Below are 57,671 nucleotides of genomic sequence, written 5' to 3'. Positions count from 1 at the left end.
GGCGTCTGAAACCCAGTCTCCGTAAGGCTCCCTGAACGAACTCTTCCCACTCGCTGGGAAAACTAACTGAATGGAAACTTTCTTGCGCCGTTCTAAACCGTTTGAAGAACGGATGGACTTCCCACTCGCTGGGAAAACTAACTGAATGGAAACCAGGCAATTGCCATCGGTGCGGATCACCTGCACTTCCCACTCGCTGGGAAAACTAACTGAATGGAAACCCTTCCTGAAGGGCGGCAACACCGACCTCTTGAATGGCTACTCTTCCCACTCGCTGGGAAAACTAACTGAATGGAAACGAACGGAGTTCCGCCCTCCAATAATTTCGGTCACTCTTCCCACTCGCTGGGAAAACTAACTGAATGGAAACTTTCTTCGGGCTGTGGAGCTTCTGAGCTCCACTGGCTTCCCACTCGCTGGGAAAACTAACTGAATGGAAACTTGGTGTAGAACCGATGTCGGGAGCTTGAGTCGCTTCCTTCCCACTCGCTGGGAAAACTAACTGAATGGAAACATTCCACTCCATTTGTTAAGACAGCTTTCCTCTTGCTTCCCACTCGCTGGGAAAACTAACTGAATGGAAACACAAGTCAAACAAGGACATAATCATTTTTCTGTGAGAGGCTTCCCACTCGCTGGGAAAACTAACTGAATGGAAACGCTTCGACAGGCAGGACATTAGCCTTGCTTGCAAAACCCCTTCCCACTCGCTGGGAAAACTAACTGAATGGAAACTCCACAAGTCCCACAGTCTGAACAGACACCCCCCACCCGCATTCTTCCCACTCGCTGGGAAAAAACTGAATGGAAACGCCAGGGGGAGCATAGGAGCAACCACCCTGACAAATTCTTCCCACTCGCTGGGAAAACTAACTGAATGGAAACTGGTTGTCTCCTCGTTGGGAGTTTATCACCAACAAACTTCCCACTCGCTGGGAAAACTAACTGAATGGAAACCCCACAGCTTCTTACTCAAGCCGTGGGGTTGTTCTTTGTCAGTCTGAAGGACTTCATCACCCTCTTCGCAGTCGGGAAGCCTCATTTCAGTAGAGGAGGAACGACCGCCCGACCGCTGAAAATGGCTGAAAGACTGATTCTTCCGTCTCAGGTACTCCCCACTCGCTGGGGAAACTAATTGAATGGAAACGTTGGCTTCGGTGGGAATTTCTACACACCGTATGGAATGCGATCGCATAATTGCGCTGTTGTGTTGGTGCGATCGCAGGTTTAAATAGTTACTGAGCAACGCCTATAAACATAAAGCCACGAAGCACATTAATCACAAGCTCTATATCAAACCCATCAGAATCTGAGCAACGCCTATAGACATAAAGCCACGAAGCACAATGGGATTCCAGGTTACATCAGTCCATTCAATTTTGGTCTGAGCAACGCCTATAGACATAAAGCCACGAAGCACTCGGATTGCTGCTCAAAACATTGATCGCGATTGTATTCCTGAGCAACGCCTATAGACATAAAGCCACGAAGCACAAGAAGTTCGCCCCCCAAGTAAAGTGAAGATGCAAATTTCTGAGCAACGCCTATAGACATAAAGCCACGAAGCACAGCCCTTCTCAAACGCCTAGTCAGCTAAGGGCTTACAGATAATTTTACAAGCACCTCTTCGAGAAACTGCCCAAAGTTACAAATATTGTTCAATTTAGTCAATCTCTCAACCACTGAAATTCATACCAGATAAAGCTTTCAGCAAATTGCCAGCATCTTTAGCGGATACTAAAGCTCTAAATCGCTTACTACATAAGCATTCCAGCCGTTTTCTCCTCTTCAATCTACTCACCATTCACAGATGCTTGCAGGGAGATTGAATTGTTGTCCAGGAAGAGTCTGGTGGAAACTCGGTAGATATTTCCTTCAACTGATAACGCAGCCTGCGTGTTTCCCTTGAGCCAACGTGGTCAACCCAATAAGGTAGAGTAATTAATCCTTGATTATCTCTAACCAACCATTGCCTAGCATCACTCCGATAATCATCAGATACTAGCTTCACCACATTAACCAAATCATTACTTTCTCCGAGGTACAAACAACCAAAACGCTGCACAGCAGTAGGATGCATCAGTGCTTGTTCTACCCTTTGAGAAAGAGTCGGTGATACTTGCTCTGTCCCAGGTGCTACCCAGACGATAAACTGGACATCCGTGAGAATTTCTTGGTGTTCAGGTATGGTATTTCTGGAATCACTGTAATCTTTTACCTTAAAACGCCGCAGCCGCCGAAGTACCTTAGATTTTCTTGGTTGAGATAGCATGGCTATTGCCAACTGTACTCCGCAGTGTTTGCCAGTATCTATTTCACCTACCAAAGAAAGCAGCATTCCATATACGGTTGATGGAGGGGGTACAGGGTAAGTCTGTCCGTATTCTCTCCCGTGAGACTGGCGAAAGGTAGCAAAAGGAACCTCAACGTAGATGGCTAACGCACTCATGATCAGGGTAACAAATCAGTTAAATTAAGATCTCTAGCAATGACTCGTTTTAAATCAGCAACTGCTTGTTTTCTACCGGGAAAAATATGAGCATCTTTAATATCTAAATTCTTAGCAATTTTGCCACCAATCCACAACTCACTTCCCTCAATATCTTGTACTTCGACTTGTTCAATTAAATCAGAAGATATGGTAGGTTCTGATTGATGTTGCTCAAAACAGTAAAACAAGTGGGGTGAATTTTCCTGGGTCCAGCGAAGTACCAGACTTTCCGGGGAAAAATCGTAGCAAAACACATTATTATGTCCCCCTACCTTACGGATAGACATCAATCCATCGATAACAGCAAAAATTCGAGACTTGTCTTTAAGGTGATGGGGGTCTAGCGCCAACCCATATTGATAACGAGTATTGTGGTATTCATGAAAATGAAGCGATGTCCGGTCTTTTGCTCCGCTCTTAGCATTAAAGGTTATGTTTCCATTGTAGGGAATTAAGGAAATTGCCCGATTAACGCCTAACGCTCCTAGTCTTGGTTTTGACGTTCCTTTAGTTTTTTTAATTTTTTTCTTTTTACTCGGCGTTGCCGATTCTTCTTCAATTAATTCTTCTTTCGCGGCTTCAATACCCATGTAACCCAAGACATCATCATCAATAAATCGAACGGCGTCAAAATTCTCATCGATTAATTGATGTGTGAAAGTATCTGCATCCCAAACGCGATTAACTTCATAATCTTGTTGTTGCCAATAGTAACGTAATGCCCAACGAATCGCATCCCCAGAAACTGTAGAATGAATTTTGTTGTGCCAGCAGACTTTCTGGAGATGAGTAACATTTCCTGTTGATTGCCCGTGATTTAGAGATGCAGAACCATAATGAGTTAATAGATTGCCGAATAAGTGGTACATGATATTTATCAATCTATGATTGACTTTCTGTAGTTACCTCAGGAAGTTGATTAGATTCTTCTGATGGTTTGGGACTCGGTTTATAACTTGCTAAGGCAATCAATACTAAATTTCTAGATTTTTCCCAGGAAACTTGTCCCGTCAAAAGTGGCAAAATAGATTCCCACTGATCATATAATGCAGGATTAAGACCTGCTTTCGAGAGAAAATCAGACAGAAAATTGTTAAAAGATTGCTGGTCATAGCATCGCCCTAGTTCTCCTCTAATACGTTCGTATTCTCGTTCAAATCTAGGAATTTCTCCTTCCTGAGTACGGCCATAAATTTTGCCATAGATTTTTTTTAAGGCTTGATGGCAAGCTCTAATAAAAGATTTGTATATTTCCAGTTCTTCATCGGTTTCAATCATGCTTCTTAAACCTTCTCGGTTATACGCCAGTTGTTTAGATAAATCTCCCAATGTATCCTGGTTAAAAATTGCCCAAAAGTCTGACCACCAAGGTAAGCCTTTGACTAAATTATCAGCCATTATTCCTTTAATTAAGTTGGCTTTAACAATCAACTTAATTCCATTCCAAATGGCTCTATTTTGTGAGAAATGCTCATCAATTAATTTATAAGTTAAGATGACCTTTCCCTGAATCTCTAGGTCTTGAATATCCGCCAAACTTCTTTGCCTTGAATCTTTATTCAATTTTTCGTATAACAAGGCTTGACAAACTTGGTGATACTCATTTAAGTACTCTATTTCGTCATAGCTGTAGTGTTTTAAGGCAGCTTCTCCCAAGCTCGTTACATGGAAATCTTTATAGTCTAAGCTTCGTAACTCCCAACATCTTTGAGCGGTAGTTTTTAAATTAGTAACTTCTGGAATGACGAGAATATATTTGATTGGTTGTTTTGTGTCAACTTTTGTAGTGTTAGAAAGTAAGATGAAATATTTGCAGACAACAGGTAAAAACAGTAACGCTAAAGCGTATTCAACTGTTTCTTCTAGCTTATTATATTTATCTAATCTGGCATGACGAACGGTTGCTCCTGGATAAATCCAACTGACAATCTGAATGTAATTTCTTCGTAATTGTCCGGCTTCGTCACAGAGGCGGTTAGCAAAAGTTTGATGGGCATACCCTTCTATCTTTTGGTATTTGTAGGGAAAGTTTCCTCCAATACCATTAACCTCCACATCTTCTGAAGTTTGTTTTCCTGATGTATAAAATCGATTGTGCCGTAAAAAGGTAGCTCCTATCGCTTGATGGAGATGGATTTGATTCATCAGATTCATCGATGAAGAATCCAAGCCAATTAAACTGATCAGTCCTTTTTCATTAATCTGAAATGATTGTCTGAGCAACCAATCTAAAACTGTGAAATCTTCTCCTTGCCAGTCAAGGCTAATACTATAGTTAGTCCGCAGCCAAGACAGATTGCCTGGACGACTAGCAGGGGTGGGAAACTGAAGTTCAAGTTGTTCTAGAGTCATCCACAGTCCCACTATCCCGGCACGATGCATTATTGTCGTATCCGAAGCACTGAGGCTGAAGTGGATTTTGGGTTGCGTGGTTGTTTTCATTCCTCTTCCCTCTTGTTGTGTCTTGAAGGGACAAACACGCCACACATCATCTTGTGCTTTCCACCAATACCATGTTGTTGTAAGGTGATTGAGTCTTGCGCGCTTAAATCGGTTACAAGTAGGCCGAACCCTCTTAAAGCAAATCTTCCAGTTTTGTTGGTGATAGTAAGTTGTCGGCATTGGGGTTGACCGTTGGCTCTAGTGGTAAGAGCAATAGTTCCTTTAATGCCTAAGCGTTCTAGTTGACGTTTGGCTGCTTCTAGGAAAGATTGAGGTTCTTGAAAACGTCGAATTATTACGAGACGAGAGTATAAATTGGGGAAGAAATATAAAGGATTGTGTTGAGGAATGTCTAAGTAAAATTGGTTGTGACCGATACTGAAAGTTTGTCCAGCTAGAGATTCGTAGAGCAAGGGAATTAGGTCTACAGGCAGGCGTATTTGCAGCTGAGAACGCGACGTGAGACGAAGTTGCTTTGAGGGTTCAGCAATGCCTGCTATAGGATGAATGCTGATGTTGTCTAATTGATGAACCGCAGGACAGATACGGGAAAGAGCTGAATAGACTATGTAGCCATTATCGAGAGGAAGGGTTTCACCTCTTAGGGAAAAAGCTAGGTCTATATAGGGACAATCCTCGGTTAACATGATGATTCATTTTATTTAGTTTTTGAAGAGTGCCGTAGAATGTTATGGAAGTAAAACCTCAAATACTCTAGGAAAAGATAATTAAGTTTAAAGTAACCGACAAACAAAATCGATTGACTCAAAAAAAATTAGAGTTTCTTGGCAAACCTAAAACTTTTCGTAAACAATGGTTGACTGAATTTAAGAATTAAGATGATAGTTGACCCTGATCCTGAAAAATTATGGAGTCTAGAAAAGCCTCAGTTACCTAAACGCAGCCGTCTTTATCATTTACCGCCTGTGGGAGTAGGAACTCCTTTCGTAGAAAGCTTAACTAGCTACATTACTCGGCTGGCAGAGTCTCATAGCGTATTTCCAGGAATTTTGCTGTCGAAAGAGATTGTGCCACTTGTGCCGAAAGTTTATAGAAGCACTAACCTGTTCGGCACTCGAAACTTAACAGGAGCCGTAAACGGGACAGGCACTATGGCGCTGGATTTACTTCAGGCGCTGGAGACACTAACGCTGCGTAATGATTTACCTTTCCTCACCTTAATAAGCTGGACTAACGTACTTCCCCAGAGAAAGTTACTGCGTCCTGTACGAGCCTGGTGTCCAGCCTGCTATGAGGAGTGGCGCTCAACAAAACAGATAATCTATGAACCTCTCATCTGGTCAATAGAGGCACTTACACTATGTTCGCTGCATAGGAAGCGCCTACATTTCCAGTGTCCTCACTGTCGCTGCCGACTTCCTCCTCTAGCTCCTTACTCACAACCAGGATATTGTTCAAAGTGCTTGAAATGGCTTGGCATCTCCTTTCATTCTGAACAATCTGATAGCAAGGCATTACGAGAGGAAGAGCTAGTATGGCAAATTTTTGTGTCAAATAGCATTGGAGAATTACTCGCCGCTGCACCTCATTTACCTCAGCCACCACTTCGGGAAAGGGTAGCTCAAGCTTTTTGTGCCTATGTGGCTCAAGTAAGTGAAGGAAACATAGCTGCTTTTGCCCGTTTGCTCCAAATTCCCAAAAATAAAGTGTGGATGTGGCACAGTGGGAAAGTCTTGCCACAACTCAATGTACTTCTCAAAGTCTGTTATTGTCTGAGAACATCTGTACTAAATATCTTGACCAAAGATACGGTCGAAGAAAATTTCAATCTAATGACTACCTTGTCCCAGACCCAACTGGTAAAACAGTTAACTCAACCCCCTAACGTCGAGTCTGACCTTAATCGAGTGCAGCGATTGTTGGAAGGTGTGCTTCAGGGAGATGAGGAACCAGCACCACCGATGACTGAAGTAGCCAAACGTCTTGGGTATGATAAGCGGGTACTCCGTAGACGTTTCCCTGATCTATGTAGAGCTATCTCAGCTCAGTATCTTGAGTACAAGAAAGAAGCTCGTGCTGAACGAATTAAACAGTGCTGTGAGGAGGTTCAACAGGCTGTCCAACATCTATACACTCAAGGCGTATATCCGAGTGAAGCTAATGTTTCAAAAACTCTAGCTCGACCAGGATGTTTTAGAGATAAGGAAGTCCGTGCTGCTTTACAACAAGCAAGGTGTCAGCTGGGCGTTTAAGCTCGATCCTAAGTACTCCGAGGCTTTAAAATTGCACGCTCAGAAACTTTAAAGCATAACGCAAGCCGCAGCCGCAAAAACAAATTTTAAATCGCGTACTGCTTCGCACTCGACCAATTACAAGCATAAGTTGACCAGAGCAAATTACAAGCATAAAGTGACTATTTTGGACAACTTATGCTTGTAGTGACACAATACTTGATAATGCCAGACCTAAGCTTAGATGGGGGCGGTGGGACTTGAACCCACACGACCTTTACGGTCAACGGATTTTCATTCTCCTGTAGCTTTCGCCACTGCCCTTTGGCTCTTGAGAATCGGACTCTCTCTTTACCCTCGGCTTAACGTTAGGGTAGCTCCCGTCGAGTCTCTGCACCTTCCGAATATCTCTACTCGGCTTGGCTCAGGATTGCCTTATCTGTTGCCAGACTTAGGTTTCCCTGAATTTGAGAGCATTCACTTGACAGATTTCTCTATCAGTGCTCAATTTCCTTAAGTCCGTAGCGTCTACCATTCCGCCACGCCCCCGTATGCAGTTGTTTGCAGTCTTCTAGTTTAACAGATAACTGCACTTATCTATTCCACCATTAACTGGTACTTATATGCAACTATTTAGCTCAAAAAACTAGCAAGATGTAGAATAGTTAAGTTGAGTTAGCGCTGAGAACAGCACTAAAAGCTGTTGAATTTAAGTATTTGGAGCGACTCCTTGGAGGCGTTACAGTAATATATACTAGCTTAGCTAATGCGTTGGCGTTATTTGACCGGACTGAGAAACTATGGTTCTTGCACTGCTGTACCTGAGTTTGAGCGGAGTCTACCTATTAGTAGTTCCTGCTGCCCTCTATTTTTACCTACAAAAGCGATGGTACGTTGCTAGCTCCTTTGAGCGTGCCTTTATGTACTTTTTAGTCTTCTTTTTCTTTCCAGGGTTGTTGCTCTTAAGTCCCTTTCTGAACTTTCGCCCTAAGAAGCGTCAACTGCAGGGGTAAGCAGCATCGACTAGATTATTATTAAATGCGAAGAATTGACGCGATCGGGATTGCTTTCGGTGTCTTTGCTGCTGGTGGGATTATCTATGTAGTCTTACAGGTGGCTGGGCTGGATAGCCTAAAGGCAGGAATCTGGAGTCAGGCGCTATTAGTGGGCGGCTTAGTAGGCTGGCTGCTGACTTATTTGTTCCGAGTCGGAACGAAAAATATGACCTACAACCAGCAACTCAAAGATTACGAAGATGCTGTGTTGCAAAAGCGCTTTGAAGAAATGACACCGGAAGAACTTGCTCAACTGCAAGCAGAAATTGAACAGGAAGAGCGTTCTAAGGCAGGGGATAATTGATACTGCGTGTTCATTTGTCTTTGAGGTAAGGCAGGGCTTCGACGTGAGCGCTCAGCCGAACTGGGAAAGAAGATTTTACTCTTTTAACTTTTGTTGACATGCCTTTGTTTATTTGTGCCTACCTACTTAATGACTAATGACCAAAGTTTCTGACTGTTTCAAGTCCCTGAAAAATTCTTCCCAGTGCGCCCTGATTCCTTTCATTACTGCTGGTGATCCAGATTTGGCAACGACAGCCCAAGCCCTGCGGGTGCTTGACGAATCCGGTGCTGACATAATTGAACTGGGCGTTCCCTACTCTGATCCCTTGGCAGATGGGCCAACGATTCAAGCAGCGGCGACAAGAGCCTTACAAAAGGGTGTGCGCTTGGATGATGTTCTGGAGATGCTGAAGGAAGTTGCTCCAGATCTAACAGCGCCACTGATTCTGTTTACCTACTATAATCCGATTCTCAACCGAGGCATTGAATCATTTTTAAAGCAGATTGCCGCTGTGGGTATTCAAGGATTAGTAGTGCCGGATTTGCCCTTAGAGGAAGCCGAATCCCTACTCAAACCTGCGGCAGAAATTGGGATTGAAGTAGTTTTGCTCGTTGCACCAACTTCACCACAAGCAAGAATTGAAGCGATCGCGAAACAGTCTCAAGGCTTCATTTATCTCGTCAGCGTTACTGGTGTTACAGGCATCAGAAGCCAGTTGCAATCGCGAGTACAAGATATACTGGCCCAGATGCGTACCTTGACAGATAAGCCTATCGGCGTTGGTTTTGGCATCTCCCAGCCAGAACAAGCCCAACAGGTAAAAAACTGGGGCGCAGATGCAGTGATTGTTGGTAGTGCCTTTGTCAAACGCTTGGCAGATGGTACGCCAGCCGAGGGATTGTCAGCAATTGGTGACTTTTGCCAAACTCTGAAGTCCGCTATTAGAGAGTAATTATAAGGTGAGAGCCACCAAACCTAATGCAGGCAACGGTTGAAGAACTCTCGAATATTCTCGTATTTGAGGCTCTCCAGCCAGCAGAACTCGAACAGCTACAGCCGTTAAGCTGCGTGCAAGACTATAGTCGGGGTGAAATTGTCATCCAAGAAAGCGATCGCCTTCCTGCAAAGTTGTTCTGTTTACTCAACGGTTCCCTGTGTGTAACCAAAGTCGCGGCAACCGGAAAAGAAACTGTTATCCGCATCTTACTAGCGGGAGAAATTTTTGCCGCACCTGCTGTGTTTGGCAATAGTATTGCCCCAGCAACCGTCACTGCTGAGAGTAATTGTCGGATTTTGACAGTTGAACGAGAGGCTTTACTAGAAGTGATTCGTCAAACTCCTGAAATTGCCCTGGGAATATTGAGCGTCTTCAATGAGCGACTTCAGTTGCTGCACGACACGGTACATGGTTTAGTTTCCGAGCGAGCAGTCGTGCGCTTAGCTAAGTTTATTGAGTATTTTGCCACTAGATATGGCACACAGCCAAGTCCAAATGGTCAGCTTTTGAAGATCCAACTTCCTCATTACCAAGTTGCTCGCTCGATTGGAATTACTTATGAAGAGTGTGTGCGGTTGTTTAAGAGTATTAACTCAGTGGTTAAATACAGCCGCAGTGGCAAAATTACGGTACTTAATTGGGAAGGCTTAGCTGCAATTGCCTCTGATATTGATATTTAATTAAGTTTTAATCCCCAACCTACTAGATACAGAACTAGCACAAAGTATTTATGCAGATTTAGATTGAGCCGTCTTGGATTCTAAATAACGCTGTACTCCATCCCTCATTTGCAGTAGATTTGGCTCGATTTTTTTATTCAAGAAATCCTCAACAACACCAGCAACTCTATTCTTTAGTAGCTGCGGTACTCCGCCAATTTTATGCGGATTAATCTTTAATTCACCACGACTTTCAATTGAAGTTCCTTCACCATTACTTAAGAAACGGTTCTTACCAACACAATGAACTGCTTCAGTAAAAGCGTGAGTTTTGATACTCCACACGAGTGTAAATTCTGACTCATTCCAAGTATTGTATTCTGTCCACTTGAGCATATCTTTGCTTAGCAAAGTTCTTAACCCAGTAGGAATATCACCGCCGCCGTACCACTGATTAACACAATTAACTAATGCCTTCTCTTGATGACGGGATTTAACTTCAATACTACGTACATTGGGCATATAAGGAATTAGCTCAATTAACTTATCTCGATAAGTGGCAAAAACAAGCGGACGAGGAAAGGGAATATATAAGTCGGTAGAGATAATCATTAGATAAAATTGCCGGTTTACTCTATCTGTTGGATTTTAGATCTAGAATTGAGATTTTCCTTCCCCTATAGGGCTTATCACTATCTGTAATTCTGAAAAATACTTCTTTGGTAATAGGGTAACGGAATGCAGCAAGTATATGACACCTAAAGTTATTGAGCTGTAGATACTAATACTTTACTGCCTGAGTGGATCCAGACCTCTGTTTCGGTAAAACCCCAGCAGACATCAAGCTACTGACACTCTAGCTTTCTTCCTGCTGCGGGTCGAAGGACAACCAAATAAGTACATATACTCAGCACGCTAATCCGGATAGCTGAGATTTATCCGGTAAATACTTATATATTCCGAAAAACGCGAGATGCACCTATGAGAAAGGGAAGAACTAAAACAGTGTCAATTGACTCTGAGGTAGTTATACACATTTTGAGGCGATCTCCCCATGGCTTAACCTCGATTGCCCTTCTCGACGATTTGCTGGCGCAGCCTCAATATCAAGGCCGCACCAAACCGAGCCTTTTTTCTAAATTACTGTTGAAACTCCACAAAATGCGCGATTCTCAAGTAGTTGCTCATATCTCTGATCGTTGGACACTAGTTGAGTATAGGAAAAGTAGCTCATCAGGAATTAACGAAGAGCTCAAAGCAATGGTTAGGGTTGAAGACAACCTCGATAGTCGGGAAGATAAATCTCAACCTTACCAGCATCAAGGAATTGCAGATCATGATTCAAGAGATTTACCTCTTGAAATACTTAATTTGCCTTTTCGCGCTTACACCTGCTTGAAAAGAGCTGATATTAATACTGTCAAAGAGTTACAAGCTTGTTCAGAACAACAATTACTAGGACTCAAGAACTTTGGCCAAGCTTCACTAACCAAGGTTAGAACCGCACTTGCTGACTTTAAAACCTTTCTGCAACCACAAGTAGCCAAATCAAAAACCGCATTTCAGCCTAGTGACTCTATTGTCAACACTACTCAAGAGCAAAACACTGGTCTTGATTCACAAATTGACGAGCTAAATCTGTCTACCCGCGCTTTCCATTGTTTGAAAAGAGCCGGGATTAACACTGTTAGAGAGTTACTCAGCTGCTCCGATGAAGACTTGCTAAAAATCAGCAATTTTGGTCAAACTTCATTGTCTGAAGTAAGAACAGTACTACAGCGCTTTCAATCGAAAATCGGGTTTTTACCAACTCAAAAAATTTCTGCACAACCTAAGTGGTCTAAGACTACTGCTTTGCAAATACCTACACGTTGCTTGTCTCTATCCTACAACTTACAAAAGCTCATCAATAAATATTCTGCTGTTGAACAATTAATTGATGCTTTTGAAGATGGTAAACTCGCTCTAGATTCTCGTCAATATGCAGAACTGAAAGAAGCACTGGATCCTTTTAAAGAACTACAAAATGCTCCTCAAGGTTATTTGGATTGGTTGTCTACATTATCCTGGCTTACACAAATCAAAGTCTTGACCAAATATCAGTGGTCATCATTAAAGTTGCTTGAACTATACCCGCGTCAGATTTTGTCAAGAATTTCTGCAGATGAACGGACAAAAACTCTTCAAGCGATTGTGGCAAAAAAAATACATTCAAAAGGTTTTGACACTGTTTCTGAAGAGATTAATGATTGTTTTAGTCTATTAAATGCAAGACAAAGGTTTGTTCTCAAACAGCGATTAGGCTTGCAAAATGGGAAACCAAAGCTTCTTAAAGAAATTGGCAAGGAACTCAAGCTAACACGGGAAACAATACGACAGATTGAGCATAAATCTAAGAAAAAGCTAGCAGCCCTCCAAAACATGGGTGCTTTGCTTCAACTACGGAAATTAGTAAACGATGTTTTCTCTTCTAACGGGTACTTTATTAAGTTACAAGATTTGTGTGCGGTCGTAGAGCAACGCTATCCCTCTGGTGAAGTTCATTTGCCATCTGTTATTCTCTTACTTATCGAAGTTAGTACAACAATTAATATTATTAGAATCGGGGAAAATAAGTTTTTATACACAGCACCGATTAGCAAAGCAGCTTTGTCCGAAAGCCAAGCAATGATCAATAAGCTGTTGTCAAACCAAAAAATTAGCTACCGTTCTCAGCTTAAAGAATTGATTCTACCTAATTTACCTCAAGATATTCCCGATCTTGAAAAACTAGCCAATACTTTGATTGATAACTTTTGTTATCAGAATATAGCCGGAATCTTCAGCACCCAAGTTTGGAATATTAAAGACTACGCCTACTATGTCCTCTATCAAGCGAAAAAACCGCTTCACTTTACTCAGATAGCGGAGCAAATTAAGCAGTTAAAACCAGACTGGCAAACAGAAAATATTCATCGAGCAGCACAGGCTGCTATTGAGCGTCATCCTGATATTATCCGTTGTGGAATGGGTATCTATGCACTACGAGAGTGGGGAACTATGGAATACAGTCACTTTCGCGAAGTTTTATTTGATTACTTAAATAAACAGCCTTTACCTGTAGATGCCAATGATATCTATGCTGAACTAAGTAAGTCTTATTCGGTGAGTCGTATCACCATAACAAGTAACTTAAATCTATACTCAAACTTGTTTCAGAAATTTGGCTATAGTAATATCTACGGAGTTGCCGGTAAAATTTACGAATTACCTGACACAAATCTACTTAATTTATTGGTGTCTAAATTAGAAGTAAAACCATTAACTATAGATGAGTTGCAAGGCGACTTAAGGTTGCGAAGCTATGATTACAAAACCTTGAATTTATACCTTAATGCTAGTCCTTTGTTTCAAGGATTTAACTCGTCTAAATCGAGAAAGTTCACTCTAATGAGTAATCACCACAATAAATATTCTAGTAATTTAGACAAATACAATTCAACTTGTTTGCTGGGTCTTGGGCAATAAAATCTCAAGTAATGGAGTATCATCTTAAGTCGGGCGCAATGGTAACTTAAAAGAGCTACTACCTTTTAGGGGGTTTTGGCTGGCAGTTAAGTTTTGAGGGTAAGTAAAATTTTACAAACCTATACAGACCTTATTCCGGCATAGATATCGATTCAGCTAAGGAATGTTGCTCAAGACCGAGTAATGAGTAAAAATTCCTTAAGGTAGACAATTTAACAAATGTAGTTTTGAATTGAAAAGCAGACGCCGAGTGGGAAAAGCAATCGCCCCCACCAATTCAAAGAAATCGTCTACTAGCCCAAGTCTAGTAAAGTCAAAGTGTGATGAGTGTCAGAGTGCATCCATTAGAACTACTTATGATTAAGTCCCAGTTTCAGAGGCAACAGCGATGAGTGATAGTATGGCATTCCTAACGGGGGCTGCCTTCGCTGGGGTGGCAGTCCTCTTTATGATTAAGGGAGGAGGCAATCTCAGCGCTACCAATCTGCCCCCTTCTCCGCAACTACCAATCTCACCTAACAGTACATATGACCCTTATAATTCATATCTGACGAACCCCCAGACGCCAACCCCAGCCTCACCGGGTTCCAATCCCTATAATTTAGAACAGCAACGGCTTGATACTGAGCAACTCAGAGCGATGCTTGAGCAACAACGTAATGAGACGGAAAAGCTCAAGTTCTTAGTACAAAATCAGCAGCAGGTCATTGACAAGCTAACAGTACGGCCTTCTGATCCGAATACTTTAAGCCCTTGGGATCAAACAGCGCCAGCAACTGCCAGCGTTCCACAGCCAGAAGTCGAGCAACCTGATAATCCCTTGCTTTCAGGCATTGTCTGGGCGCTAGGAGGCATGGCTATCACCATGAGTGGTGGTGTTGTTGTGGTGGGAGCATTAGCTTTGTTTGCACGACAACAACGACCACCACGTACAACCTATGTGGTACAACAGCCGCCCTATAATGCTCTCCCGCCTGTAGTACCAACCAGACGCCGCTCTGAGTTTGTACACCCTCAGTATGAAGACAGACGTTACGAGCAACTCGACTACGACAGATAACAAATACTTTTTGTTTGTGCCGCAAAATTCTCCAACTTAGACCCTGTTTCTTGGTTTTTAGCCAGCTAGATGGTTAATAGAAAATAGTTAAATCCTTGAGTAGTTGAGGAAAAATTGGGCCTGTAAGCCGAATTGTGGTGTTTACAGCTCAATTTCCCGTTTCTATTAACTATTGGCTAAATCCTCTGGTCAAGAGCGGTCGTTTCTACTCCACTTAAAAAAATGGAGTAGAAACGACATCCAAGCTGAAAGAAATGTTGACTGCTCATTCAGAATCGAAAGACAGCTTAACTAGCGCATCTTTCACTGTAGGCGGTAATTGCCGCATAATTTTGCCCTTCTCTAGATCAATTGCTACTAACGTGACGCGACCCGTGACAAAGATTGCTTCTCCATTGGTCGAGTGAATCTGATAATCCCAATTAATACGGACACCTTCGATTTCAACCATACGTGTCTTCACCACGGCTGCCATACCCATCCGCAGCGAGCGGTGGTAGCGTAGCGAAAGCTCTACTACGGGTAAGTCGCACCCTAAAGCTACCCAGTCAGCAAAATCAATACCGATGGAGCGCAAGCATTCAATCCTTGCCTCTTCCATCCAGGCAATATAGGTGCCATGCCAGACAATACCAGCATAATCAGTGTGGTGGGGATGAACGACCACAGGGTATTCAAACCAATGCTCAGTGGTAGCCCTCAGAAAATCTGCTTGGATGGCACTGCTAGGTGGCAGTTGGGCTGAATTCTCTTGTTTGTCAGACATGTTAGTAATTGTTTTGTGGAAGTTAGCGCTCGTTTTTGCCTCATCGAACACTCCCAATTATTATTTAGATAGCACCATATGTGACTAGAGGTAAGTAGCCAGCTATTGGTATTAACTGGGGTATTAGCTATTAAATGCTATACTGTCTAGTCAGGTGCTACTCGCCCTTGGCATAGGATTAGTTTCAGAGGCGGTAGCTTGAAGTACTAAAATATGGTCTATCTAAAAGTTGAACCTTGATCGGCAGCAGCGCTATAAGAGCTTAGATAGTTGGCATTTAATTTAGAAGAAAATTTACTTCCCAAGGCAGGAATATTCTTCATCCCTCACGTCATGTGCGGTTAAGTAGGGGTGTGGCGAACTATAACTATCTATCTAATTTTGAGAAAATCTTGATGATTGCAGCACCAAGAATTTATCTGAGCCAGTCTAGAAGCTCGAGCTTAAGAAGACCATTTTTAGCAATGAACATCTAAAACATACTAAAGGTCTACGTCACCCTACGGTAAGAGATTTTAACAGTTAGGTATTTTTTGGGAGACAAAATTATGGCAAGCTATGACTAAAGTAAGAAATATGTGCTGTTATAATAGCTTGCGGACTTAAGAGCATGTTACTTTATTAAAAGTGTAAACATTCTGTAATAGCTCGGAGCCAAGGGAAGACCGTTAGCTATTTAGCTATAAAGCTGCTGATTATGAACTATAAGTTAACAGTTGGTTGCCACCACTCCGGATGAATTGTATAGAAGAGTAGTTTGATTTTACTGCATCAGCTTGTGCTGTTTAAGTTGGGAAAGATCTTCAAAAGGTTGACGGGACAGGGGGACTGTCCGCCAACAATATCCATCTTGAAGCAGCTTAGCCACTGGTGCGAGCAAGTTTTTTTTAATCCAAATCTGGAGGTATCTCTCATGTCTGTTCGTCTGTATGTAGGCAATTTGCCAAAAGAAGAAATCAACCGCGATGAACTGCACGCTATCTTTGCAGAAGCTGGTGACTCGGTTTCTACCAAAGTTATAAAAGACCGTAAAACCGGAAAATGTAGGGGTTTTGGTTTTGTTACTGTGCCAACAGATGAGATGGCTGATGAGATCATCGAAAAATTCAATGGTCACATGTTCCAAGATGTTGCCTTGAAAGTCGAAAAAGCTCAGCCACGCTCGAAGAGTCAAGGTGATGAGGAACAACAGCAAGCCCCAGCTAGCAACAATCCCGCTCCACGCCGTGCAGGTAACAAAAAGCCTCGGCGTGGTGCTCAAAGCCAAGCGCCAGAAGCAGGAGCTGTGCAACCGGATCCTCGTTGGGCTGACCAGTTAGCGATGCTTAAAGAGCGCTTAGCAGCTCAATCTAACTGATTCCTAGCCTCTGCTTGAATTGTGAAGGAATTAAAATTGCTCCTGTCACAGAATTTGGTATTGGTTAAGGTAAAAGCCGCTTGTTGATCTCGAAATTAACGAACATAGAGTCCCCTCTGACGCCCAAGAGGATTAGGAATTTAAAAAATTCGGCAACACTCCTCTCTTCTCTAGCCAGTCTAGCCGAGAGAGGAGTATCGCTAGTTGACTTTGCCTAATTAGGGGGGATCCATGCTGCCAGCACATCCTGAATAAATATTAGAAAAATAAATAGCGGTAAATGATTTATGCCTAGACAAAAGCGGTACTAAGACTTGTCCAGTTTAGGGAAAACTTTCCTCAGTAAAACAGTAAAAGAATTAACGAATAAGTTAAAGTTACAGAAATTCGCCAAGCTTGACGAGGTTAAGCGCCTACAGCGATATTTCTTTTTCAATTAATCATTCCTTCGCTACGCTCAAGGACAAGTTTCTATTTACTACTTCTCCTGGACTTTCAAGCGAGGGAGAAGTCAAAATATTTCTTGGCTAGGTTGCTCAGAGTAGGTTAACTAACGACTGCTGTCTAACCAGATCCTCGCTCCAATACCGATGCTGAGTGTTAACCTGCTTTATTAGGGGTTTGTACGGTACAAAAACTCAATGAGTATCTTCACGCTGCAATCCGTTCAAAAAGACTTTGGCATTAAGGAAATCCTCAATGACGCCAGTTTTAGTCTAGATGCCACTGATAAAGTTGGTTTAATTGGCACCAATGGTTCTGGAAAATCTACACTCTTGAAGATGATTGCTGGTTTAGAGCCAATTGACGGCGGTCAACTTTTAGTCAATTCTGGAGTGAGAATTGTTTACTTGCCGCAGCAGCCAGACTTGGACGAAAATCATACAGTTTTGCAGCAAGTGTTTGCCGACAGTGGCGATCAGATGAGCCTCATCCGAGAGTATGAGGAATTGTCACACAAATTGTCTCATCATCCCGACGATAGCCAACTCATGGCTCGTTTTTCCCATGTGACGCAGCAGATGGAAGCAACGGGTGCTTGGGAACTGGAAACCAATGCCAAAATTATTTTAAGCAAACTAGGTATTCAAGATTTTGATGCTCGTATTGCTAATTTATCCGGTGGCTACCGCAAGCGGATTGCCCTAGCGGCGGCTCTACTTTCAGAACCAGATGTGTTGTTGATGGATGAGCCGACAAACCATCTGGATGCAATGTCAGTGGAGTGGTTGCAGAGTTACCTCAATAGTTATCGAGGTGCAATTTTACTGATTACCCACGATCGCTATTTTCTCGATCGCGTCACTAATCGGATTCTCGAAATTGACCGGGGTGACCTATATACCTATTCTGGCAATTATTCTTACTATTTGGAGAAAAAAGCTTTAGCCGAAGAAGCAGCAGCCAGCAGCGTTCGTAAGCATCAAGGGGTGTTACGCCGCGAGTTGGAATGGCTCAGGCAAGGCCCAAAAGCTCGCAGTACTAAGCAAAAAGCCAGAATTGACCGCATTCACGAGATGCAGACGACTGATTTTAAAGAAACTCAAGCTAGGGTGGAGATTTCTACTCCTGGTCGTCGGATTGGCAAGAAAGTAATTGAATTAGAGAATGTGTCTAAGGCTTACGATGGACGCACCCTGATCAAAGATTTTACCTACAAATTCAGCCCCGATGACCGAGTCGGCATCATCGGCGGTAACGGTGCCGGTAAATCTACCTTAATGGATATTATTACCGGGCGTGTTCAGCCTGATGCAGGCAAGGTAGACATTGGCGGGACAATTCATATCGGTTATTTCGACCAGCACTCAGAGGAGTTGCTAGAAGCACTCAATGATAATCAGCGAGTAATTGATTACCTCAAAGAAGTTGGGGAATTAGTCAAAACCGCCGATGGTACGGTGATTACTGCCTCGCAAATGCTAGAGCGTTTCTTGTTCCCCGGCTCTCAGCAGTATTCACCCATTAATAAGCTCTCAGGTGGTGAAAAGCGCCGCTTATTTCTGCTGCGGGTACTCATGAGTGCACCGAATGTCCTAATTCTGGACGAACCTACCAATGATCTGGATGTGCAGACGCTTGCCGTCCTGGAAGAATATTTAGAAGATTTCAACGGTTGCGTAATTACAGTTTCTCACGACCGCTATTTTCTTGATCGCAGTGTAGAAAAAATCTTTGCCTTTGAGTCGGGAGGCAATCTACGTCAGTATCCTGGCAACTATTCAGTCTATCTAGACTACAAAAAGACTCAAGAAGCCGCAGCCGCTCAACAGATTGCTGATTCTCAGACCAAACAGGTAGAATCAGCTAAAAATGAGCAGCCAAAGAAACAACAATCCAGTAATGGTAAACCCCGCAGGCTTTCCAATTGGGAAAAACGCGAGTTTGAGGAACTTGAAGGTAAGATTGCTCAACTAGAAACCGAGAAAGCTGAAGCAGAGCAAGCACTCTATAATGCTCCTCCTGGTAAGGTTAATCAAGTCCAAGAACTTTATAAAAAGTTGGAAGTTTTGGGTCAGGCAATTGAGGCTGCAACTGAGCGTTGGATGGAATTAGCTGAGATGGAATCTTGATCTGGCTTCACGACATCTGAAGCAACAAAACTGAGCTGTGGTAGTTAAACAAAAAAAGAGCCTCCCCATGGGAGAGGCTTAATTGTTAATTAAAAATCTTCCAAGAATGGACTTAGACGACTCAGCAAAGGATCTGCTTCTTGATAGGTAGCAGGAGTCACAGCTTCTGAGTCTGATTCTACTGGTGGATAGGATGAACTAGGCTCAAATTGCAACTGTTGATTAACTACCATAGCTAGCTGCGTCATTTGTTGAGTAAGTTGATTGAGCTGGCGTTCTATTGCCTCTAGCCTAAGGGATTCTTTGGTCAACAGACGTTGTTCAAACTCAGCTAGTTGACGCTGCAGCTCAGCAACCTGTTGCTCTGTCCCCTCTGCTCCAGAATTAGGTCTTACAGCTTCAGGTATGCATAAAAATTGCCAGAGAGCTTCTTTGCACAGGTTGCTGAAGTTTTTGTGCGGTTGTCTCATCAACTCAGTTTTCACAACCTCTAACAAGCATCGGTCAGCAACTCCTTGATTGAAGGTGACCGACTTCTTTGTCTTGTTTGACCAAAAGAACATTAGTTTCCAGTCTTAGCGGTGCGAGTCGTCGTGGCTGCTCTCAACATTGCCTCTCCGTAAATATACTGCCCCAAGGCGTTAGCTTGCCGAGACGGTGCGGCTAAGTGAGCATTAATCTTAGCTTCTTTGAGCAGGTGTTGGATGTCCTCCCAAAAGAACTCACCTCCCCCTCCAGTAAGAATCACATCGCTGACGCGTTCTGGCAGCCAAGCCAGCACACGGCTACAGATTTCACGGGAAAAACTTTCTTTCAAGTTGGGCAGGAAATCATCTAAATTGGTCGGCTTGGTTGCCCCTCTAGGACGGTAGAAACGCTGACCTCTAGTTTGGTTAACTGCATCAATCAAAGACAAAGATTGACTATCAGCACCCTCAATTTGGGCGGCAACTTGTTCATAAAACTGACCCATGGCAAAGGCTTCACTCTTAGAGGAACCTCTGGCAAACCGGAAGCTATCTACCATTAAGCAATCTGTAGTTTGATGCCCGATATCGACAATAGCCACCGATAGTTTAGTAAAGTCTGGGTTCGGGCCCTTCTTAGTTTGACCTTCACACCACAGCAGGCTGCCATAACCTTCCGGCATTACCCAAACTTTAGTCACATTCAGTGATACTGGATTGCCTCGATAGCTCATGAGATGAGGTCCACTCAGTAGGCTAATCAGCTGCTGTTTTTCCCGTTCAAACTGTTCTTGCGAAAGGTAAGGCAGACCAAGCACTATTGCTATATCGTCTTGGAGGTTGAAGTACCCTGCACAGGCTAAGACTTTCGAGAGTGCATCCTCCACCTTAGACTGACCTAATCCCAGGTTTGCCCCAAAGTCTGCCGCTAGTTGACCAAAGGCGTACCCAGTGCCTCGATACTCTAGCCACATATCTAATAAGGGGTCTGTGGCACGAGCTTCAAAAATACCGCCACGAACCTGCTCCATCGATAGATGCTTTACATTGGCAGGCATGAAAACCACATTGTTGGGTTCGCGTGCTATACAGGTCTTAGTGGAAGTTCGACCTAAGTCTACGCTGAGAATCGATTTTGTTAAATTGTTAGTTGACTTACTATTCATGGGAGTTGCCGCCGACTTCACGCTATTCATCGGGGTAGCAGCATTCATCGGGGTAGCGGCATTCATCGGGGTAGCAGCAGACGGTTGGACTGTCATACAAACTCCTAATCTGGCTTAGCTTCAACAAATTATCACGCTCATCCTAAAAAAGTGCAGAGTTGCCGGAAATTCTCTGCGGCGTAAAGCGTTTACTATGGAACAGTACTCTAGCAGCATCGCTATTCTATTTGCTTTAGCGGAAAGCTGAGCATTTTACTTAGTGCGCAATTTGGCTTTAGCCTAGCATGAGAGCGAAAGTGCAGCATGACCTAAAATATTTTGGTTGTATCTGTTACAAATAGTCAAATAATTAGTCAAAGTATTTTTACAAATTTTTATAAAAAAACCTTTGCTTTCATGCACATGTATATAGATGTCGCTAAATTAGAAAAGGATTTTTGGCAGAGGGCTTATCCAGTAGAACGGTAGAAAAAGAGCTGTCGGTGACGGGCTACCTAGTCGTTTCGCTAAAGCGTTCCGTGCTTCTTACTTCAGAAGAACAGTAGGTATAGCATACACCCCTCAAGCTAACAGAGGTATACTCTTTTACCAACAGCCAAATTGCATACATATCTAACGAACAAGGAAAAACCATGACCCGCGCCATTATGGAAACTGACAAGGGCACAATCCGTCTAGATTTGTTTGATCAGGACGCCCCTAACACGGTAAAAAATTTCGTAGAACTCAGTGAAAAAGGTTTTTACGATGGACTTAATTTTCACAGAGTTATCCCCAACTTTATGATCCAAGGTGGTTGTCCTCAGGGCACTGGCACGGGTGGCCCTGGCTACAAAATCAAATGTGAAATTAACAAAAATAAGCATTTGGCGGGAACTCTATCAATGGCTCACGCTGGCAAGGATACAGGTGGCTCTCAATTCTTTATTTGCCACTCTCCCCAATCTCATTTAGACGGAGTACACACTACCTTCGGCAAAACTGAGGATATGGATGTAGTTAATGCTATCCGCCAAGGCGATAAGATCCTTTCGGTAAAAATTGAGCAGTAGTGCCCATTGCTTCTCAGCCTTAGAAGTGTGAAGCGCTCCTAATGTTGATCGTGGCTGGAGAAACCAACAATTGAAACTCCCCTCAGCAAGACTGATTAGCCTCTCTCAGGAGCAACTGAATGTTTTGGTAGTTCAAGCCAAAACTCAGACTGAGGGTGGTCAGATACCCAACTATATACCTCTTCTGGGTAAGGTTAATCCTAGTTGGCTGGCAGTGCAGGTACAGAGTAATGATGGTCAAGTTATGGCCGCTGGCGACTGTACCGTGCTGTTTCCATTGATGAGCGTGATCAAGCCGTTTGTACTGCTATTTTTACTAGAGCAGTTAGGTTCGCAAGTTGTCTTATCTCGTGTAGGAATCGACTCTTCTGAGAAGCCTTTCAATTCTTTAGCACAGTTAAAAGCAGACGGCGGTTGGCCGCGTAACCCCATGCTCAACAGCGGTGCCCTCGCGCTAGCGTCCCTGCTACCGGGTCAAGAGGCTAGTTCTCGCTGCGAAAACTTGTGCAAGTGGCTTAATCAACGCTCTAACTGCCAACTCTTCTTAGATGAGGCAATGCTGAGTTCGGTGCGTTCCGTAGGTAATGAAAACAATCGAGCGATCGCCTTGCTGTTGGCTGAGTCTGGTTACCTGGCAGGTGTAGAATCTGCCCTAGATACCTACAATCAAGTCTGTTGTTTATCGGGGACGGTTGCCGATTTGGCACGGTTGGGAATGCTGTTGGTAGATCCTCAAAAAGGGATATCCCCAAAAAACCGCCGTCTGGTTAATGCTTTAATGACCACCTGCGGCTTGTATCAGGCGTCTAACCGTTTCGCGGTGCAGGTGGGAGTACCCACTAAGTCGGGGGTAAGCGGTGCAATGCTATCTGTAATACCATCGCAGGGCGCGATCGCTTGTTACAGTCCCGCTTTAGACCAGACAGGTAACTCCCAGGCTAGTTGGTTCTTGTTGCAGCAACTTTCGCAGGCTCTAAATTTGAGTGTGTTTGTTTAATAACCTTGAGTGCAGCTTGCAGCTACTTGTGTTCCAACTCCAGAATGTATAAATTTCCCATGTTGCCGCGTGCCAAGCGCAAGTCCTGATCTAAATACGTCGTGTCTATCCACCCTTGATAGTTCAAATCTACAGACATCTCTACGGTTTGGTTATCGTTAATTCCTAATGCCTCACGCCAAGCTGTCAAATTAATATCTGGATTTTTGGGACTTACTAGAGCTTGATTAAAATTGATTTGAAGGCGTACTGGTGTTACTACCTCGAACTGAGCACAAATAGATAAGACGCCTGCTAATGATGGAGTGGCTGTAAATTCGATGAGGTTAGTATAACTGGCCTCCTCAATTGTCAGTTTTTGATAAACACCTGTAACATTCACCTCTAGCTGAGGAAATTGACCAAAAGATAAACGGTGTAATGTGGTGTTTTTCTCAAGCCCCGTAGTAGTGTAAAGTAATTTCCACAGCCCAGCCAGAAGTTCTAAGTGCTCGCTGGGAGAGTCAGTAGGGTTTTGTTCTTCTAATCGTCTACTAGCGGCTTCAATTGCTTCTTGCTGTTCGGCTGTCTTTGCTCTCCCAGCATCGGCTTCTAAAACCATAGCCAGGAGAGTTGATTTGTCATCAGCAGAGTTTTTGGACATATTGAATATTGAGCTTTTACTGTTGAGATTAATCAATTTCGCCAACAGTATTTGAGGGCGACTAGATATTATAATGCCCGGAGTATCATCTTTAAATCTTTAAATAAGGGAGTAGGAGCAAAAGCGACGGCAGCATCAGGTAATACTGTTCCTAGAGTCATAAAGGTTAAACCAACTATTGCCACTGGTGATGGTTTCTTGATGGATAGATAGCTCATTTCCCCAAAAAATGCAGTAGGCAAGTTTCTCTGAATAGTAGGCTACTGACGCACAATATTCAACTGTCCGCTAAAACATTGGGTTTGATTGATTAATGCTGGACTCCGCAACTGAGAATCTATACCATATTTGCCATCAGTTTCTCACACAAAGTCCTCAGCAACGTTTGGTAATCTTGCAAAATCTAGGCCTAGGAAGATACGCTTTTTTAAGCCAAATGCCGCTAACTGAAGCAAATATAGCTTGTGTGATGCGTTTTTTCAGAACACCAAATCAGGTCAAATTTCCTAATCTCAAGGGAGCTGAATTATCCAGCTTAGTTTTGGATGGTGTGAACTTTATCCGTGGAGATTTAACAGGAGCCACTCTCCAAGGTAGCAGCTTGCGAGAAGCCGACTTAATTTTTGCCAATTTCACTCAAGCAGACTTAAGAAATGCCGATTTGAGAGGTGCAAGCCTCAATGAAACTATTTGGTTAGGCGCGTTAGTAGCAGGGTGTAATTTTGGTACAGGAATTGGCTTGTCACCTAGGCAGCGCACAGAACTTGAAATTCAGGGTGGCAGGTTTGAGTCTTTCCCTAATGTAAATTAATAGAGTTCGTATTTCAGAAGTGTACAGGGTATAGAACCGTTATAAACCGGAAAGCGACGCGAGGCTTTGAGTCCAACTCGCTTTGCCAGTTCTTTATTGCCAGTTAAAACGAAAGCTGTCCAACCCTTGAAGCGTTGTTTCAAGACATCACCCAGTAGCTTGTATAAATCTCCAAGTTCTTGAGTATTACCTAAACGTTCTCCATAGGGAGGATTGCAGATAATAATACCTTCCTCTGCTGGTACTTCTAGCTGCGATAGCTCAGTTTGCTTAAATCTTACCTGTTCAGCAACTTCACATTGTTGAGCATTAAGACGAGCTTGCTCCAGGATATCAGGATCGCGATCGCTACCGACAATTGGTGCCTTCAGTTCTGAAATTTGGCTGTTTTTGGCCTCCCTTAACAACTGTTGCCAGAGATGTTTGTCAAAATCGGGCCAGGATTCAAAGCCAAAGTGATTACGAAACAATCCAGGAGCAATATTTAACGCTTTTAAACTCGCTTCCAAAGGTATAGTTCCAGAACCACAAAAAGGGTCTAAAAAAGGCTTACTTGGCTCCCAATCAGCAAGATCCAAAAGAGCAGCAGCTAGAGTCTCTTTCAGGGGAGCTAGTCCCATTGCTGGTCGATACCCTCTTCTGTGGAGGCTAGTACCAGAACTATCTAGACTGAGAACACAACGCTCTTGATGAATATGGGTGTTAACTAGAATATCCGGCTGTTGGGTATCAATGCTAGAGCGCTGACCAAATTGATCCCGTTGCTGGTCTATAATCGCATTTTTGACTTGTAAGGCAGTAAAGTGGGTGTGGTTAAGCTGGCGATTGCCCCCCGTAGAGTTAACCGCCAAGGTGTGGTGAGGCTTGAGGTACTGCTCCCAAGGAATTTTTTGCACTTCCCGATAAAGCACATCAGCATTAGAACAAGGGAATTCATGCAAAGTTACGAGTACCCGGAAAATAGTTCTTGCCCAAAGATTAACGCGGTACATCAAGGCATAATCACCGACAAAATGCACCCCTGTAAAATCAGGGCGAACTTCCCTGGCTCCTAAACTTTCAAGTTCTTGGGCAGCAATTAATTCTAGACCACGGGCAACTGTAGCGAAGTAGTGGATCATTAAACAGCAATGAGGAGTTTAGGAGTTAAAATTTATCATAAATCCTAACTTTTGCAAGTTGAACAATACCTGAAGCGATAACACCTATAGCAATCCTAGATAAATCTTAACAGGTGCCTATTTGATCTGCTGCCCATCTATGATTAACTTTGTTCTTGAATTATTTAGGAATGCTATAGATGCTCATTTGTCCCTAATCAGCACAAAGGCAATCCCTGCTCAGGCGGGTGTCGCAATTCGTTTCCGCAGCGACTCAGCTCGACGTTTAGCAATAGAATTAGTGGGGTTATATTTGAGAGCTTCTTCGTAAACTTCCAATGCTTGAGCAGCTAGTTTCTTTCGTTCGTAAACATTACCCAGATTGTTGAGTGCTGTGACGTAGCTGGGATCTTGTTTTAGGGCTTCTTTGTACTGACGAATAGCGATGTCGTATTGCTCTTGAGCAAAGTAAGCAAAGCCAAGGGCATTATAGACAGGAGCCAGGTTTTCTTGCTCAGCATCCGCGCCTTTAAGTGCTTTTTGAAACAGAACCACCGCTTGGGAAAACATTTTCTTGTCTGTATAGATACTGCCCAGCTCATAATACTCTTGGACTGTTCCCCGCTCTTGTTTTAACTTTTGTTCTAGCCTTGAGAGAGTACTTTCTATTTTGCGAGTTTTGAACACTTGGCGGACTACTGCAAAACCGGCACCAGCCAGTAGCACCAGTAAAAGGGATAGATAAATAATTGGAAGCTGATCATCCATAGTTGCTGAAGCTATCCGGTTTCAATTTTTACTTTTCCTTATGGTAAACCCCAAGCGGCGGCACGTTCAGCTAACCAACCTTCAGCTTGCCATTTGCTAATCATCTCATTTACCCGTCGGTGCAGGTGATTGTACTGCAAACCTTTTGGCATGACGACAGACAAGGCTTCACCAGAAAGCCAGATTGGTAATATCTGATACTGAGGATATTCTTGTACCCAGCCAGTGAGAAGGCTGCGATCTGCAGCAAAAGCCTCAGCACCACCCTTTTCTAAGAGAGCAAGCGCCTCTTGGTAAGAATCCACTCCTACTAGTTGAGACTCCGGTAAGGCATGGCGCACTACAGCGATTGTACTGGAGCCGTTGAGCAGGGCGATTTTTTGGGTCGCCAGATCACTTAATTGCCTAATTGAGTTATTCTTGGTAATTAACCCCGTGCCATCTAGGTAGTAGGGTCTGCTCAAGTAGACCATTCGGGAACGGGACTCATTTTGCGTCACTCTGGCAATGGCTAGGTCAACTTTACCTTCCAGAACCATTTTGAGCCGAGCAGTATTTTCCACTGGCTGCAAAACTAATGCTTGAGAATTCCCTAACAGTTCTTGAGCTAAACGTCTGGCGATATCAATTTCTAGTCCTTGCAGGTTACCATTGCTACCACGAAAACCTAGGGGACGTAGATTGTCTTTGACGGCAACAATCAACTCGCCTCGCTGCTCAATTTCTTTGAGTGTAGCAGCCCTAACTAGAGATGGTGTGATAATTGAGGCTACGGCTAAGAAGCCGATTACCCAACTGATTCTGAAGGATTTGTAACTAACCATCTGCTCAAAACTGCTAATTACTAATTGGTTAGTAGTAGTTAGCAATAACTGGTATTTTTTTTACCAATACCTAATTAATTAATACTAACTACTGACTACCCAATTCCTCATTTCCCAGCTTGATTAGCTAATTCCACCACTTTGGTAAAGCTATTGGGATCAAGTATTGCTAACTGAGCCAGCATTTTGCGATTAAGCTGGATATCAGCTTTTTTCATCTGCCCCATGAGTTGACTATAGCTAATACCATGCTGACGTGATGCTGCATTGATACGAGTAATCCAGAGGCGTCGAAAATCCCGCTTGCGTTTGCGGCGATCGCGATAGGCATTTCTTAACGCCTTCATCACCTGTTGGTTAGCCGTGCGAAAGAGTTTCGAGTGCGAACCCCGGTAACCCTTGGCTAGTTTAAGAATTTTTTTGCGCCGTTTACGAGCGACGTTACCGCGTTTTACCCTGGTCATAGCTGGTTATTAGTTGGCTGGTTGTTAGTTATTGATGGATTATTGACTAGTTATTCAAGCTTAGGCTGTCTTTCGTGCCTCTAGTCTCTTAGAGATAAGGTAACATCATGCGCACATTTTCAGCGTCACGTTCGTTTACCAGCGTCAGACTGGTCAAACGCCGTCTCCTTTTAGCATTCTTGTGTTCTAGCAAGTGATTTTTAAAAGCTTTGCGGCGTCTAATCTTACCACTGCCAGTCGCTCTAAAACGCTTGGCTGCTGCTCTGCGGGTTTTTAGTTTAGGCATGGACTAATTTGATTAAGGACACGATCTATCATATTACAACCGTCTGCTGATACTAGGCAAACTAAGACTTGTAAGAATAAATTTACGATCTAACAAATATATTGACAGCGTTCCAGATAGATACGAGCCACAGTATCCCCTGGGTTAATACTCAAACACTCTTCAAACATTTGTGCTGCTTTACTCCTTGAATTGAGTTTGTAGATAGACAAAGCTTCTTCAAAGGTTTTTTTCGTAAATAATTTGCCCTCCTTAAGCGCTAGGGGATCGGCATCAAATACTTCAAAGACGGATACCATTTCCGATTTACCCTTAACTTTAACCCGATCAATAAGCCGCATCGCATATTGATTAGCATCCTGTAAGCGGATGAAAGTCTCGTGAGAAATTAGTAGTGGTACTCCATAGTCTTTAGTCAACCCTTCTAGACGAGAGGCTAAATTGACAGCATCGCTAATCACGGTACTATCCATGCGATTATCAACCCCAACGGTGCCTAGCATTAAGGCACCTGTATTGATACCGATGCCAACATTAATGGTGGCATAGCCAGCTTTAGCACGTCCTTGGTTATATTGATTGAGTCTATGTAGCATGGCAATTCCAGCTTTGAGAGCATCATCAGCACAGCCACTGAATAGGGCCATAATCTCATCACCAATGAATTTATCAATGAAGCCACGATTTGCAATAATTGCTGGCTCCATGCCACTTAAATAGGAGTTGATAAATTTAAAATTATCTGCTGGTGTCATGCTCTCCGACAGGCTAGCAAAGTCACGGATATCGGAAAAAAGCACCGACATTTCCTTGAGCACCTGAGCGCCTAACTGAACATCCACAATGCTTTTTTTTTCTAAAAGCTGAAGAAATTGACGAGGAACAAAGCGTTCGTAAGCTTTATTTGTTTGGCGCAATTCCTCGGTGAATTTTAGTCGTTCTAGCTCTGCTTTTTGACGCTCTGTAATGTCTTGAAAAACAGCGATCGCATAAATAATATTACCTTGTTCGTCAAAAATGGGCGTTCCCCAACTCTCGATAGGAATGATTTTATCAGCTTGACGAAATTCCAGATTATCAGCGGTTGCTGTTACACCCTGGAGAGCTCTTACTATCGGTAACTTTTCACAAGGGTATAGTTGATTAGTTTGAGCAAGATAAAATTGATAAATCTCGGCAAATTGCTCGGCTTCACTTCCTAGGGGAATAGCTTTACCAAACAACTGTTGTGCTTTCTGGTTAGAATAGTAAAGTCTACCTTGGGCATCAAGCACCGCGACGCCTACGGGCATGGCTTCTAAAAATTGAGCTAATCTTCTGTCACTGGTACGCACCGCCTTTTCTGCTTCGTTATATAACTCGGCTTCTACGGTATCTGAATGTTCTGTAGTGGTCTCTAATAAGATTTCCAGATCAGCTTTTTCCCGCTTCAATTCTTCAATTTCCTGACGCAAAACTTCTATCTCCCCAAGGAGATCTTCTCTTGATAGTTGTTCTTCCAGGATGAGTCCGGACTGGAACTTTCTTGTAGTACTAAACCATTGATTGTTAAGCATACCTGTCAGAAAATAGCGGGCAAGAGCAATTTTAATGCTGAACTGGAGCAATGATTTTACTGAATAATATTGTTTGTTTAATTATTGTATAGTGAGGAATCAGGAATAGGAAATAAGAAACAGAAAACAGTATCTAGACTTACTTATTATGGTGATTATTATTGTTAATTTATGCCCTAGTTAACTGGTAACTGCCATGACAGATAAAAAAAATATTATGGTAGTTTAACTATAAAAAACTAAGCTTCCCATTCCAGTTTCAGAGCAGGCATCAAGCGCTGTAAGTTTTTTAATGACTTACTCTGCCATGGAATATTTTTAGAGCCTTGCACAACCATCTCAATATTTTTTTTCTGACGCACTGAGATCACAAACTTCGACATAACATTGATACCTGAACTGTTCAGAAATTCGAGCTGCCGAAGATTCAGAGTAATTATTGATGGTTGTTGATCAGCTACATCATTAAGCAACTCCACGATTGGTTTATAACCGTCCATACCGTTCAAGCGGAGTGTACCCTGACAGATTATGGTTGTTGTGGCTGCCTCATAACAGATGCTGTAACCTTCGCTCTTAATATTCATCATAACTGGTATTTCCGTAGTCATTTGTCACTAGTAGGTAGTTCGTAGTGTCCCCTTAATGCTTCTGTACCGCCCTTACCAATTTTTTTAGGTAGGTAGTTACAAAGAGTGCGAAACTTCTTTGCCCAAACTGGCTATATTTGTAGCTGTACCATGGTGGTTACAGCAATCACTTCTCGGTTGTGTTGGAGAGCCTCAAACTTCCAGCCAATTTTGGTCATATAGTCATTTAGCATGGTGAGAAAGCCTAGCTGAGAATCATTACAAGTCTCATCTCCTGTCTTTTCCTCTAACTGACGAATATACAAATCTGCTGGATCCGAGCTAGTTAGCTCTTCAATGAGTTCCTGAAACTGTTTAGCTTTTTGGAAGTGAATGCTGTTGGTAGTGAGGAGTACGAGTCTATCACTGTGCAAATAAAGTCCAACGCTGATCGGATGCTGTGATGCTTGCTCGTTAAACTTCATAGCATTTTCGATCAACTCATTGGCGATGAAACTAACTGCACTCTTGATTTCAATTTGCTTATCAATAATACTGCCTGAATTATTAGAGGACTCTGGCAACGAATCGTTCTCACTACCGCGAAAAAAAGTTGCTAAATACTCAGCCAGAAAGTCAGCTGATAAACCATTATTGCGCCACCGCTGCTGTAGCGGGACGGCACTAGGCGAAAATCCAATGATTAAGTATTCCTGGCTGTCGGGTAGATCTTCAATAAAATCTCCGAATATCTGAGTCATATCAGTTTTTTCTTACCTTTGTCTTTTGTAACTGAGCTATCACTACCTTTGCTTAAGCACCAGCAAAGTAATATCATCGAAAACCTTTTGCTTGCCGATGTGCCGCCTTAGTTCGTCAATCACAGCCTGCTTGATTTGGCAAGCACTATCATCGCGGTTGAGCTGAACTACTTGGCAAAGCCGTTCAATGCCGTATTGCACGCCTTGCAGATTTTCAGCCTCAGTAATCCCATCGGTGTAGAGTATGACCACATCCCCTGGATACAACTGCACCCTAGCTTCTTTAACAAAATCGGCTATATCTGGCTCTAGGCCAACCGGGAAGCCTAAATCAAGCGTATCTATCCGCTCGACGCTACCGCTAGAGCGCACCACAATCATCTCTTCATGTTGTCCACTTAAAAATAGCTGACCCTCTCGATAGTCTAGTAACGAAAGGGTCAGATTTTTTTGAGAATTCATTCGCTGCACATTTTGATAAATTGTCTGATTTAGCACATTTAAAAATTTAGTGTGATCAGTTTCATTGCCTGCTAGCAAGGTACGCACTGCTGTTTGTACCATGATCATTAATACGCAGCTTTCTAAACCATGTCCGGTGACATCACCAATACCGATTTTCACCAACCCGTTGTGCTTAAGTACGTCGTAGTAATCACCACCTACTTCTTCTGCGGGTTCCATAAAACCAGCAATCTCTAACCCCGGAATTTGATTGAGTTCTTCCTCTTTCGGCAATAACATCTGTTGCAATCGGCGTGTGATATCTAGCTCAGCCGCTAGGCGTAGATTTTCCGCTTGGAGGCGCTGATTTAAAACTGTGATTTCCCGGTTAGCCTGGGCTAGTGCTTCTTCGGCTTGCTTGCGCTCCGAAATGTCTCGAAAGGTACTAGTGTAAAAAGAGCTGCCTCTTAACTTCGCTTCAGTCACAGTGGCTTCCAAAGGAAAATTGGAACCATCAGCACGACGTCCCACCAGCTCATGCCGTCCGACTTGTAGCAAACTATTGAGCAAGGCACTACCATCGAGGAATTGGCAAGCTTGCCACTCCAAAAGCATCAGAATAGGCATCCCCAATAACTCCGTCCGGGAATAGCCAAAAATTGACTCAGCGCTGGGATTGGCGGTAATGATTTCTAGTTGTGGGTGAGTGAAGGTGAGAATTGCATCGGTTGCCGTTTTGACAATTGCCTCTGTCTTCATTACTGCTTCTTCCAGAGCTTGCATCACCAGGTTGTAGCGCTGCGCAATGAGACCAACCTCCGTAAATGGTTCTACCGGAACCTGTAAGCTTAGATCTTGGGTCTTTGCCTGATAATCCATCACTTTGAACAGGTCATAGATTTCCGTTTTCGCTCGATGCTCGGAAATATTGAGCCCAACTTGTTCAGCCTCTAGTGAGACGCGCAACGGGAAGAAACGATTAGTGATGCGTAACAAGAGCCAAGTCAGACCAAAAGCCCAAATAAAACCAACTAGAACCCCCAATAGCTGTACCAATAGTTGGTCACCTTTACTTAAACCTGTATCGAGCAGTTCTGCGTGACCGAACAAAGCTACCGCCAATGTGCCCCAAATACCACCTCCTCCGTGTACCGCCACGGCATCAACAGCATCATCAACGCGCCAACGCTCTAACATAGAAGACGTCAACAACATTACAGCGCCACCAATCGCACCGATGAATGCGGCTTCCGGTGTAGTAACCGCATGGCAAGAAGCCGTAATTGATACCAGTCCAGCTAGTGACCCATTGATCAGTAATTCTACTTCCGGAACCTTGCGCTGCCGCCAGCCAATAACCAAAGCACTAATCAGGCCCGCTGCACCAGCAATTAAGGTATGCACAATAATTCCAGCCACCTGATCATTGAAAGCTAAGGCACTACCGCCGTTAAAGCCAAACCAGCCAATCCACAACAGCATTGCCCCCATCACCGAAAGTGGTAGGTTAGAGCCATGGATCTTGCGCGGTCGTCCCTCAGTGGGGAACCTACCTGTACGCGGTCCAATAACTAGCAAGGCTGCTAAGGAAACCCAGCCGCCGACGCTGTGAACGACAGTAGAACCAGCAAAATCAACAAAACCTAGCTGACCTAACCAGCCAGTCAAAGTCTCGCTATCATAGCTAGCGCGGTTCCAAGCCCAATGACCAAATAGGGGATAAATTAGATTAGAGACTAAGAGGGCACTGATCAGATAGGCTCTGAAACTCATGCGCTCTGCCACAGCCCCTGAAACGATAGTGGTAGCTGTGCTGCAAAACATTGCTTGGAACAAAAAGAAGGCAGCTAGCTTGGGAGAGGAGTCGATAGTCAGGAAAAAGCCGTCAGAGCCGAGCCAACCGGCCCAAGAGCTACCAAACATCAAGGCATAGCCCAAGACCCAAAAAGAGGCTACCGATAGACCAAAATCCGTCAAGTTTTTGACGGCAACATTAATGCTATTCTTAGACCGTGTTAGCCCTGACTCTAGGCACATAAACCCTGGCTGCATCAGAAAGACTAGCCAAGAACAAGCTAGGAGCCACAAAGTATCAATCTGCTGCACGCCTGCCACCTACGGAAAAATTTACTTTTGTTAATAGCTCTGTGATACTTCTAAATTACAAGTAAGCACCAGCAAATTCCGTAAAAGGAATGTCCTTTGCTCAACCAGCGAAGACTCAAAGACCACTTAATAGTTTCATCCTGCTGTATTGAGGGCTAACATTATTCGTGCCACAGGCTTGCCCTAGGGTGTATTCAAGATGGTGCCACCATTGGCAACATGCTCAGCAGTAATCCCGCCGATCTGGATTATGTTTGCTTCACTGTCTCTGATCTGGCTGGTGCTAAGGTTGGCACAAATGCTGCAGACACCGTTAAGGAAATTGCCCTAGAACTCAGTGGCAAATCACCCATAATCATCCTGCGCGACGCAGACATCTAGAATGCTGCTAATGTCTCAAGTATCAGAGCAATTGCACTAAGCCTTTTTTGCCTCAATCGTCATGCTTCTATGACAATCCCTCAGAGATTTCTCTCTAACGAGATTGACAAACTGCTTTCTCCTATCTAATGAAACCGCCTCCTTGACAAGGAGTAGGGAAAATTCATTTTTTTCTCTAATTGATGAATTCTCCCTACCTTGGCAAGGGGGGAAGTTAAGAAAAATCCTGCTCCCTCTCCTTAATAAAGAGAGGGCTGGGCAGGGGTATAAACGCCCCTTAGCTTCTGAGACTAACACCGAATTTTTCTAGCAGAGCTTCTCGGACTTTTTGATGTAATGGCTCGACTTCTTGGTCTGTGAGAGTGCGATCTCCTGCTCGGTAAACTAACCGGAAAGCCAAACTCCTTTGTCCCTGGGGGACAGATTCTCCTTGATATTGATCAAACAATTGAACCGATTCCAGTAATTTCCCGGCAGCTTGTTGTGTGGTGCGCTCAATTTCCGCCACAGAAACTTTTAAAGGCGCAAAGAAAGCGATATCCCGGTCAGCAGCAGGGAAACTGGAATAAGGCTGGAAGCGAGGAGTCAGGTTTTCTTCGCGAGAGAGAGCATCTAAGAGGACATCTAAGTCCAACTCAAAGGCGTAAACTGACTCTGGCAAGCCTCGTTCAGAGCGCAGTTGAGGATGAAGTTGTCCAAAATTACCTAAGCGATCGCCCTGCAACCACAATGAGGCAGTGCGCCCTGGGTGAAGACGCGAATCGCTGCGATTGGGCTGATACTCAACCTGGAGACCCAAGCGCTCAAATACACAATCTAGAACCCCTTTTGCCTCGTACCAGGTCATTGGTGACTCGTGTCCTCCTCTGACCCATCGACCTTGACTGGGGTCACCGCCCAAAATTCCGCCTAGGGCGTCGGCTTCTGCTAAGCCCTCTTCGGCTCGCCAGAAGATACGACCAATCTCAAAGCCGTTGAGGGAACCGTTGCCTTGTTCAAGGTTATACTCGAAAGCGTCAATTAACCCTGAAATTAAATCGGTTCGCAGAGCAGAGTACTCGGTAAACAGCGGATTGGCCAGGGAAACTTGTTTATCCTCTCCTGGTTTCACTAAAGAGTAATGTACTAACTCTGTGAGTCCTACCCCCCGAAATGTTTCTCTTAGCTGCCGCATCAAGGCTTGCTCTAGGGAAAGGAAACCTGGCTCTGTCTTGTCAGGCAAGTTATCACAAAAGTTGTCGTAGCCGTAGAGACGAGCAATTTCTTCAATTAGGTCAATTTCCCGTTCTAAGTCCCGGTAACGGTAGGGTGGAACTGTTACCGTCCAAGTTACGGTTTCCTCTGACTCGCCGCGCTGGAGTTGACATCCCAGGGCACAGAGAATCCGCTCCACATCTTCTGGGAGAATTTCGCCAATTTCTTCTGCCAACTCTACCGGACCAAGTATTTGATTAACCCGTTCCAGACGCAGCCCAATGGAGCGTGTCCAGCTAGAGGGGTCTGGTCGCGTGTCATGAGTTTTTTGAGCAGTTGGTTCTCCACCGGCTAACTCACAGATTAATGCGATCGCTCTGCGGCAGGCAACATCTAATTCTGCCTGGTTAACGCCCCGTTCATAGCGAGCAGATGCCTCTGTCCTTAGACCCTGACTGCGGGCTGAGCGACGAATTGCTACTGGCTCGAACAGTGCCGCCTCCAGCACCAAATTCTCAGTGCTTTCGTGAACTTCAGTTTCTGCACCGCCCATAACTCCTGCCAGGGCAACTGGCTGGTCATTGGCGGTAATTAACAGGGTTTGTTGCTTGAGGGAACGAGTTTGACCATCCAACGTCTCGAGGGATTCAGCGCTGGTGGCAAAACGAACACCAATAGTTAATTTATCTCCACCAGCAACAGTTTGCAGTCGGTTTTGGTCAAAGGCATGGAGTGGCTGTCCCCATTCCAGCAAAACATAGTTAGTGGCATCCACCACATTATTAATGGGTCGCACTCCTGCTGCTTTTAAACGCTGTTGTAGCCATTCTGGGGAAGGGGCTATTTTTACTCCGGAAATCACAGTGCCGATATAAGCAGGACAGGCTTCAGGCTCTGATATTTTTACCTTAAGTCCCTCAGAATTATCTGGAATAGACTTTTCGGTCAATTCTGGCAACTTCAGGGGCGCTCCTGTCAGGGCAGACACTTCTCTGGCTACCCCCACCATACTCAGGGCGTCAGCACGATTAGCAGTAGCAGTGAGGTCGAGAATAACATCTTCTAAACCCAACAGAGGACGGACATCACTGCCCAATTGCAGATTTTCTTCTTCAAAAATATAAATGCCAGCTGATTCTTTCTCTATGCCAACTTCTGCTAAGGAACAAATCATTCCTTCTGAGCGAACGCCCCGCAATTTTGAGGCGCGAATTTTCAGATCAATTGCTGGTAGGTAAGTCCCCGCAGTTGCCACGGGAACAAAAATATTTGCCCGGACATTAGCAGCGCCGCACACGATATTTAACAGTTCGTTTGCATCACCAATATTAACTTGACAGACCCTGAGCTTATCCGCATTAGGGTGAGGTTCTACCGAGATAACCTTCCCGACGACAACGCCATCTGCCATCTTCCGGGTGTCTTCGATGTCTTCCACCTCAAACCCAGCGATGGTTAGGGTTTCGGCTAGCTCTTCTGGAGCTAGAGTAACCTCTACCAATTCCCGCAACCAATTTAGAGAGATACGCATTGACTCTTAGCTTTTACCCACCTCAGCTTGCCTATTTTACCGCCAGCCTTGAGGAATTGGGGATTAGAGATGGGGAATCAGCAGTCGGCTGAAGTATAAAGGAGGTAAGGACTCAAGGAAAAGGAAAATCTCAAGTGTTAATCCGATGTAGATAATTAAAGCATTGCCAGGGCTTTGACTCAAAAGTTGTGTTAGTCTCTTGCTCCAAGTTTACTGAAAAAGCCAAATTTTCAGAAAAAATCTTGAATCCTGCAATTCCCAACTACAGGTTATCAATCATCAGTCTATTGACTTTTTGTTATCTTCATAAAAGCTTCATAAAACCTGGAGCAAACTTTAGCAAATTTTTACAGAAAAGCCGATGAATCCCACCTGGTATTTCCCTGTTTATACCCAAGGGAACTCGAAAAGTAGGATATCCTGGTGTTAAACAGACCCGAAGGCATACCGACACAAAGGTGGATTCGGCGGTGCGTTTCCCAGAAAAGTCAGTCTATCAATCCTGGAACCTGAAGCCAAAGCTTTAAGTTCTGGGAAGGACTACGCCCCATCGGTGACACTGAATGAGCTACTGCATTAACCCTGACTGTCCACATCCTCAAAACGAGGTGCACGCCAAAATCTGCTCGGCGTGCGGCTCTAAGCTACTATTACGCGATTGTTATCACATCACGGAAGCGCTAGGTCAAGGAGGTTTTGGAGCAACATTTTTAGCCAAAAATGAGTCTCTACCCGGAAATCCGATTTGTGTGATTAAGCAACTTCGTCCTTCTTCCAATGCCCCCCACGTCCTAGATATGGCCCGGGAGTTGTTTGAGCGAGAAGCTGAAACTTTGGGGAGAATTGGTAATCATCCTCAACTACCGACGCTACTGCAATACTTTGAAGAAAATCACCAATTTTACTTAGTACAAGAGTATATCAGTGGTTTAACTTTACATCAAGAAATTAGAGGCAGCGGTCCCTTACCGGAAGCTGGAGTTAAGCATTTCCTTAGTGAAATTTTGCCTTTGCTGAGTTACATTCATGGCAACGAGGTAATTCACAGAGACATTAAACCGGCTAATATAATTCGTCGGGAGCAAGACCGAAAATTGGTTTTGATTGACTTTGGAGCCGTCAAAAATAGAGTTGATGGAGCTGCTATGGCTGGCAATTCAGATATGTCGGCTTTGACTAATTTCGCTATTGGTACTCCAGGCTTTGCAGCTCCCGAACAGATGCAGTTGCGACCAGTTTATGCGAGTGATATTTATGCTTTGGGTGTAACCTGCATTTATTTGTTAACTGGTAAATCGCCAAAAGACCTAGACTACAATCCGTTGACAGGAGAAATGGTCTGGCGGAAAAGAGTTGATCTTAGTGACTCTTTTGCTAAAGTACTGGCAAGAATGCTGGAAGCTTCTGTTGGTCGTCGTTATCATTCGGCTAGGGAGCTGCTAAGGGCGCTAGAAATGGAGCCTTATATGGAAAGTTTGGCACAGGGTTTAGCAACTCGACCTCAGGGTTCTACTACCAACTTGAACACGAGTTCTCTATACTCGGTAAACCCGGAGTCGGTGGATTCTTCTTCGCCTTCTTCATCCGCCACCAAGAAGATGGCAGCGCAAATTCGAGCTAGACGCCAACAGAAAGAAAGAAATGCCATCTATAACTCAAGTAATCAGAAAAGCCAGGGATTTATTGGCCAAATACCTTTTCCCAATGCTCTCAACAGCCAGGGTTTTACAGCAGGAAAACCTAAAGCAATTCATAAATTAGATGCCCAAGATATTTTAAAAGCCTATGAGTCGGGTCGTCGGGACTTTACTTCTCAGAATTTGAGTGGGTTTAATCTTCAGAAAGCTTCTTTAGCTGGGGGAATTTTTCAACAATCAAAGCTAGCAAAAACCAATTTTCAAGGGGCTGATTTATCCAGCGCTGTTTTTGGTCAAGCAAGTCTAAACCGTGCGAATTTGCGAGATGCCAACTTAGGTAGGGCTTACTTTAGTCATGCAGATTTAGAAGGAGCTGATTTGCGGGGGGCAGATCTCAGTTATGCCCATTTCAGTAATGCTAACCTCAAAGGAGCAAATCTGTGTGGTGCCAATCTCTCCCATGCCAAAATTAGCGAAGAACAACTCAGGCAAGCTAAGACAAATTGGTCTACAGTACTTCCCAACGGCAAGCGTGGTTTTTGGTAATTTATTAAACAATTTTTTAATTAAACCTGCTGATTATTATTTATTTTATTTTTAATTGAATTAACTATTTTCTATCGACCATTTTTTTAGAGGCAGCAAATCTAGTTGACGCTTCAAACAGGCGATAAGTCGCCACTAATTTACTCCCTATGGCGAAATGTTAGGCTGAAAAAGAATAAGCCTAATTAAATATTTCTCTTATGAGACAAAAATCAAGCAATCAAATAATTAATTGCTGGGAAAAACGCTACATACCAGATTTATCGACATTTGTTGCAGAAAACAACAGTTTAGATATTGATCAATTAATTAACTTAACATCCTCGCAAGGTAGAATTCAAACTGTTACAAAAGTTAGACGAATCCTAGAAATTAAATGTGAAGTTGCTGGTATCAAGAGCAATATTCTATTTTCTTATATTCCCAATGTTATTAAGTTAGCTGATTCAGCACAATTAGCCAAGTATATCCAATTAGCTTATGACAGAATGCTGGAAATTTATCAACAACAGTCGCATCTATCGGTAAATAACTCACTAGTAAGCAGAAATTTATCAAGAACTGTAGATATTTATAGTGATATCTTTAAACAGTGGGTAATGCCTGCAATTAGATTGCCAGCGACAGAATACCTAGCCAAAGAAATTAAACCTGCGATCGCGCAACTACGGCAGCAGCATTTATCCACAGAAGACTCACGGGCAATTGGTTTTGTTTCCACACAATTTCACTTCAGCACTACCTTTATTCTCAGTCAGCTTAAATTAGCTGAGCAAGTTTTACTCAGCCCTTATTTCAAGTTTGTTGAAGAGCAAGTTTGCATTCCTTGGCAAAGAGTCTGTGGCGCAGCGCTGGGACATTCTCTTGATTCCCCTAAATTAACACTGGTTCAACAACTCCTACCTGCATCCAGGGAAATTGCCTTGAGAGTCCATAGTCGAGCGGCACAATTACATCCTAATCATTACAGTCGTCGGGGTAAGCTCAATGATCCAGGGGTAAAGGCTTCCAGCATTCGGGACATAGAAATGTTCCAAGCTTATCTCTGGTTATGTGTATTAGAAGGAAGCATGGCAGCAGTAGAACAAGAACTACTCCCTTTATGCACTATGGTATTTCCTTGCATTGATGTTCAATGGGAACTAGTAGAACAAATTACACCTTTGCTGCTGGAAGAATTTCGCGATCGCTTAGAGCCAGAGCAGCTCAGTCTCTTATTGCCTTACACTCAAGCTATGCAGGGGCTGTTTTCTAGCCAACAGAGCCCTAAAATTTAGTTAAGGAAGTATCTGCTTACCTCCGCGACTGGGTAAGAGCAACGGTAAGTACATAAGCAAAATTAATTTCACACACTCCCCTCACTAAACAAGCATCTGAGGTTATTCTGTGTGTAATTTAATTGGCATACTTACTCATAAAGTTGCCACGCCAGGATTGAACCGATAGCGCTATCCTTCCCCATTCCGCTTTGCTGAGAATGGGGAAGGATAGCGCGTCAGGGACTTTGTTGATTCTGGATATATTTTTTGAGAGTTTCAATAGGCGCACCTCCACAAAAGGCAACATAATAAGAGTTAGACCAAAAGGAAACCTTACCCCAGTAATCTTGTTGTACCTCTTCGGGAAATTCTTTCTTGAGCATCCTTGCTGTAGAACTTTTTAGACTACCAGCGACAGCAGAGATTGAGTTTTTAGGATGGAAATCCAACAAAATATGTAGATGATCAGGTTCCCCATTAAACTCGATTAATTCACAACACATTTTATTTGCCACTTGCTTGACCATCTCTTGTAAACGGTCAAGCATTTTTGCTGTAAGTACTTTACGTCGATAGTAAGTGACAAACACAAAGTGTAACCGCACACTAAAAATACTATGAGAGCCTTTTCTGGGTTGCGTATTGACAAGGTATAGTTACTAAACTAAAGTTATCCGCATAACAGTCAGGTCAAGCAAGTTAATGGCTACCAAGCGCATTACTTTTAGACTTTATCCAACCAAAAAAGTAGGTGCGATTCGTTTAGCGGCAAACAAATAACCGCTACAACTCTTACTCCACAAAGGGGGTACAGCAGTTGAACTCTCGGTCGGATGGAGGTGTAAGTCCTCCTCATCAGACTCAGATGTGACTCCCAATCTGCCCACAGTGACCAAGCTCGATTCTTGGAGGCTGAAGCTGGGAACAGGGCGCAATCAGATATTCGGTATGGAATGACACTGGCGCTAATGGGGGGTTCTCACGGAGAAACAGAGCCTAGAAAAGCGACTTACACAGACGCAGGGCATATCACTCAACCCTGACGTTACCGGAGCTAATTCCCGCCACATTTTATGATTGATAGTGGCAAGAGTCTAGGGAATTCGGTAGTTGAGCGCGACCTGAACTGGTCGCTTAGTGGGACTTAGACAGATTTCAAGCCCAAACAAAGCCCAAAGCAGCTTTGTGAGCAAAGAATACGTCCCGATTGTGGTTCAACCACTCCATAAAACGAAAAGACATCGCTGTCCGAAACGCCTCTAATGCTTCAGTAAAGGTGTTTAAAGGTTTCGATGCCCAACGCCGTCTTAATCCTCCGGTTAAAGTGTGCCATAAAATAAATGTATAGGCACAAAACACAAGCATGAAATGTCTTATCAGGCTTCTATAATCTCTGACTTGATATTCAGATAAACCCAACCAGCCTTTGGCTTCCCGATAGAAAACTTCTACCCAATTTCTTTGAGAGTAGGTAGTTACTATCCAATCGGCTGTGGCTTTTGTTGATTCAACATTGGTAATAAAATAGTCAACATCACTAGCTTGGTCGAAGGTTGAGGCATTCATGACGATAGCAATTGTTCTCTTTCCTTCAAGCTGTGAGAGTTCAACTTCTACAGGAGCCACCCAAACGGTTTTCAGTTTATCTAGATTGATTTGAACAGGGGTAAAATCTTTTGGTGACAAGGATTCGGCTAACTTATCTAGGCGAATCTCTTCTCGTTGACTTATCCCTATTTCAATTATCACCTTACGGTTTTTGGCTAATCCTCCTATATACTTGAGTTTCCTTTTTTCCAGTTCCAGCAAAAACGTTGTGTTATTTCCATACCCAGCATCAATTAATACGATACCCGGTCGATATCCTCTGTTCATGCTGCGGTCAATTAATGCTAAGCCTAACTCCGGCTTTTTCTGGAATTCAATATCTTTTTTCCTTCAGCTAAAGAACTAGCGTGTTGAGATAACTCTATATCTAACGGTAGGCTTTTTTTCCCATCATATAGATGAGTTGTTACCACTACTATTCCGTTGTCTGTCTTCCCGATTTCTCCAATGTACTGTCGTCCTACTCCCGCCGTGAAATTGCCACTTTTCCTATGTCCTGAGTCATCTACAATTAACGTGAATCCTCTACTTATTCGGGTTGGGCTACACTGATTCATCACCAGTAGACGCCGCTCATTTACCTGTTGAGCATTCCAGGGGGCTTCCGTTAAAAAATGATGTAATCGGTGGTAAGTCACTCCCACCGCGTTATCCGCCATTTGAGACAGGTTTTTTCCTTCACTTTCCCCTAATAATCCCCCAATATAGTTCCTAAACTCCCTTTTTTGCGCTTGATGTCTCCAGACATCATCAAAGCGTTTGCACCATCTATCGAAGCAAGGAGGCATGGCGGCGGGGGTTGTCTCTTTCCTGTCTTACACTCTAATGTCAAATGGCTGCCATGCCTAAATTATACCTTTATTAACTCTTTATTTTCGTTTAAGTCCCGTTAGTACGGGAAGCCCACTTCCCTAGAGGATTCACGCCCTCTACCCCTACGTAAAAGACTCTTCTGGAGTCCGGTCACGTACCAAGTAAGCAATGAAAGGACGGAGTGCAGACCACGAAAGTAGCCGAAGCTGGCAGCCCAAAATGGTTAGGACAAAGGGGAGTTCTCGAATGGTAAACGAAAGTGAACTATCACTTAAACTGCGTTACCGGATAAGAAGCCAAATAAGGCTGACAGGCTTTGACCAAAAAGGTAAGTGAGTAGATTTATGATTTCGACTTTCATGAATCGTGTGAATATAACCCTCACCGCAGAATAGATAGTACCTAAACGAGAACAGACAACTAAGCGATACAACAGGGTAAACCCTACTAAGTCTATTGGAGGTCGATACCGATAGTAAGCCAAGGGCAACCGAAGCAGAACTCTTAGGAGGGTAGAGGATGGAAGAAAAAGCGAACGCTGGCTTGTAATGAGCCAGATAGGGTTGAAACATTATTCCTGACCGAAAGGAAAGCTGACTTCTTCTGGGTCTTATACGAAAGTAAAAACCCGACAAAGGAATCAAATCTGAGGACAAGTTAGATGGTGTCATCACTGACAACAAACGGACTAAAGAGACAGCTTGAAGACTGGAATCAGGTCAACTGGAAGAAGGTTAACAAGCTCGTTAGAAACCTACGTCAGAGAATCTTTCGTGCGAGAAGACTTGGCGATTTTCGTAAGCTAAGAAGCTTGCAGAAGTTGATGTTACGAAGCCACGCAAATTTACTGTTGTCTGTTCGACGTATCACTCAGACCAATCAAGGTAAAGCAACGGCAGGAATTGACAAAGAAGTTATCAATACCCCGTCGCAACGGGTGACTCTGGTAAACAACTGGAATGGGGGAAACCTCAAACCGACTCGGAGGGTGGAGATACCGAAGCCTAACGGGAAGAAACGACCGCTCGGTATCCCGACTGTGCGCGACAGAATCGAACAAGCAATAGTGAAGAATTCACTAGAACCAGAATGGGAAGCCATATTCGAGCAACACTCTTATGGTTTTCGACCGGGAAGAAGTTGTCAAGATGCCATAGAACAAAGCTTCATACGAACTTGTATGAGCAAAACAGGCAGAGACACTTGGGTTCTAGAAGCTGACATCAAGGGATTCTTTGACAATATTGCCCATGAATCCATCCTGTCCATGATGAGTAATTTTCCAAAAAGAGAACTTGTCAAAGGGTGGTTAAAAGCGGGTTTTGTGTTCCAAGGGAAACTAAATCCTACGGACAAGGCACACCACAAGGCGGGGTTATTTCACCCCTCTTAGCCAATATTGGATTGCATGGCTTAGAAACTTAATAAAAGCCACCAACTCAAAACTTGGTGTGGTGCGATATGCCGATGACTTTATTGTTACGGCTAGGACAGGGAAAGTCTTGAAATTGCTCAAAGTCTGATACAAGCATGGATATCAAAACGAGGTCTTGAATTAAGCGCTGAGAAGACGGTCATCACGTCAATGAAGGATGGCTTTGACTTCCTGGGGTTCAACTCCCGACACTACGATGGAAAACTTCTCATCAAGCCGTCCAAAAAGAAGGTTTTAGCCTTCTGTAAGCGCCTGGGGGAAGAAATCAAAAACCTCAGCAGTGTAGAACAAGAAGTTTTAATCAAAAAGCTGAATCCAATTCTCAGGGGTTTTGCTTACTACTACAAAGGGGTAGTTAGCAAAGAAACCTTCGGTTATATCCATCATCGGATATGGCAATACCTTTGGCGTTGGGCAAAACGTCGGCATCCCAACAAAAACTCAAAATGGATACGCAAACGTTACTTTAAAACTATTAAAGACAATCGGTGGACATTCGCTTGCACTACAAGCGACAGACGGGGTAAGGACAAAGAACTTGTCCTTTACCAAATAGCATCCACTCCTATCGTGCGTCATATAAAAGTCAAGGGTGACGCTAGCCCCGATAACTCCTTGTTAAAAGAGTATTGGGAAAAACGCCACCAGAAGCTTGGGAAAATCCGCTTCGATAAAAGTACTAAACCTTATACGATAGCAGAAAACCAAAACTGGAAGTGTCCAGAATGTGGCGACCCTTTACTCAGCGGGGAAGAAATCGAAATCCATCACATAGTACCTGTCGCTGAGGGTGGAACTGACGACGTGGAAAATCTTCAGCACTTGCATAAACCATGCCATAAACAGGTACACAAAACCCAAGTTAAATCTCGCTTGAAATAAGGCTTGAGCGCAGTGAGGTGGAAACTCTCATGCTGCGTTCTTAGGGGAGGGAAGAGAAGTGACTCTCGAACCTCACCCGACAGTGGCTACTCCTAACAGAACTAACAATCTGATTGAGGGAACGAATAAAAACGAGGCGTGGGTCTAGGAATGGTCGAATTCCAAGTAGGCAAGACGAGATGCGGAATTCCCACGTCACGGTAGGACGAAGCGTAATTGCTTCGAGGCATTCAGAAAACACCAAGTTGAGAAGAGCATGATTAGACACAGTGAAATAACTAGTGAATCTTGGAAGAAATTACCCTGGAAGAAATTTCGGAAAAATCTCTTTCGCCTTCAACGCAGAGTGTTTAAAGCAGTTTCAGTTGGCGACAAGCGCAAAGCTAGGTCACTCCAGAAATTGATTCTGAAGTCTTACGCAGCAAGGATGCTGGCAATTAGAAGAGTCACGCAGTTAAATGCTGGTAAGAAATCGGCAGGTGTTGATGGGAAAGTAGTCCTATCTGACAGCGAAAGATTCTCTTTGAGTTTGGAGCTAAGGAACAAGGCTGCCAATTGGAAGCATCAAGGGTTAAGAGAAGCACCAATCCCGAAAAAAACGGGAAAATCAGAACCCTTAAAGTGCCAACTATTGCGGATAGAGCTTGGCAATGCCTCGCTTACTTGGGGTTTTTTGCACAACCCCTCGAAGAGGTATATTCCACATTAGACCTCTTGCAAAAGTCCAGTAAAAAAGAGATAAATAGGTCAGTATGAGGGAAAATAATGACCTATGAAAAGGTGAAAGACCTAAAACCCCAAGAGTTCAAACGCCTTTGTGGAGTTAGAAAAGAGACGTTTGCTAAGATGGTTGAGTTAGTGGAAACAAATGAAAAACAGAAGATAAAAACCGGAAGACCGTCCAAATTAAGTCCAGAAAATCAAGTATTGATGACGCTCGAATACTTACGAGAGTACAGAACTTACTTTCATATCGGTCAACATTGGGGACTTAATGAATCAACAGTATATCGAATAATTCGTAAAACAGAAGATATTTTAATCAAGTCAAAGGAATTAAGGATTCCGGGAAAGAAACAACTATTGAAATCGGGAAACCCAATAGAGATAGCAGTTATCGATGTAACTGAAACTCCCCTGGAGCGTCCTCAAAAAAACAGAAAAAGTTCTACAGTGGCAAGAAAAAAAGCGCACTTTAAAATCTCAACTTATCGTTGAAAAAACAGCAAAGAGATTATCTGTATTGCATGCGGCAAGGGTAAAGAACACGACTTTAAGTTGTTTAAACGTAGTAAAACCAATCTAAAGACAGAGATACAGTGTCTCGGAGACCAAGGATATCAGGGAATAGCGAAAATCGACAAACAAAGTCGGATACCCCATAAAAAACCCAAGAAGAGCAAACTATCAAAAGAACAAAAAAAAGAGAATCATAAATTAGCTTCAGAGAGGATAGTGATTGAACATGTTTACCGTCGCCTCAAAATATTTAGAATTTTATCCGAGCGATATCGCAACAGAAGAAAAAGGTTTGGTTTACGCTTTAATTTAATTGCAGGCATCTATAATTACGAACTTCGTTTGAACTCAAATTAGTTAGCTGCCGCTACTTTTGCAAGAGGTCTATTGACCAATCTTAAAGGCAAAAGTAAAAAGACGTTAAGCAATCTTTGTCGGTTTGCACATAAGTTGAAAATCGTTACGCATAACGTGAAAATTTGGCACATAAGATGAAATTTATTTGCACATAAGCTGAAAAAACTCCCACAACCGCTAGTCTAAGGGGATTAACCTCAGATAACGGCGAGAAGTGAAGTGCCATCGGGAGCAGTCAGAGCCAGAAAAATCACCAATGCAGGCAACCGCAAGGTTATCGGCAAGTTTCCCAGCTTAAAGATGAACGCGGTTATCTGGTGGGAATCGCAGCTAGAACGCGACTACATCTACCTGCTCGAAATCGACCCAGAAGTCCTGTCCTATGGCGAACAGCCCTTGACGATTTCCTATACCGACAAAAGATATCTCCGGAATATAAACAGAGCGTGGGATAATAGCGACAAATGCAAAAAGTCAATCGCTCGTACGGAGTGTTATGGGTGCAATTTTAGAAGCCATCGAAAATAACCCCAAGGAGATTAAGCGCTTGCTTGGCATCGACCAAGAGCAATTTCGACAACTGATAGCTAAAACCGAGTTGCTGCATAAACAGAAGCAGGAGGAAATTGAGATAAAGAAGCTTCGAGTCAATAAAAAAGGGCGGAAAAAAACCTAAGTTATCTCAAAAAGAGCAAATTCTCTTGACTTTAATATACTTACGACATTCCCCAACATTTCAGTTGCTAGGTATCCAGTTTGGAGTCAGCGAAACTACGGCGAATGATATCTTCCACTATTGGCTACCAATCATCAGTGAAGCTCTCCCACCAACATTGATAGAACAAGTAAAAAAGTGCGAGGGAGATTATGAATGGTTACAGGAACTTTTAAGTGAACTCCAGCTAATAGTAGATACTTCAGAACAAGTTAGAGAGAGACCTGGAGGCTACCTAGAGCCAAAACAGTTCTACTCAGGGAAGAAGAAAACTCATACCATGAAAAATCAATTTATTGTCTTGCCAGATGGAAAGGATATCGTAGATATTCTCCCCGGAGTACCAGGGACCTAAAAGCGACATAAATTTGTTGAGAGAACGCTTTCGACAATTTGCCCCTAAGCAAAAATTTGGTGGAGACAAAGCCTATCAAGGAGAGGCACAGGTGACAACTCCATGCAAAAAACCTAAAGGTGGACAGTTAACTGATGAACAAAAACAACAGAATAGAGAGTTTTCTCAACAGCGAATTTTTGTAGAACACGTTATTCGTCTTATCAAAATATTTAACGTAGCCCGCGAGAGATTCCGTTTGAATTGTCTTAATTACAAGCCAGTAATCCTGGCTATTTGCGGATTAGTCAGACTCCGAATTAAGGCTTTAATTCTATCCTGTTAAAGTTCAGGTAGTAAAGGTGTTAAATGAGTTAATGGGGTGGCTATTTACAGAACAGAATTTAACAGCAACTACCTAAAAGCCTGATTTTGACGTTAAAACTGACTGGGTTGGCAGGTCTCGTTTAATCCTGGAAAAGCCAGTACCAGACGGGCATTGGGAGTTTTCGGAGATGTCTAAAGGGAAGCCAAGAAGATATACACCTGACTTTGTGGTCACTAGACCCCAAAAAACACAAGTTGTAGAAGTTAAACCGTCTAACCGAGCTGATACCGAGAAAAATCTCAATCTCTTCCGCAAAATCGCTCCAATTTGCACAGCTAACAACCAGGAGTTCGTTGTTGTCACCGAGCCAATGATTCGAGCGCAACCAAGACTCAACAATATCAAGCTGCTCTACAAATATGCCAGAGCCCCTATCGCTGTCCAACTATCTCGATTGCCTGCAATATTTTCACTCCACCGAACCGATTCGTCTACTCGATGCAGAGCGAGACTTGAAAGAGAGAGGAATTAATCGTTCTTTACTGTTGCGATTGCTTTGGTGTGGTTTTCTGGTGACTGACTTGATGCAACCCATTAACGCAGAAAGTCTAATTCAACTCTCAAAAGAGACACCCACCTGGGAGAGATTGAAAATCCAATGACCCGAATTTCTTTAAGAAAAGGACTACATCTAACCTGGCAAGGTCGTGAATACGTGATTGAGCAATGTTTAACAACAGGAGAAGTTCTTCTTCAAGACGTACTCACCAATCATCTATCCAGCCTCAAAGCCACAGCGTTAACTCAGTTGCTAGTTCAAGGGGAGCTTGAGTTTATTGAAGTTGAAGCTACAAGAGGAAAACAAAGCCATTCCCTAAAAGGATATATTAGCGCAGATTTTACTCAGCTCCCCTCAGAATTAAGAGAAGAATCGAAAAGAAAATACAGGTATATAGAACGGGTTCTCTCCAACAACATCTTGAAGCGAACTGAGTCAAACTTAAAACCCATTATCAACCAGGTGGCTCTTGAAATCGAAGATAGCCAACCTCCCTCATGGCTGACACTCTGGAGGTGGCTAAAGGATTACGAAGCATCGGGGCAAGATATTCGCTCTTTAGTACCCAAATATGTATCCAAAGGCAATCGTCAACCCCGACTCAACCCAGAAGTCCGGAAAATTATCTCCAAGGCAATTGAACAAGTGTATCTCAAACCCTCTCAAGCCTCCGGTGCTGATGTTTATGAACGGGTAATTATCGAAATTAATCAGTCTAATCGGCTGCGAGAAGCTATCGGGCAAGACTCCTTAGAAATCCCCAACATTGCAGCTATCTATCGTGCTATTCGCCAACTAGACCCTTACGTCAAAGCCGTGGGTCGCTATGGTAAAAGAATAACCAGCCAGATGTATGACCCAGTTCAAAAAGGTCGCATCCACTCCGCCCATTAGAAAGGGTGGAAATTGACCATACCAAATTACCACTGTTTGTTGTGGATACCCAAACCCGGATGCCGATTGGTACTCCTTGGCTGACCAGCGCCATCGATAAGTATTCAGGAGTAGTACTGGGTTATTACGCCAGTTTTGAGCCGCCTTCTTATTTATCGGTGATGCAATGCCTACTGCACGCTATTCGCCCTAAAAATTATCTTCACTCCCAATTCAAGAGCGTAGAAAATACCTGGGACACCTACGGTCTGCCGGAAGTGATTGTCGTTGACAACGGCAAAGAGTTTTACAGCACTCACTTTGAAGATGCCTGCCTTCAGCTTGGAATCGTCATCCAATACTCTCCCCCTAAAATGCCTTGGTACAAGAGTGCTATAGAACGGTATTTCGGAGCTTTAAATAGTCAGTTGCTTTCCGATGCTCCTGGAAAAACCTTCTCTAATTTTCTGCAACCGTCTGATTACGACCCCAAAAAGAATGCGGTAATTTCGTTTAAAGCTCTACAAGAAATTCTCCATATTTTTATTGTCGATATCCATAACCAGAGTTCCCATCCCGAACTGAAATCTCCTCGCTCTAAAGTGTGGGAATTAGCGATTACTGAATGGACGCCAGCTTTACCTCCGTCTAATCAAGAACTGAAAGTTTTAGTGGGCAGCATCACCACCCGAAAAGTTACCAGAAGAGGAGTGGAGTTTGAAGGTCTGCTCTACAACAGCAGCGAACTGGCTCGGCTGCGGTCAAATCATCAAAGTACTGAGAAAGCAACGGTTAAGTATGACCCCACTGATTTATCTTGCATCTATGTCTTAGACCCCACAACTCATCAATTTTTAGAGGTGCCTGCGCTTTGTGTTGAATACACTAAAGGGTTGACCCTCTGGCAGCACCAAGTCGTTAAACAACTGGCACGCCAAGAAGCTGAAACAGTGGACATTGTGGCTTTGTCCTTAGCCAAAGAAAAGATTCAACGAATTGTCGAGCGGGAATGGAATTCATCAAAGAAAGGTCGAACTCGGACTGCAATGGCGAGGTGGTTGGGGATTGGACGGTCTGGTTCTGGTGAGTGTAGTCAAAGCCAAGAATCGAACGACAGCAGCAGTCAACCTCATTCGAGATCAGGACTCTCTGACTTGGGCAGTACCCATAATCCCAACCCTGCCCAAGAATCTCTGCCATCACCAGAACTACCACAGACATCTCAACCCAAGTCCCGTCGTCGGTCATCCACCAAGGCGGGTGGTCAGAAAGTCAACTCGCCAGCTCAACCCGAAAACCATGATACTTCAACCGATAATTGGCAGCCAGATTTATCGGGATGGGATGTCAGCATCGGGTTACCAACTTACCCCAGTGAGGTCGAACCTGATGCAGATAGATAAAAAGTCGTTACAAACTATGACCTTTAAAGAGCGGCTCTACATTGTCAATAACATCTACGTCGTCTATCCCCGGTTCAAGGAAATTCTAAGTGCCATCGATGATTGTCGTCATTTTTCGGACTTGAAAGATGAACCGGAATGCTTATTTTTAAAGGGTGCGACGGGAGCCGGGAAAACTACGCTCATCAAGAGCTATGAAAAAGATTATCCCAGAAAAGAAACTCCAGAAGGGACTGTAGTTCCCATCCTGTCGGTCACGATTCCTTCCCCGGCTACCGTCAAAAGCGTCGTCAGTAAGCTGCTTTGGGAACTGGGAGACCCAGCCTATGAGCGGGGCGCTATCAGCAATCAGACAATTCGACTGATTGGATTGATGAAAGATTGTGGGGTATCCCTTGTTTTCTTAGATGAATTCCAACATTTTATTGACCGAGATTCAGCCAAAGTCCTCAAAACGGTATCTGACTGGTTGAAGGACTTGATATTAGATACAAAAGTGCCAATGGTTTTAATTGGACTGCCGGAGGCGGAAACCGTTTTTCAGTTCAACCCGCAATTGAGCCGGAGGTTTGCGAATCGGCATAATCTTAGTCCTTTTGAGTGGTCGGTGGATGCTGGGAAAGAATTTCGCACGTTTCTCCACGCAGTCGAGTCTCAACTTCCCTTATTGAAGCCGTCGGATTTGGCTAGTGAGGAAATGGCACTCCGTTTTTACTATGCCTCGGATGGAATTGTCGCCTACGTCATGAAGCTGGTTCGGTATGGAAAGACATCTAGCACTCAAACAAGGCAAAGAAAAACTGGACTTAAATGTTTTAGCAATTGCTTTTGACAAGTATGTCAAAGCCGATAAGCCAACTAAGCACAATCCTTTTTTAACTGATGAATTTATGGAGGATAGTCAAGAGAATCTGACTTTTTTCAAGCCAGCTCAGGTTGGAGCTACTAACTCCAGAATCAAACCGAAGAAGAAAACTAAAAAGGTATCTGATGTTTTGCATAAATAGAGTAAGAGAGCAGTAAGCATCATCGTGAAGAGTAGAAGACTGTTGAGGAGACCTCGACCCTATCCCGATGAAAGTCTGGGGGGTTATATCATCCGACTTACTGAGACCAACTACTACTCGTCTCCTAAGTGGATTTTTCAAATGTCCGGTTTAAGAGCAAGAGGAATATATGGCAATGTCTTCAATCGTGAGAAAGATGATTTATCTAGGCTGAGCAATATTTCTGATGTCGAGGCAGATATTCTTTGGTCGATGGCATTTCCTGCCAATACCTTGATTTACCCTAAAGCTGTGAAGCAAGTTAAGGTTTTTGGCAATATTGTTCCAACTGATGCTTTAAATCGCCAGCAGATTCAACTGTGTCCGATTTGTTTGCAGGAAAAACCTTATTATCGTTTCTTTTGGGAGTTATCAGTTGTTAGTGCCTGTCCTCTTCATCATTGTTTACTGATTGATAGATGTCCCCAGTGTCAAGAGCCGATTCCCTGGTCTAGACCTAAAATAGCTATATGCTCCTGTCAATTTGACTGGCGCTCTTTCCAGCCGCCAGCCGTGGAAAACGAACACATCACCTTATCCAGTCTTATCTATAAGCTGTGTCATCTAGGGGGTTTGCCTTCTGAGAATCACTTAAGAGTATCTTCAGATAATCCTGTGACTCAATTAAATTTGGGGAGTCTAGTGAATCTTTTAGTTTCTCTGTTAAGATTTTGTCGCCTTCCGGGAATTAGATACCAAGTGTTTCCGCCCAAAGAAGCCAGTTTAGCATTTGACTTGAAATCGGTAAGTGAGTTTGAGCGAGTTTTTGCTTTATTGAAAAATTGGTAGGATAACTTCTGTCAATTAATGGATAGGCACGAGGTTTTTCTTGGATATGGTGCTTCTAACAGATATGTTTATGGTTGGCGGTTCAGAGATGTTATGATTTTTTTTGAATCAGTGTTTATTTGGTTCGCTCAAGAGTCTTGGGAATTTATCCAAGAGGTCTTCGCCGATTATTTTGAAAGATTTTTGAGAAAGGTTGCCATTAAAAATATCCAGATATCTTTCTATAAAAAATTTCGGTATTACTCAATTTGTATCTCGTTAACTCGAAAAACTCGTCTAACCGAAAAATTAGCATCTAGGTCGGAACTGGAAGGACTAACCTTAGCTAAACTTTTTGCTGAAAGTCGAATCGATATGTATAAAGAAACCCTTTTCTTTCGGATGAGATACTTCTCTGACTGCTTCTAGATTTTAGATGTATAGAGAGCCGGAACAATACCTACTCTCTCATTTGGAGCTTTCGACCCCAAACCTCACTGACGGAAGTTCTCCCTAAAGGGAGAACTTCCCACCTCTGGAATGATTGTCATTCTCTGTTAGCCGGCTCTAGTACTTCTCTAGTTCTCCTCCACGGCTCTCAAAGCCTTAACCAATTCCGGTTAAGGGCTGGAATCCAGCGCCTGAGGGTCGAAAATTTCATCTAATGCGTCATAAGGGTAGGAAATTTTCATCTATTGGGTCAAAATTTTTCATCTTATGTGCAAATCAGAGGGCTGAAAGTGCTGTCAGTCCGTGGGAAAAATTTCAACTTATGTGCAAACTTACAATTTCCTTGGCTGGCACTTCCGGGTGCAGAGCAACGGGAAGTTTAGATGTGTCCCTTCAGAGGATAACTACAAAGCTTTCCGTAAGAAAGTAAAATCCATCGTCAATAACTCAAATTATGGTTCCACTGTCAAAGCCGAGAAATTGGCACCAGTGGTTAGAGGCTGGAGGAATTACCACAGGTTCTGCAAGATGGAGGGGGAAGAAATTCCCTTTACCACTTAGAAACTAGAGCCTTCAAGGTATTCAACAAGGAATCGAAACAGAATCGTTACTCTAGTAAGAAATTACTAGACAAAGCGTTCCCATCGGTTCCTTACTCTGAAAATAATGGGTCAATGTTAAGGGCGAGAAATCACCCTATGACGGCGATCTAGCCTACTGGAGCGGGCGAAACAGCAAGCTCTACGACGGCGAAACCTCTAAAGCCTGCAAAAGGCAAAACCATACCTGTGGTTTTTGTGGATTAAAGATGCTTAGTGGGGAAAAGATTCATCTGCACCATGCAGACGGAAACCATAACAATTGGAAGAAAAAGAACCTTCTAGCTGTCCACCGAAGCTGCCACCAACTACACCACAGAGGCAAAAGCTACGGCTAAGAATGTCGGGAGCCGGATGCTCCGAAAGGCGCACGTCCGGATCTAAATGAGAGGTGCGGAGGATAATACCTCCCATCGACTCAACCCTAATAAGATGCATTCTTGGCGCCAGCTTCACTGTGCTTTATACAATGCTTGTGTTGAGCATCGTAGAACTTCTTATCAAAGGTTCAATAAGTCGGTTGGTTACTACGACCAACAGGATTGTTTGCCTGAATTTAAGAAGTGTTGGATAGAGTACAAAGAGCTTGGTAGTCACGCATTGCAAGATACCGTTAAACGTGTTGATTTCGCTTTCCGGAGGTTTTTTAAGCTCAAGTCAGGATATCCAAGGTTTAAAGCTAGTCGTCGTTATAAAGGCTGGACTTATCCTTGTAAGTCAGGGTGGAGTGCCTCATTGCGAAAAATGTGATTATCAATGCGATAGAGATGTTGCAGCGGCAATGGTTATGCTTCAATATGCAAGGGGGCAGGAACTGTCCTCTTCAGGCGTAGATGAGTCCACCTCTGTTTATTGCCGAAGCTTTAAGCAAGTTGCTCAAGTGAAGCGTCAGAAACGTACAGCTCAGCAATAGCGGCTGTACGTAGTTCAGAATAGTGAGTCAGGAAGCTACTTTGACCAGACCAATTAATCTCTTCGAGTATGAATCATTAGCGCCACAGCATCTATCCCCAATGGCGCTGGATTATTACGCTAGTGGTGCTTGGGATGAAGTGACTCTGCGGCATAACCGCACTGCTTTTGAGCGATTAAAACTCCGCCCTCGAATGCTGGTGGATGTCTCTCAACGAGACTTGATCACAGAAATTCTAGGGCAGTTTTTCCCACTGCCAATTTTGATTGCGCCGATGGCTTTCCAATGTCTAGCTCATCCAGAAGGAGAATTAGCCACAGCAAAAGCAGCAGCCGAGTTGGGAGCAGTGATGGTTCTCAGCACAATGTCCACTAAAAGTTTAGAGGAAGTGGCGCGGCTAAGGCAAGAGACAAACCCATGGTTTCAGCTATACGTGCATCGCGATCGCTCTCTCACTCAAGCTTTAGTAGAACGCGCTGAGGCAAATGGTTTCACCGCTCTTTGTTTAACAGTAGATGCACCAGTTCTAGGGCGTCGAGAAAGAGATCAACGCAATCAGTTTACTCTGCCTCCAGAGATGGAACTGGCGAATTTAACGACAATGGCTAACTTAGAGATTCCCCAAACAGAGGGAGAGTCGGGGTTATTTACTTACTTTACTCAGCAGCTTGACCCAGGTCTTACCTGGCGGGATGTAGAATGGCTGCAATCTTTAACCAAATTGCCTGTCGTAGTCAAAGGAATTTTGCGAGGAGATGACGCACTGCGGGCGGTGGAACACGGTGTCAAAGCAATAATTGTATCTAATCATGGTGGTAGACAGTTAGATGGGGCGATTGCTACTATCGATGCCCTACCTGAGGTGGTAGCTGCAGTGGGAGACGCCGCAGAAGTCTTGATTGATGGAGGCATTCGGCGCGGTACTGATGTATTTAAAGCCCTAGCTTTGGGAGCTAAAGGGGTACTGGTGGGACGTCCCGTGTTATGGGGTTTAGCAGTAGATGGAGAGGCTGGAGTGCGACATGTGCTGCAACTATTACGGGATGAGTTGGATGTGGCAATGGCTTTGAGTGGTTGTGCCAACCTAAAGGATATCGATGCCAGTTTTGTGAAGCGGTTGTAGAAATTCTTAATTCGAGCATGGCAATCCTATGTGAACAAGGGCATGCTTATTACTTATTACTTACTACTTACTACTTACTACTTACTACTTACTACTTACTACTTATTACTTACTACTTACTACTTATTACTTATTACTTATTAAGGGGGACAAGAGAGAGGTGATTGCATCTATGGCCAGTTGGCCCCGTTCGCCACATTTCAGATTTGAGGGTAGATCAAGCTGAGGTGCTTTACCTCAGCGCGGCTACCGATCTCGGTGATGATGGTCTCTTTACTTCTGCTGTCTACATTGCTGGTGTATTTAGTGTACAGGGTAAGCAAATTTCTTTCCGCCAGAATCCTAATTTAGTTACCGTTTATCATTTAGACAATCACAAAATAGAAGCTATTGAACTAGTACCAGAGGCAGCAGGTGGCGTATTCCTGGGTACGGATGACGAAAATAAGGGTTCATCTATCTTTAGTGGAAAAGATAGCCTATGCGAACCCCCGGTATTAGGAAGATAACGACTTTGATAAGAACCTGATGTTGTGTCTCCTCAAAACCCCCCTTACAAGAATTGAGGGCTTGAGTTCAATTTTCTTTAATCAGTGCTATTTCACTATAATTTTGTTCCTAAGATGTCAGCTTTTTGGTAAATTATGGGTCTATTTTCAAGCTAAACTGCGCAAAAAATAAAAGCGATCGCTCTGCCAATTTTTCCCTTTAATTCGCCCTAAATAACCAGTCAAAGGGGAGGAAAGTTCAACTAAAATTTCGTGCATTTCTTGGGGGCTTAATTGTGGAGTCTGACTAGAGGCAGAATAGGTATTGTGTAAGGCATCAATTGCTGTATCCTTAAGCCCCGCGTTATGCAGATAATTTTTAACTAGCTGCACTAGATGCGATCGCACTTTGATATTTTGGCGTACTTCAGCTAAATATTGCTCGACTTTTTCATCAATCAAGCCATAGGTATCCTGGAAGTATTCCTTGAGCTTGATTAAGTCGATACAGCCTTGGTGCTGTGCTTGCATTTCCACCAGACTTTGCAGAGTTTCTGGATGAATCACGCTGATTTTATGCTCCTTGGCGGTTTGTAAGGCAGTGGGAGTTAATTTAGCTGGTGCCACAATTAACCTGAGACAATAGTCATACTTTGCTTGAAGATGTTTATAGTCTAGCTTGGACAGTTCTAGTAGCATCTGCTCAAGCTGTTTTTCACTGAAGTTTGCTTGACATTTTCCTACTATTGGATAGGGAGCTTCGCTATAAAAATCTAGGGTATCAGTGCCGAGATTTACCTCAGATTCAAGACTAGCTTGTCGGTTTTCATTAGAGTTAGTAAAACCTAGTTTAAGTAAGCCTTGACGTACTAGCTGGTTAAACTCTTGGGCATCACCAGAATTGCCTACTTTAGCTATTGTTTCTATCCAGATTAAATCAGAGTCTACTCGCTGGAGGGGTTGAGGGCTAACCCAACCGAGAAAAGATTTGATTTCTTGAGCAAGTTCTTTGGCAGCGAAGTTGGTGTCGGCAAGAGGTACAATCTCTCTATGCAACCACTCGAATTTACACAGTGGTGGTAGTTGTCGCTCTTTCATCTGGCGAGAGCGTTGTTCAAAAAAGACTCTGCCAAACACGGGCGTTGTCTCAGTTACCGTCAGGGGTTGCGGCAAAGGCATAAACCGACCATTGGCAACTGTGGGTATTTCTAGAGGCTGAGGTAGTCGATACACGCGCAGGTAAGCCAGAAAGATGTATCCTCGCTTCTTGAAAGTTTGCTGCAAGGCTTCTTTTGTCCATACTGTCAGCCGCGACAGAAGCTCAACAGAGTCTGTATCGTCGAGAATTTGGCATAATTCGCACCTCGCCCAGGCTCTAATTAAAACTGTCTCAGAATCTAGTTCAGCTAAGCTCTGTTGAGCCATCTGGAGAAAGTTTGAGCGGTAATACTGCTCAGTAGGTAGGGCGTTGGTGAAAGTATCACAGGGATAGAGAGCAAATTGTCGCCCCGGATTAACGAAAATTCCGGGCATAGCAGCAATGGTTTGCCCTTGGAGTAAGGCTTCTACGTCAGGCGCAGGTAGAGGGAATGCGGTATTAATGATCACTGATGTATTCATTGCTAGTCAGCCCTGCTGGTTGGCAAGTCAGTTGGTCATCTGAACTCCCTACTTATCCTAAATCACGCCGGAAGTAGAAATGATAATTCCCGGAACTACCCTTGGTACGCCCTAAATAGCCGATTAAGGGGGAGGAAAGCTCGATGAGAATTTCTAGTAGCTCTTGTTTCC

Annotated in this window: 50 protein-coding genes, 7 pseudogenes and 1 CRISPR repeat array (1 of these 58 only partly in view); of the genes and pseudogenes, 32 read left to right on the top strand and 25 right to left on the bottom strand. The window is 43.5% G+C overall.

Annotation, left to right across the window (positions count from 1 at the left end; translation table 11 throughout):
• Positions 1–42: 42 nt before the first annotated feature.
• A CRISPR array of direct repeats spans positions 43–735; the repeat unit is 36 nt; unit sequence CTTCCCACTCGCTGGGAAAACTAACTGAATGGAAAC.
• A gap of 175 nt (positions 736–910) precedes the next feature.
• The 5 genes from ACT7WV_RS16515 to cas6 all read right to left on the bottom strand — a co-directional run bounded on the left by ACT7WV_RS16515 (position 911) and on the right by cas6 (position 5,580).
• Positions 911–1,246 carry a hypothetical protein gene (locus tag ACT7WV_RS16515; protein WP_445103921.1) on the bottom strand — a complete coding sequence of 112 codons (336 nt, stop codon included), beginning with the start codon at positions 1,244–1,246 and terminating at the stop codon, positions 911–913.
• A 558-nt stretch (positions 1,247–1,804) separates the two neighbouring features.
• The gene (gene cas5, locus ACT7WV_RS16510) at positions 1,805–2,449 is read right to left on the bottom strand and encodes a type I-MYXAN CRISPR-associated protein Cas5/Cmx5/DevS (RefSeq protein ID WP_445103920.1); all 645 of its coding nucleotides are present in this window, start codon (positions 2,447–2,449) and stop codon (positions 1,805–1,807) included.
• Positions 2,450–2,451: 2 nt separating this feature from the next.
• Positions 2,452–3,360 carry a type I-B CRISPR-associated protein Cas7/Cst2/DevR gene (locus ACT7WV_RS16505; protein WP_445103919.1) on the bottom strand — a complete coding sequence of 303 codons (909 nt, stop codon included), beginning with the start codon at positions 3,358–3,360 and terminating at the stop codon, positions 2,452–2,454.
• 13 nt (positions 3,361–3,373) lie between these two features.
• Entirely contained in the window at positions 3,374–4,933 is a 1,560-nt protein-coding gene (gene cas8a1, locus ACT7WV_RS16500; RefSeq protein ID WP_445103918.1) for a type I-MYXAN CRISPR-associated Cas8a1/Cmx1, read from the bottom strand.
• A complete protein-coding gene (cas6, locus tag ACT7WV_RS16495) occupies positions 4,930–5,580 on the bottom strand; it encodes a type I-MYXAN CRISPR-associated protein Cas6/Cmx6 (protein WP_445103917.1) in 651 nt (216 codons plus the stop codon). Before cas6 ends, cas8a1 begins: the two co-directional genes overlap by 4 nt.
• Positions 5,581–5,772: 192 nt before the next feature.
• On the opposite strand from cas6, the gene ACT7WV_RS16490 reads away from it, so the two are divergent.
• The 5 genes from ACT7WV_RS16490 to ACT7WV_RS16470 all read left to right on the top strand — a co-directional run bounded on the left by ACT7WV_RS16490 (position 5,773) and on the right by ACT7WV_RS16470 (position 10,143).
• On the top strand, positions 5,773–7,146 hold the full coding sequence (locus ACT7WV_RS16490; RefSeq protein WP_445103916.1) for a TniQ family protein: 1,374 nt from the start codon (positions 5,773–5,775) through the stop codon (positions 7,144–7,146).
• A 779-nt stretch (positions 7,147–7,925) separates the two neighbouring features.
• Positions 7,926–8,138: an NAD(P)H-quinone oxidoreductase subunit L gene (gene ndhL / locus ACT7WV_RS16485; protein WP_445103915.1), complete on the top strand. Its 213-nt coding sequence runs from the start codon at positions 7,926–7,928 to the stop codon at positions 8,136–8,138.
• 25 nt (positions 8,139–8,163) lie between these two features.
• Positions 8,164–8,484, top strand: a complete 321-nt coding sequence (locus ACT7WV_RS16480; protein ID WP_445103914.1) for a DUF3007 family protein — start codon at positions 8,164–8,166, stop codon at positions 8,482–8,484.
• A gap of 136 nt (positions 8,485–8,620) precedes the next feature.
• Positions 8,621–9,418, top strand: coding sequence for a tryptophan synthase subunit alpha (gene trpA, locus ACT7WV_RS16475; RefSeq protein ID WP_445103913.1), 798 nt, complete (start codon positions 8,621–8,623; stop codon positions 9,416–9,418).
• Between the two features lie 26 nt (positions 9,419–9,444).
• A complete protein-coding gene (locus ACT7WV_RS16470; RefSeq protein ID WP_445103912.1) occupies positions 9,445–10,143 on the top strand; it encodes a Crp/Fnr family transcriptional regulator in 699 nt (232 codons plus the stop codon).
• A 48-nt stretch (positions 10,144–10,191) separates the two neighbouring features.
• On the opposite strand, the gene ACT7WV_RS16465 is transcribed toward ACT7WV_RS16470, so the two are convergent.
• Positions 10,192–10,734: a hypothetical protein gene (locus ACT7WV_RS16465; protein WP_445103911.1), complete on the bottom strand. Its 543-nt coding sequence runs from the start codon at positions 10,732–10,734 to the stop codon at positions 10,192–10,194.
• 369 nt (positions 10,735–11,103) lie between these two features.
• Between ACT7WV_RS16465 and ACT7WV_RS16460 the strand changes: the two genes are divergently transcribed.
• Both ACT7WV_RS16460 and ACT7WV_RS16455 read left to right on the top strand, forming a co-directional pair.
• A complete protein-coding gene (locus ACT7WV_RS16460; RefSeq protein ID WP_445103910.1) occupies positions 11,104–13,629 on the top strand; it encodes a DNA-directed RNA polymerase subunit alpha C-terminal domain-containing protein in 2,526 nt (841 codons plus the stop codon).
• Positions 13,630–14,017: 388 nt separating this feature from the next.
• Positions 14,018–14,689, top strand: coding sequence for a hypothetical protein (locus tag ACT7WV_RS16455; RefSeq protein ID WP_445103909.1), 672 nt, complete (start codon positions 14,018–14,020; stop codon positions 14,687–14,689).
• A gap of 265 nt (positions 14,690–14,954) precedes the next feature.
• Here the strand turns inward: ACT7WV_RS16455 and ACT7WV_RS16450 are convergent, their stop codons facing one another.
• Entirely contained in the window at positions 14,955–15,455 is a 501-nt protein-coding gene (locus ACT7WV_RS16450; protein ID WP_445103908.1) for an acyl-CoA thioesterase, read from the bottom strand.
• A gap of 913 nt (positions 15,456–16,368) precedes the next feature.
• Between ACT7WV_RS16450 and ACT7WV_RS16445 the strand changes: the two genes are divergently transcribed.
• Positions 16,369–16,812, top strand: coding sequence for an RNA recognition motif domain-containing protein (locus tag ACT7WV_RS16445; protein ID WP_445103907.1), 444 nt, complete (start codon positions 16,369–16,371; stop codon positions 16,810–16,812).
• A gap of 641 nt (positions 16,813–17,453) precedes the next feature.
• The gene (locus ACT7WV_RS16440; protein ID WP_445103906.1) at positions 17,454–19,385 is read left to right on the top strand and encodes an ABC-F family ATP-binding cassette domain-containing protein; all 1,932 of its coding nucleotides are present in this window, start codon (positions 17,454–17,456) and stop codon (positions 19,383–19,385) included.
• Positions 19,386–19,474: 89 nt separating this feature from the next.
• On the opposite strand, the gene fcmC is transcribed toward ACT7WV_RS16440, so the two are convergent.
• The gene (gene fcmC / locus ACT7WV_RS16435) at positions 19,475–19,948 is read right to left on the bottom strand and encodes a filament morphology membrane protein FcmC (protein WP_463424177.1); all 474 of its coding nucleotides are present in this window, start codon (positions 19,946–19,948) and stop codon (positions 19,475–19,477) included.
• Positions 19,948–21,114 (bottom strand): filament morphology actin-like protein FcmB, encoded by a 1,167-nt coding sequence (fcmB, locus tag ACT7WV_RS16430; protein ID WP_445103904.1) that lies wholly within the window; start codon positions 21,112–21,114, stop codon positions 19,948–19,950. Before fcmB ends, fcmC begins: the two co-directional genes overlap by 1 nt.
• Before the next feature lie 536 nt (positions 21,115–21,650).
• On the opposite strand from fcmB, the gene ACT7WV_RS16425 reads away from it, so the two are divergent.
• Positions 21,651–22,070 (top strand): peptidylprolyl isomerase, encoded by a 420-nt coding sequence (locus tag ACT7WV_RS16425; protein ID WP_445103903.1) that lies wholly within the window; start codon positions 21,651–21,653, stop codon positions 22,068–22,070.
• A 70-nt stretch (positions 22,071–22,140) separates the two neighbouring features.
• On the top strand, positions 22,141–23,067 hold the full coding sequence (glsA, locus tag ACT7WV_RS16420) for a glutaminase A (protein WP_445103902.1): 927 nt from the start codon (positions 22,141–22,143) through the stop codon (positions 23,065–23,067).
• Positions 23,068–23,089: 22 nt separating this feature from the next.
• On the opposite strand, the gene ACT7WV_RS16415 is transcribed toward glsA, so the two are convergent.
• Together ACT7WV_RS16415 and ACT7WV_RS16410 are read right to left on the bottom strand one after the other, a co-directional pair.
• Positions 23,090–23,710 carry a PAP/fibrillin family protein gene (locus ACT7WV_RS16415; RefSeq protein WP_445103901.1) on the bottom strand — a complete coding sequence of 207 codons (621 nt, stop codon included), beginning with the start codon at positions 23,708–23,710 and terminating at the stop codon, positions 23,090–23,092.
• 68 nt (positions 23,711–23,778) lie between these two features.
• Positions 23,779–23,928, bottom strand: coding sequence for a hypothetical protein (locus ACT7WV_RS16410; RefSeq protein WP_445103900.1), 150 nt, complete (start codon positions 23,926–23,928; stop codon positions 23,779–23,781).
• 95 nt (positions 23,929–24,023) lie between these two features.
• On the opposite strand from ACT7WV_RS16410, the gene ACT7WV_RS16405 reads away from it, so the two are divergent.
• Positions 24,024–24,521, top strand: a complete 498-nt coding sequence (locus ACT7WV_RS16405) for a pentapeptide repeat-containing protein (protein WP_445103899.1) — start codon at positions 24,024–24,026, stop codon at positions 24,519–24,521.
• On the opposite strand, the gene ACT7WV_RS16400 is transcribed toward ACT7WV_RS16405, so the two are convergent.
• The 9 genes from ACT7WV_RS16400 to amt all read right to left on the bottom strand — a co-directional run bounded on the left by ACT7WV_RS16400 (position 24,518) and on the right by amt (position 33,399).
• Positions 24,518–25,642, bottom strand: a complete 1,125-nt coding sequence (locus ACT7WV_RS16400) for a THUMP domain-containing class I SAM-dependent RNA methyltransferase (RefSeq protein ID WP_445103898.1) — start codon at positions 25,640–25,642, stop codon at positions 24,518–24,520. The two genes, ACT7WV_RS16405 and ACT7WV_RS16400, sit on opposite strands and share 4 nt — an antisense overlap.
• Before the next feature lie 219 nt (positions 25,643–25,861).
• Complete coding sequence (locus ACT7WV_RS16395) at positions 25,862–26,389, bottom strand: tetratricopeptide repeat protein (protein WP_445103897.1); 528 nt, start codon at positions 26,387–26,389, stop codon at positions 25,862–25,864.
• 38 nt (positions 26,390–26,427) lie between these two features.
• On the bottom strand, positions 26,428–27,213 hold the full coding sequence (locus ACT7WV_RS16390; protein WP_445103896.1) for a transporter substrate-binding domain-containing protein: 786 nt from the start codon (positions 27,211–27,213) through the stop codon (positions 26,428–26,430).
• A gap of 107 nt (positions 27,214–27,320) precedes the next feature.
• The gene (rplT, locus tag ACT7WV_RS16385; RefSeq protein ID WP_445103895.1) at positions 27,321–27,677 is read right to left on the bottom strand and encodes a 50S ribosomal protein L20; all 357 of its coding nucleotides are present in this window, start codon (positions 27,675–27,677) and stop codon (positions 27,321–27,323) included.
• A gap of 88 nt (positions 27,678–27,765) precedes the next feature.
• Positions 27,766–27,963, bottom strand: coding sequence for a 50S ribosomal protein L35 (rpmI, locus tag ACT7WV_RS16380; protein ID WP_445103894.1), 198 nt, complete (start codon positions 27,961–27,963; stop codon positions 27,766–27,768).
• Between the two features lie 89 nt (positions 27,964–28,052).
• On the bottom strand, positions 28,053–29,570 hold the full coding sequence (locus ACT7WV_RS16375) for an adenylate/guanylate cyclase domain-containing protein (RefSeq protein ID WP_445103893.1): 1,518 nt from the start codon (positions 29,568–29,570) through the stop codon (positions 28,053–28,055).
• 188 nt (positions 29,571–29,758) lie between these two features.
• Positions 29,759–30,106: a slr1659 superfamily regulator gene (locus ACT7WV_RS16370; RefSeq protein WP_445105673.1), complete on the bottom strand. Its 348-nt coding sequence runs from the start codon at positions 30,104–30,106 to the stop codon at positions 29,759–29,761.
• A gap of 134 nt (positions 30,107–30,240) precedes the next feature.
• The gene (locus ACT7WV_RS16365) at positions 30,241–30,849 is read right to left on the bottom strand and encodes a slr1658 family protein (protein ID WP_445103892.1); all 609 of its coding nucleotides are present in this window, start codon (positions 30,847–30,849) and stop codon (positions 30,241–30,243) included.
• A gap of 42 nt (positions 30,850–30,891) precedes the next feature.
• The gene (amt, locus tag ACT7WV_RS16360) at positions 30,892–33,399 is read right to left on the bottom strand and encodes an ammonium transporter (RefSeq protein WP_445103891.1); all 2,508 of its coding nucleotides are present in this window, start codon (positions 33,397–33,399) and stop codon (positions 30,892–30,894) included.
• A gap of 192 nt (positions 33,400–33,591) precedes the next feature.
• Between amt and ACT7WV_RS16355 the strand changes: the two genes are divergently transcribed.
• Positions 33,592–33,780, top strand: a complete 189-nt coding sequence (locus ACT7WV_RS16355) for an aldehyde dehydrogenase family protein (protein WP_445105672.1) — start codon at positions 33,592–33,594, stop codon at positions 33,778–33,780.
• Between the two features lie 277 nt (positions 33,781–34,057).
• On the opposite strand, the gene pheT is transcribed toward ACT7WV_RS16355, so the two are convergent.
• A complete protein-coding gene (gene pheT / locus ACT7WV_RS16350) occupies positions 34,058–36,505 on the bottom strand; it encodes a phenylalanine--tRNA ligase subunit beta (protein WP_445103890.1) in 2,448 nt (815 codons plus the stop codon).
• 563 nt (positions 36,506–37,068) lie between these two features.
• On the opposite strand from pheT, the gene ACT7WV_RS16345 reads away from it, so the two are divergent.
• Both ACT7WV_RS16345 and ACT7WV_RS16340 read left to right on the top strand, forming a co-directional pair.
• Positions 37,069–38,688 carry a serine/threonine-protein kinase gene (locus tag ACT7WV_RS16345; protein WP_445103889.1) on the top strand — a complete coding sequence of 540 codons (1,620 nt, stop codon included), beginning with the start codon at positions 37,069–37,071 and terminating at the stop codon, positions 38,686–38,688.
• Positions 38,689–38,888: 200 nt separating this feature from the next.
• Positions 38,889–39,965, top strand: a complete 1,077-nt coding sequence (locus ACT7WV_RS16340) for a hypothetical protein (RefSeq protein WP_445103888.1) — start codon at positions 38,889–38,891, stop codon at positions 39,963–39,965.
• A gap of 218 nt (positions 39,966–40,183) precedes the next feature.
• Here ACT7WV_RS16340 and tnpA read toward each other — a convergent pair.
• Together tnpA and ACT7WV_RS16330 are read right to left on the bottom strand one after the other, a co-directional pair.
• A pseudogene (gene tnpA, locus ACT7WV_RS16335) lies at positions 40,184–40,585 on the bottom strand (IS200/IS605 family transposase); the annotation flags it as partial.
• A gap of 517 nt (positions 40,586–41,102) precedes the next feature.
• Positions 41,103–42,343: pseudogene (locus ACT7WV_RS16330) on the bottom strand (IS701 family transposase).
• Between the two features lie 686 nt (positions 42,344–43,029).
• On the opposite strand from ACT7WV_RS16330, the pseudogene ltrA reads away from it, so the two are divergent.
• The 17 genes and pseudogenes from ltrA to ACT7WV_RS16235 all read left to right on the top strand — a co-directional run bounded on the left by ltrA (position 43,030) and on the right by ACT7WV_RS16235 (position 55,901).
• A pseudogene (ltrA, locus tag ACT7WV_RS25875) lies at positions 43,030–44,685 on the top strand (group II intron reverse transcriptase/maturase).
• Between the two features lie 256 nt (positions 44,686–44,941).
• Positions 44,942–45,345 (top strand): annotated as a pseudogene (locus tag ACT7WV_RS16315) (reverse transcriptase N-terminal domain-containing protein); the annotation flags it as partial.
• A gap of 105 nt (positions 45,346–45,450) precedes the next feature.
• Positions 45,451–46,281, top strand: a pseudogene (locus ACT7WV_RS16310) (IS5 family transposase).
• A 219-nt stretch (positions 46,282–46,500) separates the two neighbouring features.
• On the top strand, positions 46,501–46,809 hold the full coding sequence (locus ACT7WV_RS16305) for a hypothetical protein (RefSeq protein ID WP_445103884.1): 309 nt from the start codon (positions 46,501–46,503) through the stop codon (positions 46,807–46,809).
• Entirely contained in the window at positions 46,778–46,957 is a 180-nt protein-coding gene (locus ACT7WV_RS16300) for a hypothetical protein (protein WP_445103883.1), read from the top strand. The genes ACT7WV_RS16305 and ACT7WV_RS16300 overlap by 32 nt, the downstream gene beginning before the upstream one ends.
• A 25-nt stretch (positions 46,958–46,982) precedes the next feature.
• Complete coding sequence (locus ACT7WV_RS16295) at positions 46,983–47,351, top strand: helix-turn-helix domain-containing protein (protein WP_445103882.1); 369 nt, start codon at positions 46,983–46,985, stop codon at positions 47,349–47,351.
• Between the two features lie 16 nt (positions 47,352–47,367).
• Complete coding sequence (locus ACT7WV_RS16290) at positions 47,368–47,676, top strand: transposase family protein (protein ID WP_445103881.1); 309 nt, start codon at positions 47,368–47,370, stop codon at positions 47,674–47,676.
• 169 nt (positions 47,677–47,845) lie between these two features.
• A complete protein-coding gene (locus tag ACT7WV_RS16285) occupies positions 47,846–48,190 on the top strand; it encodes a TnsA endonuclease N-terminal domain-containing protein (protein WP_445103880.1) in 345 nt (114 codons plus the stop codon).
• Positions 48,078–48,320 carry a hypothetical protein gene (locus ACT7WV_RS16280; RefSeq protein WP_445105743.1) on the top strand — a complete coding sequence of 81 codons (243 nt, stop codon included), beginning with the start codon at positions 48,078–48,080 and terminating at the stop codon, positions 48,318–48,320. Before ACT7WV_RS16285 ends, ACT7WV_RS16280 begins: the two co-directional genes overlap by 113 nt.
• The gene (locus ACT7WV_RS16275) at positions 48,317–49,111 is read left to right on the top strand and encodes a hypothetical protein (RefSeq protein WP_445101775.1); all 795 of its coding nucleotides are present in this window, start codon (positions 48,317–48,319) and stop codon (positions 49,109–49,111) included. Before ACT7WV_RS16280 ends, ACT7WV_RS16275 begins: the two co-directional genes overlap by 4 nt.
• Positions 49,112–49,116: 5 nt before the next feature.
• Positions 49,117–50,493, top strand: a complete 1,377-nt coding sequence (locus ACT7WV_RS16270) for a Mu transposase C-terminal domain-containing protein (protein ID WP_445103879.1) — start codon at positions 49,117–49,119, stop codon at positions 50,491–50,493.
• A 16-nt stretch (positions 50,494–50,509) separates the two neighbouring features.
• The gene (locus ACT7WV_RS16265) at positions 50,510–51,325 is read left to right on the top strand and encodes a TniB family NTP-binding protein (RefSeq protein ID WP_445103878.1); all 816 of its coding nucleotides are present in this window, start codon (positions 50,510–50,512) and stop codon (positions 51,323–51,325) included.
• Positions 51,326–51,524: 199 nt separating this feature from the next.
• A complete protein-coding gene (locus ACT7WV_RS16260; RefSeq protein WP_445103877.1) occupies positions 51,525–52,328 on the top strand; it encodes a TniQ family protein in 804 nt (267 codons plus the stop codon).
• Positions 52,329–53,093: 765 nt separating this feature from the next.
• Positions 53,094–53,694, top strand: a pseudogene (locus ACT7WV_RS25870) (HNH endonuclease); the annotation flags it as partial.
• 46 nt (positions 53,695–53,740) lie between these two features.
• Positions 53,741–54,088: pseudogene (locus tag ACT7WV_RS16245) on the top strand (RNA-guided endonuclease InsQ/TnpB family protein); the annotation flags it as partial.
• A 221-nt stretch (positions 54,089–54,309) separates the two neighbouring features.
• Complete coding sequence (locus ACT7WV_RS16240) at positions 54,310–55,392, top strand: alpha-hydroxy acid oxidase (protein ID WP_445103873.1); 1,083 nt, start codon at positions 54,310–54,312, stop codon at positions 55,390–55,392.
• 164 nt (positions 55,393–55,556) lie between these two features.
• Positions 55,557–55,901 carry a hypothetical protein gene (locus ACT7WV_RS16235; protein WP_445103872.1) on the top strand — a complete coding sequence of 115 codons (345 nt, stop codon included), beginning with the start codon at positions 55,557–55,559 and terminating at the stop codon, positions 55,899–55,901.
• A gap of 147 nt (positions 55,902–56,048) precedes the next feature.
• On the opposite strand, the gene ACT7WV_RS16230 is transcribed toward ACT7WV_RS16235, so the two are convergent.
• Together ACT7WV_RS16230 and ACT7WV_RS16225 are read right to left on the bottom strand one after the other, a co-directional pair.
• Positions 56,049–57,500, bottom strand: coding sequence for a DUF1802 family protein (locus tag ACT7WV_RS16230; RefSeq protein ID WP_445103871.1), 1,452 nt, complete (start codon positions 57,498–57,500; stop codon positions 56,049–56,051).
• 52 nt (positions 57,501–57,552) lie between these two features.
• Positions 57,553–57,671: the 3' end of a DUF1802 family protein gene (locus ACT7WV_RS16225; protein ID WP_445103870.1), read on the bottom strand. Its footprint extends 1,321 nt past the window's final position; the window shows 119 of its 1,440 coding nt (coding positions 1,322–1,440); the start codon falls outside the window, past its right edge; it ends in the stop codon at positions 57,553–57,555.

Source organism: Symploca atlantica LB2515, assembly GCF_052546295.1.
This window is presented reverse-complemented; position numbering and strand designations above follow the sequence as displayed.

Coding starts and splice junctions, on each gene's coding strand:
- cas5 (WP_445103920.1), bottom strand. CDS start 2,449: ATGAGTGCGTTAGCCATCTACGTTGAGGTTCCTTTTGCTACCTTTCGC.
- ACT7WV_RS16505 (WP_445103919.1), bottom strand. CDS start 3,360: ATGTACCACTTATTCGGCAATCTATTAACTCATTATGGTTCTGCATCT.
- cas8a1 (WP_445103918.1), bottom strand. CDS start 4,933: ATGAAAACAACCACGCAACCCAAAATCCACTTCAGCCTCAGTGCTTCG.
- cas6 (WP_445103917.1), bottom strand. CDS start 5,580: ATGTTAACCGAGGATTGTCCCTATATAGACCTAGCTTTTTCCCTAAGA.
- ACT7WV_RS16490 (WP_445103916.1), top strand. CDS start 5,773: ATGATAGTTGACCCTGATCCTGAAAAATTATGGAGTCTAGAAAAGCCT.
- ndhL (WP_445103915.1), top strand. CDS start 7,926: ATGGTTCTTGCACTGCTGTACCTGAGTTTGAGCGGAGTCTACCTATTA.
- ACT7WV_RS16480 (WP_445103914.1), top strand. CDS start 8,164: ATGCGAAGAATTGACGCGATCGGGATTGCTTTCGGTGTCTTTGCTGCT.
- trpA (WP_445103913.1), top strand. CDS start 8,621: ATGACCAAAGTTTCTGACTGTTTCAAGTCCCTGAAAAATTCTTCCCAG.
- ACT7WV_RS16470 (WP_445103912.1), top strand. CDS start 9,445: ATGCAGGCAACGGTTGAAGAACTCTCGAATATTCTCGTATTTGAGGCT.
- ACT7WV_RS16465 (WP_445103911.1), bottom strand. CDS start 10,734: ATGATTATCTCTACCGACTTATATATTCCCTTTCCTCGTCCGCTTGTT.
- ACT7WV_RS16460 (WP_445103910.1), top strand. CDS start 11,104: ATGAGAAAGGGAAGAACTAAAACAGTGTCAATTGACTCTGAGGTAGTT.
- ACT7WV_RS16455 (WP_445103909.1), top strand. CDS start 14,018: ATGAGTGATAGTATGGCATTCCTAACGGGGGCTGCCTTCGCTGGGGTG.
- ACT7WV_RS16450 (WP_445103908.1), bottom strand. CDS start 15,455: ATGTCTGACAAACAAGAGAATTCAGCCCAACTGCCACCTAGCAGTGCC.
- ACT7WV_RS16445 (WP_445103907.1), top strand. CDS start 16,369: ATGTCTGTTCGTCTGTATGTAGGCAATTTGCCAAAAGAAGAAATCAAC.
- ACT7WV_RS16440 (WP_445103906.1), top strand. CDS start 17,454: ATGAGTATCTTCACGCTGCAATCCGTTCAAAAAGACTTTGGCATTAAG.
- fcmC (WP_463424177.1), bottom strand. CDS start 19,948: ATGTTCTTTTGGTCAAACAAGACAAAGAAGTCGGTCACCTTCAATCAA.
- fcmB (WP_445103904.1), bottom strand. CDS start 21,114: ATGACAGTCCAACCGTCTGCTGCTACCCCGATGAATGCCGCTACCCCG.
- ACT7WV_RS16425 (WP_445103903.1), top strand. CDS start 21,651: ATGACCCGCGCCATTATGGAAACTGACAAGGGCACAATCCGTCTAGAT.
- ACT7WV_RS16415 (WP_445103901.1), bottom strand. CDS start 23,710: ATGTCCAAAAACTCTGCTGATGACAAATCAACTCTCCTGGCTATGGTT.
- ACT7WV_RS16410 (WP_445103900.1), bottom strand. CDS start 23,928: ATGAGCTATCTATCCATCAAGAAACCATCACCAGTGGCAATAGTTGGT.
- ACT7WV_RS16405 (WP_445103899.1), top strand. CDS start 24,024: ATGCTGGACTCCGCAACTGAGAATCTATACCATATTTGCCATCAGTTT.
- ACT7WV_RS16400 (WP_445103898.1), bottom strand. CDS start 25,642: ATGATCCACTACTTCGCTACAGTTGCCCGTGGTCTAGAATTAATTGCT.
- ACT7WV_RS16395 (WP_445103897.1), bottom strand. CDS start 26,389: ATGGATGATCAGCTTCCAATTATTTATCTATCCCTTTTACTGGTGCTA.
- ACT7WV_RS16390 (WP_445103896.1), bottom strand. CDS start 27,213: ATGGTTAGTTACAAATCCTTCAGAATCAGTTGGGTAATCGGCTTCTTA.
- rplT (WP_445103895.1), bottom strand. CDS start 27,677: ATGACCAGGGTAAAACGCGGTAACGTCGCTCGTAAACGGCGCAAAAAA.
- rpmI (WP_445103894.1), bottom strand. CDS start 27,963: ATGCCTAAACTAAAAACCCGCAGAGCAGCAGCCAAGCGTTTTAGAGCG.
- ACT7WV_RS16370 (WP_445105673.1), bottom strand. CDS start 30,106: ATGAATATTAAGAGCGAAGGTTACAGCATCTGTTATGAGGCAGCCACA.
- ACT7WV_RS16365 (WP_445103892.1), bottom strand. CDS start 30,849: ATGACTCAGATATTCGGAGATTTTATTGAAGATCTACCCGACAGCCAG.
- pheT (WP_445103890.1), bottom strand. CDS start 36,505: ATGCGTATCTCTCTAAATTGGTTGCGGGAATTGGTAGAGGTTACTCTA.
- ACT7WV_RS16345 (WP_445103889.1), top strand. CDS start 37,069: ATGAGCTACTGCATTAACCCTGACTGTCCACATCCTCAAAACGAGGTG.
- ACT7WV_RS16340 (WP_445103888.1), top strand. CDS start 38,889: ATGAGACAAAAATCAAGCAATCAAATAATTAATTGCTGGGAAAAACGC.
- ACT7WV_RS16300 (WP_445103883.1), top strand. CDS start 46,778: ATGGGTGCAATTTTAGAAGCCATCGAAAATAACCCCAAGGAGATTAAG.
- ACT7WV_RS16285 (WP_445103880.1), top strand. CDS start 47,846: ATGTCTAAAGGGAAGCCAAGAAGATATACACCTGACTTTGTGGTCACT.
- ACT7WV_RS16280 (WP_445105743.1), top strand. CDS start 48,078: ATGCCAGAGCCCCTATCGCTGTCCAACTATCTCGATTGCCTGCAATAT.
- ACT7WV_RS16275 (WP_445101775.1), top strand. CDS start 48,317: ATGACCCGAATTTCTTTAAGAAAAGGACTACATCTAACCTGGCAAGGT.
- ACT7WV_RS16265 (WP_445103878.1), top strand. CDS start 50,510: ATGACCTTTAAAGAGCGGCTCTACATTGTCAATAACATCTACGTCGTC.
- ACT7WV_RS16230 (WP_445103871.1), bottom strand. CDS start 57,500: ATGAATACATCAGTGATCATTAATACCGCATTCCCTCTACCTGCGCCT.